Origin of the sequence: Herbiconiux sp. 11R-BC, assembly GCF_049472555.1 — a bacterium.
Lineage (GTDB): Bacteria > Actinomycetota > Actinomycetes > Actinomycetales > Microbacteriaceae > Herbiconiux.
In genome coordinates this window covers 55826-112931 of sequence record NZ_JBCEBO010000008.1, presented here as the reverse complement: position 1 = coordinate 112931, position 57106 = coordinate 55826, and the positions used below count along the sequence as shown (strand labels likewise).

At 69.7% G+C, this 57106-nt stretch carries 55 protein-coding genes (2 of these 55 cut by a window edge); 43 read left to right on the top strand and 12 right to left on the bottom strand.

Annotated features, from left to right (window positions below; translation table 11 throughout):
- Positions 1-148 carry the start of a glutamine synthetase family protein gene (locus VD659_RS17045; RefSeq protein WP_423262234.1) on the bottom strand. Its footprint begins 1241 nt before the window's first position, so the window shows 148 of its 1389 coding nt (coding positions 1-148); its start codon is at positions 146-148; the stop codon falls past the left edge of the window.
- A gap of 124 nt (positions 149-272) precedes the next feature.
- On the opposite strand from VD659_RS17045, the gene VD659_RS17040 reads away from it, so the two are divergent.
- The 6 genes from VD659_RS17040 to ppk2 all read left to right on the top strand — a co-directional run bounded on the left by VD659_RS17040 (position 273) and on the right by ppk2 (position 7475).
- Positions 273-1820 carry an amino acid permease gene (locus VD659_RS17040; RefSeq protein ID WP_423262233.1) on the top strand — a complete coding sequence of 516 codons (1548 nt, stop codon included), beginning with the start codon at positions 273-275 and terminating at the stop codon, positions 1818-1820.
- 105 nt (positions 1821-1925) lie between these two features.
- Positions 1926-2543, top strand: coding sequence for a PadR family transcriptional regulator (locus tag VD659_RS17035; RefSeq protein ID WP_423262232.1), 618 nt, complete (start codon positions 1926-1928; stop codon positions 2541-2543).
- 186 nt (positions 2544-2729) lie between these two features.
- Positions 2730-2936, top strand: coding sequence for a hypothetical protein (locus VD659_RS17030; protein WP_423262231.1), 207 nt, complete (start codon positions 2730-2732; stop codon positions 2934-2936).
- Positions 2937-3042: 106 nt separating this feature from the next.
- Positions 3043-6168 carry a helix-turn-helix transcriptional regulator gene (locus tag VD659_RS17025; protein WP_423262230.1) on the top strand — a complete coding sequence of 1042 codons (3126 nt, stop codon included), beginning with the start codon at positions 3043-3045 and terminating at the stop codon, positions 6166-6168.
- Positions 6169-6264: 96 nt separating this feature from the next.
- A complete protein-coding gene (locus VD659_RS17020; RefSeq protein WP_423262229.1) occupies positions 6265-6435 on the top strand; it encodes a hypothetical protein in 171 nt (56 codons plus the stop codon).
- Positions 6436-6521: 86 nt separating this feature from the next.
- Positions 6522-7475 carry a polyphosphate kinase 2 gene (gene ppk2 / locus VD659_RS17015; RefSeq protein WP_423262228.1) on the top strand — a complete coding sequence of 318 codons (954 nt, stop codon included), beginning with the start codon at positions 6522-6524 and terminating at the stop codon, positions 7473-7475.
- Here ppk2 and VD659_RS17010 read toward each other — a convergent pair.
- Positions 7412-8419 carry an alpha/beta fold hydrolase gene (locus VD659_RS17010; protein ID WP_423262227.1) on the bottom strand — a complete coding sequence of 336 codons (1008 nt, stop codon included), beginning with the start codon at positions 8417-8419 and terminating at the stop codon, positions 7412-7414. The genes ppk2 and VD659_RS17010 overlap by 64 nt on opposite strands.
- 70 nt (positions 8420-8489) lie before the next feature.
- Here VD659_RS17010 and VD659_RS17005 point away from each other — a divergent pair, with 70 nt between their 5' ends.
- Positions 8490-8957, top strand: a complete 468-nt coding sequence (locus tag VD659_RS17005; RefSeq protein WP_423262226.1) for a pilus assembly protein CpaE — start codon at positions 8490-8492, stop codon at positions 8955-8957.
- 21 nt (positions 8958-8978) lie between these two features.
- Positions 8979-9809, top strand: coding sequence for an aldo/keto reductase (locus tag VD659_RS17000; RefSeq protein WP_423262225.1), 831 nt, complete (start codon positions 8979-8981; stop codon positions 9807-9809).
- A gap of 54 nt (positions 9810-9863) precedes the next feature.
- Here the strand turns inward: VD659_RS17000 and VD659_RS16995 are convergent, their stop codons facing one another.
- Complete coding sequence (locus VD659_RS16995; protein WP_423262224.1) at positions 9864-10787, bottom strand: zinc-binding alcohol dehydrogenase family protein; 924 nt, start codon at positions 10785-10787, stop codon at positions 9864-9866.
- Positions 10788-10860: 73 nt separating this feature from the next.
- Between VD659_RS16995 and VD659_RS16990 the strand changes: the two genes are divergently transcribed.
- Complete coding sequence (locus tag VD659_RS16990; RefSeq protein WP_423262223.1) at positions 10861-11295, top strand: MarR family winged helix-turn-helix transcriptional regulator; 435 nt, start codon at positions 10861-10863, stop codon at positions 11293-11295.
- Here the strand turns inward: VD659_RS16990 and VD659_RS16985 are convergent.
- Positions 11292-12122, bottom strand: coding sequence for a DUF1295 domain-containing protein (locus tag VD659_RS16985; protein ID WP_423262222.1), 831 nt, complete (start codon positions 12120-12122; stop codon positions 11292-11294). The genes VD659_RS16990 and VD659_RS16985 overlap by 4 nt on opposite strands.
- 99 nt (positions 12123-12221) lie before the next feature.
- Between VD659_RS16985 and VD659_RS16980 the strand changes: the two genes are divergently transcribed.
- The 3 genes from VD659_RS16980 (at position 12222) to VD659_RS16970 (ending at position 14166) form a co-directional block, all read left to right on the top strand.
- Positions 12222-12704 carry an FHA domain-containing protein gene (locus VD659_RS16980; RefSeq protein WP_137835582.1) on the top strand — a complete coding sequence of 161 codons (483 nt, stop codon included), beginning with the start codon at positions 12222-12224 and terminating at the stop codon, positions 12702-12704.
- A 116-nt stretch (positions 12705-12820) separates the two neighbouring features.
- The gene (locus tag VD659_RS16975; protein WP_423262332.1) at positions 12821-13468 is read left to right on the top strand and encodes a MerR family transcriptional regulator; all 648 of its coding nucleotides are present in this window, start codon (positions 12821-12823) and stop codon (positions 13466-13468) included.
- 149 nt (positions 13469-13617) lie between these two features.
- On the top strand, positions 13618-14166 hold the full coding sequence (locus VD659_RS16970; RefSeq protein ID WP_423262221.1) for a MerR family transcriptional regulator: 549 nt from the start codon (positions 13618-13620) through the stop codon (positions 14164-14166).
- An 83-nt stretch (positions 14167-14249) separates the two neighbouring features.
- Here VD659_RS16970 and VD659_RS16965 read toward each other — a convergent pair whose 3' ends face one another.
- On the bottom strand, positions 14250-15056 hold the full coding sequence (locus VD659_RS16965; RefSeq protein ID WP_137835580.1) for a ParA family protein: 807 nt from the start codon (positions 15054-15056) through the stop codon (positions 14250-14252).
- A gap of 75 nt (positions 15057-15131) precedes the next feature.
- Between VD659_RS16965 and VD659_RS16960 the strand changes: the two genes are divergently transcribed.
- The 3 genes from VD659_RS16960 to VD659_RS16950 all read left to right on the top strand — a co-directional run bounded on the left by VD659_RS16960 (position 15132) and on the right by VD659_RS16950 (position 20429).
- On the top strand, positions 15132-18539 hold the full coding sequence (locus VD659_RS16960; RefSeq protein WP_423262220.1) for a pyruvate carboxylase: 3408 nt from the start codon (positions 15132-15134) through the stop codon (positions 18537-18539).
- A gap of 19 nt (positions 18540-18558) precedes the next feature.
- Positions 18559-19050, top strand: coding sequence for a peptide deformylase (gene def, locus VD659_RS16955; protein WP_423262219.1), 492 nt, complete (start codon positions 18559-18561; stop codon positions 19048-19050).
- 98 nt (positions 19051-19148) lie between these two features.
- Entirely contained in the window at positions 19149-20429 is a 1281-nt protein-coding gene (locus VD659_RS16950; RefSeq protein WP_423262218.1) for a cell wall-binding repeat-containing protein, read from the top strand.
- A gap of 125 nt (positions 20430-20554) precedes the next feature.
- Here the strand turns inward: VD659_RS16950 and VD659_RS16945 are convergent, their stop codons facing one another.
- Positions 20555-22378: an AMP-dependent synthetase/ligase gene (locus tag VD659_RS16945; protein ID WP_423262217.1), complete on the bottom strand. Its 1824-nt coding sequence runs from the start codon at positions 22376-22378 to the stop codon at positions 20555-20557.
- A gap of 105 nt (positions 22379-22483) precedes the next feature.
- On the opposite strand from VD659_RS16945, the gene VD659_RS16940 reads away from it, so the two are divergent.
- The 3 genes from VD659_RS16940 to VD659_RS16930 are packed head-to-tail and all read left to right on the top strand — an operon-like array spanning position 22484 to position 25554.
- Positions 22484-23431, top strand: coding sequence for an ROK family glucokinase (locus VD659_RS16940; RefSeq protein WP_423262216.1), 948 nt, complete (start codon positions 22484-22486; stop codon positions 23429-23431).
- A 4-nt stretch (positions 23432-23435) separates the two neighbouring features.
- Positions 23436-24140, top strand: a complete 705-nt coding sequence (locus VD659_RS16935; RefSeq protein ID WP_423262215.1) for a lysophospholipid acyltransferase family protein — start codon at positions 23436-23438, stop codon at positions 24138-24140.
- A 49-nt stretch (positions 24141-24189) separates the two neighbouring features.
- On the top strand, positions 24190-25554 hold the full coding sequence (locus tag VD659_RS16930) for a class II 3-deoxy-7-phosphoheptulonate synthase (protein WP_137835573.1): 1365 nt from the start codon (positions 24190-24192) through the stop codon (positions 25552-25554).
- Between the two features lie 122 nt (positions 25555-25676).
- On the opposite strand, the gene pknB is transcribed toward VD659_RS16930, so the two are convergent.
- On the bottom strand, positions 25677-27692 hold the full coding sequence (gene pknB / locus VD659_RS16925) for a Stk1 family PASTA domain-containing Ser/Thr kinase (protein WP_423262214.1): 2016 nt from the start codon (positions 27690-27692) through the stop codon (positions 25677-25679).
- A gap of 143 nt (positions 27693-27835) precedes the next feature.
- Between pknB and VD659_RS16920 the strand changes: the two genes are divergently transcribed.
- A complete protein-coding gene (locus tag VD659_RS16920) occupies positions 27836-28177 on the top strand; it encodes an Rv2175c family DNA-binding protein (RefSeq protein WP_423262213.1) in 342 nt (113 codons plus the stop codon).
- A 7-nt stretch (positions 28178-28184) separates the two neighbouring features.
- Here the strand turns inward: VD659_RS16920 and VD659_RS16915 are convergent, their stop codons facing one another.
- Positions 28185-29294 (bottom strand): polyprenyl synthetase family protein, encoded by a 1110-nt coding sequence (locus VD659_RS16915; RefSeq protein ID WP_423262212.1) that lies wholly within the window; start codon positions 29292-29294, stop codon positions 28185-28187.
- 77 nt (positions 29295-29371) lie between these two features.
- On the opposite strand from VD659_RS16915, the gene VD659_RS16910 reads away from it, so the two are divergent.
- From VD659_RS16910 to VD659_RS16815, 20 genes are all read left to right on the top strand, one after another.
- A complete protein-coding gene (locus VD659_RS16910) occupies positions 29372-29779 on the top strand; it encodes a DUF3040 domain-containing protein (RefSeq protein ID WP_423262211.1) in 408 nt (135 codons plus the stop codon).
- Between the two features lie 252 nt (positions 29780-30031).
- Positions 30032-30463 carry a division/cell wall cluster transcriptional repressor MraZ gene (gene mraZ / locus VD659_RS16905; RefSeq protein ID WP_137835568.1) on the top strand — a complete coding sequence of 144 codons (432 nt, stop codon included), beginning with the start codon at positions 30032-30034 and terminating at the stop codon, positions 30461-30463.
- 136 nt (positions 30464-30599) lie between these two features.
- A complete protein-coding gene (gene rsmH / locus VD659_RS16900; protein WP_423262210.1) occupies positions 30600-31595 on the top strand; it encodes a 16S rRNA (cytosine(1402)-N(4))-methyltransferase RsmH in 996 nt (331 codons plus the stop codon).
- Positions 31592-32209, top strand: a complete 618-nt coding sequence (locus VD659_RS16895; RefSeq protein ID WP_423262209.1) for a hypothetical protein — start codon at positions 31592-31594, stop codon at positions 32207-32209. The genes rsmH and VD659_RS16895 overlap by 4 nt, the downstream gene beginning before the upstream one ends.
- Before the next feature lie 36 nt (positions 32210-32245).
- Positions 32246-34021, top strand: coding sequence for a peptidoglycan D,D-transpeptidase FtsI family protein (locus VD659_RS16890; RefSeq protein ID WP_423262208.1), 1776 nt, complete (start codon positions 32246-32248; stop codon positions 34019-34021).
- Positions 34022-34051: 30 nt separating this feature from the next.
- The gene (locus VD659_RS16885) at positions 34052-35629 is read left to right on the top strand and encodes a Mur ligase family protein (protein WP_423262207.1); all 1578 of its coding nucleotides are present in this window, start codon (positions 34052-34054) and stop codon (positions 35627-35629) included.
- A 5-nt stretch (positions 35630-35634) separates the two neighbouring features.
- A complete protein-coding gene (locus tag VD659_RS16880; RefSeq protein WP_423262331.1) occupies positions 35635-37152 on the top strand; it encodes a UDP-N-acetylmuramoyl-tripeptide--D-alanyl-D-alanine ligase in 1518 nt (505 codons plus the stop codon).
- A complete protein-coding gene (mraY, locus tag VD659_RS16875; RefSeq protein WP_137835565.1) occupies positions 37149-38243 on the top strand; it encodes a phospho-N-acetylmuramoyl-pentapeptide-transferase in 1095 nt (364 codons plus the stop codon). The genes VD659_RS16880 and mraY overlap by 4 nt, the downstream gene beginning before the upstream one ends.
- Positions 38243-39781: a UDP-N-acetylmuramoyl-L-alanine--D-glutamate ligase gene (gene murD / locus VD659_RS16870; RefSeq protein ID WP_423262206.1), complete on the top strand. Its 1539-nt coding sequence runs from the start codon at positions 38243-38245 to the stop codon at positions 39779-39781. Before mraY ends, murD begins: the two co-directional genes overlap by 1 nt.
- Positions 39738-41057, top strand: a complete 1320-nt coding sequence (gene ftsW / locus VD659_RS16865; RefSeq protein WP_423262205.1) for a putative lipid II flippase FtsW — start codon at positions 39738-39740, stop codon at positions 41055-41057. Before murD ends, ftsW begins: the two co-directional genes overlap by 44 nt.
- Positions 41054-42151: a UDP-N-acetylglucosamine--N-acetylmuramyl-(pentapeptide) pyrophosphoryl-undecaprenol N-acetylglucosamine transferase gene (locus tag VD659_RS16860; protein WP_423262204.1), complete on the top strand. Its 1098-nt coding sequence runs from the start codon at positions 41054-41056 to the stop codon at positions 42149-42151. Before ftsW ends, VD659_RS16860 begins: the two co-directional genes overlap by 4 nt.
- A 79-nt stretch (positions 42152-42230) precedes the next feature.
- Entirely contained in the window at positions 42231-43670 is a 1440-nt protein-coding gene (murC, locus tag VD659_RS16855; RefSeq protein WP_423262203.1) for a UDP-N-acetylmuramate--L-alanine ligase, read from the top strand.
- On the top strand, positions 43667-44992 hold the full coding sequence (locus VD659_RS16850; RefSeq protein WP_423262202.1) for an FtsQ-type POTRA domain-containing protein: 1326 nt from the start codon (positions 43667-43669) through the stop codon (positions 44990-44992). The genes murC and VD659_RS16850 overlap by 4 nt, the downstream gene beginning before the upstream one ends.
- A 134-nt stretch (positions 44993-45126) precedes the next feature.
- Entirely contained in the window at positions 45127-46329 is a 1203-nt protein-coding gene (gene ftsZ / locus VD659_RS16845) for a cell division protein FtsZ (protein WP_423262201.1), read from the top strand.
- Positions 46330-46353: 24 nt separating this feature from the next.
- On the top strand, positions 46354-47037 hold the full coding sequence (locus tag VD659_RS16840) for a YggS family pyridoxal phosphate-dependent enzyme (protein WP_423262200.1): 684 nt from the start codon (positions 46354-46356) through the stop codon (positions 47035-47037).
- 38 nt (positions 47038-47075) lie between these two features.
- The gene (locus VD659_RS16835) at positions 47076-47558 is read left to right on the top strand and encodes a cell division protein SepF (protein ID WP_423262199.1); all 483 of its coding nucleotides are present in this window, start codon (positions 47076-47078) and stop codon (positions 47556-47558) included.
- Between the two features lie 7 nt (positions 47559-47565).
- Positions 47566-47871, top strand: a complete 306-nt coding sequence (locus VD659_RS16830) for a YggT family protein (protein WP_423262198.1) — start codon at positions 47566-47568, stop codon at positions 47869-47871.
- 126 nt (positions 47872-47997) lie between these two features.
- Positions 47998-48624 (top strand): DivIVA domain-containing protein, encoded by a 627-nt coding sequence (locus VD659_RS16825; protein WP_423262197.1) that lies wholly within the window; start codon positions 47998-48000, stop codon positions 48622-48624.
- A 40-nt stretch (positions 48625-48664) separates the two neighbouring features.
- A complete protein-coding gene (gene lspA / locus VD659_RS16820; protein ID WP_423262330.1) occupies positions 48665-49222 on the top strand; it encodes a signal peptidase II in 558 nt (185 codons plus the stop codon).
- A gap of 4 nt (positions 49223-49226) precedes the next feature.
- Complete coding sequence (locus tag VD659_RS16815; protein ID WP_423262196.1) at positions 49227-50147, top strand: RluA family pseudouridine synthase; 921 nt, start codon at positions 49227-49229, stop codon at positions 50145-50147.
- Positions 50148-50185: 38 nt separating this feature from the next.
- Here VD659_RS16815 and VD659_RS16810 read toward each other — a convergent pair whose 3' ends face one another.
- On the bottom strand, positions 50186-51046 hold the full coding sequence (locus VD659_RS16810; protein ID WP_423262195.1) for a glycosyltransferase: 861 nt from the start codon (positions 51044-51046) through the stop codon (positions 50186-50188).
- A 139-nt stretch (positions 51047-51185) separates the two neighbouring features.
- On the opposite strand from VD659_RS16810, the gene VD659_RS16805 reads away from it, so the two are divergent.
- The gene (locus VD659_RS16805; protein WP_423262194.1) at positions 51186-53663 is read left to right on the top strand and encodes a glycoside hydrolase family 3 C-terminal domain-containing protein; all 2478 of its coding nucleotides are present in this window, start codon (positions 51186-51188) and stop codon (positions 53661-53663) included.
- A 19-nt stretch (positions 53664-53682) separates the two neighbouring features.
- Here the strand turns inward: VD659_RS16805 and VD659_RS16800 are convergent, their stop codons facing one another.
- Complete coding sequence (locus tag VD659_RS16800; RefSeq protein WP_423262193.1) at positions 53683-54108, bottom strand: PIN domain-containing protein; 426 nt, start codon at positions 54106-54108, stop codon at positions 53683-53685.
- Between the two features lie 26 nt (positions 54109-54134).
- Positions 54135-54341, bottom strand: coding sequence for a hypothetical protein (locus VD659_RS16795; protein ID WP_423262192.1), 207 nt, complete (start codon positions 54339-54341; stop codon positions 54135-54137).
- 165 nt (positions 54342-54506) lie between these two features.
- On the opposite strand from VD659_RS16795, the gene VD659_RS16790 reads away from it, so the two are divergent.
- Positions 54507-55061: a toxin-antitoxin system HicB family antitoxin gene (locus VD659_RS16790; RefSeq protein ID WP_423262191.1), complete on the top strand. Its 555-nt coding sequence runs from the start codon at positions 54507-54509 to the stop codon at positions 55059-55061.
- A gap of 72 nt (positions 55062-55133) precedes the next feature.
- Complete coding sequence (locus tag VD659_RS16785; RefSeq protein ID WP_423262190.1) at positions 55134-55988, top strand: DUF4097 family beta strand repeat-containing protein; 855 nt, start codon at positions 55134-55136, stop codon at positions 55986-55988.
- Between the two features lie 166 nt (positions 55989-56154).
- Here VD659_RS16785 and VD659_RS16780 read toward each other — a convergent pair whose 3' ends face one another.
- Positions 56155-56835: an SDR family NAD(P)-dependent oxidoreductase gene (locus VD659_RS16780; RefSeq protein ID WP_423262189.1), complete on the bottom strand. Its 681-nt coding sequence runs from the start codon at positions 56833-56835 to the stop codon at positions 56155-56157.
- A gap of 115 nt (positions 56836-56950) precedes the next feature.
- Between VD659_RS16780 and VD659_RS16775 the strand changes: the two genes are divergently transcribed.
- A protein-coding gene (locus VD659_RS16775; RefSeq protein ID WP_423262188.1) for a helix-turn-helix domain-containing protein crosses the window boundary here: on the top strand, positions 56951-57106 show its start. The gene runs 684 nt beyond the window's last position; only the first 156 of its 840 coding nucleotides appear in the window; it begins with the start codon at positions 56951-56953; its stop codon lies off the right edge, out of view.

Genomic DNA, 57106 nt, shown 5'->3' with positions numbered 1-57106 from the left:
CGTCCTCGAGGAACAGCCGCGCCGAGACGCGTTTTCCGACGAGACGGCCCTGCATGTCGGTGAAGGCCACGATCACGGTGTCGACGTCGCCGGCCCCCACGAGCTCGGTCAGGCGGTCGAGGGTGAGCGGTGCAGACGGTGAAGCCACGATGTCTCCTCGGTTCAATTCCAACCATTAGAACACAGCCGGATGCCGCAACAGCGCCTCAATTTACGTGCTCGTAATATCCAAAGGTAGACAAATTCGTCCAATGACCGCCAATATGCCGGGTATGACCAAAGAGACCAGAACCGTGTCGGGCGTCTCCTACGAGACCGCCGGGGCCGAGTACTTCGACAAGCGCAAGCTCCGCCGCTCGGCCGGCATCTGGGGGTTGTGGGGAATCGGCATCGCCGCCGTGATCTCCGGGGACTTCTCCGGCTGGAACCCGGGACTCGGAGTGGGCGGCTGGGGCGGCCTGCTCATCGCGACGGCCGTCGTCATCGTCATGTACTTCACGATGATCTTCTCCATCGGCGAGATGTCGGCGGCGATGCCGCACACCGGTGGAGCCTACTCCTTCTCGCGGGCGGCGCTCGGGCCATGGGGCGGGTTCGTGACGGGTCTCGCCGAGACCATCGAGTACGTGGTCACCACGGCGGTGGTGGTGCTCTTCTCGGCGAGCTACGCGAACTCGATCGTGACCGAGCTCTTCGGGCTGTCACTGCCCCCGTGGCTGTGGTGGATCATCCTCTACGTCGTCTTCGTCGGGCTCAACTCGCTCGGCGCCTCCGTGGGCTTCCGGTTCGCGCTCGTGGTGGCGATCATCTCGATGGCGGTGCTGCTGCTGTTCGCCGTGCTCGCGCTCGCCAACGGCGCCGTCGACTTCTCGAAGCTGCTCGACATCGCGCCGACCGAGGGCAACTCCTCGTTCCTGCCTTTCGGCGGCATCGGCATCCTGTTCGCGCTGCCGTTCGCCATCTGGTTCTTCCTCGGCATCGAGGAGCTGCCGCTGGCGGCCGAGGAGGCGCACAATCCGGCCAAGGACATCCCGAAGGCGAGCGTGTGGGGAGTCGTCACGCTGGCGTTCTTCGCGGTGCTCGTGCTGTTCCTGAACCCCGCCGTCACCGGATCGGCCGACCTCACCGTCTCGCCGGGGGACGGTGACGAGCCGCTGCTCGCGGGCTTCCGGGTGTTCCTGCCCGGCAGCGTGGCCGCCATCCTGTCGCTCTTCGCGCTCATCGGCCTGCTCGCCTCTCTGCAGGGCATCATGTACGCCTACGGCCGCAACATGTATTCGCTCTCGCGGGCCGGGTACTACCCGAAGTTCCTGTCGCTCACCGGGGCGAAGAACCAGACGCCGTGGGTGGCGCTGATCGTGGGAGCGGTGATCGGCTTCATCATCCTGGTCGCCGTGACGCTGCTCGGAACCGCGATCCCCGACATCGCCGGAGCGGTGACGGGCATCATCCTCTTCATCGCCGTGTTCGGCGCGGTGATCTCCTACATGATGCAGATGGTCTCCTTCATCGTGCTGCGCCGCAAGTTCCCGAACGCGAAGCGGCCGTGGAAGAGCCCCACGGGCATCGCGGGCGCCGTGGTCGCGGGCATCATCGCCTTCGCCGCGTTCCTCGGCATCATCCTGGCGCCGCCGTTCCAGCTCGCCGTGGTCACCTTCCTGGTGATCTTCGTGGTCGGTCTCGCGATCTTCGCTCTGGTGGGCCGCAAGCGGCTCGTGCTCTCTCCGGAGGAGGAGTACGCCCTGAGTGGCGGCCTGCACGGTGACCCGCAGACCGAGGGCTATGACGCCATGGAGGCCGAGGTATTCGCGGAAGAGTAGTCAGCGATATATCTCTGACTTGACTTTCTGAATATACCGATATATCTTTGACACATCGCGAAACAGTCGCGGTCTTAGATTTTTCTTCAGAAAGGCGGATGCCTCATGCGACGCATTCACAACGACACCAGTCAGAACCACGAACACGACCACCACGACCGCCGCTCCCGCGGAGGTTGGGAGCGCGGCCCCCACGGTCACGGCCGCGGGGCCGGCTTCGGCCCGGGAATGGGCGGACCGGGCTTCGGCGGCTTCGGCCCCGGGTTCGGTCCGCGCGGGCCGCAGCGGGCGAGCCGCGGCGACGTGCGCTCGGCCATCCTCTCCCTGCTCGAGACCGCCCCGTCGAACGGCTACGGCCTGATCAAGGCGATCGCCGAGAAGACCGGGGGAGTGTGGCGTCCGAGCCCCGGCTCGGTCTACCCCACGCTGCAGCAGCTCGTCGACGAGGAGCTGATCGTCGCCACCGGCGACGGCAAGCGCACCGAGTTCGAGCTGACCGAGACGGGCAAGGCCTACGTGGCCGAGCACGCCGAGGAGCTCACCAAGGCCTGGCAGGCCACCGCCGGCCAGTCCGCCGTCGACGCGGAGTTCCACGCCGGCGTCGCCAAGCTCATGGGCGTGGTGCAGCAGTTCCGCTTCGGTGCCACCGAGGCGCAGCGCGCGGCGGCCACCGAGAAGATCGACGAGGCCCGTCGGGCGCTCTACCTGATCCTCGCGGACTAGGCGATCCCACCACGGCCTGAGATCAGGGGGTCATGTCCGCCCAGTGCGGACATGACCCCCTTTTTCTCATTCCGGGCGGTTCGCCCAGCGCCGAATAGGGCAGATGCCCGATGCCGGGGCAGCGCCTTAGAGACGAGCATCGACGTGTCGGGAGAGGCCCGGCACCGGAGGTGTATCGCAATGCTGATGAGTGAATATTCGTTCTCCTGGCTCGCCGAGGCGCGCGAACAGGAACTCATCCGCGAACTCGAGCGGCGACGGATGCGCGCCGAGCGGGCCGCCCAGGCCGCTGCGGCCACTGTCGGAGCCCGCGAGACGGGCGCTCCGGATGCGGTGCCCGTCACCCGCCGCCGCCCGCGCGGGTTGTTCGGCCGCCGCCCACGCCACGCCTAGCCTGAGCGCGGGCGTAACCGGCGAGTCGTCCGGACCCGACGGCTCAGGCAGCGGAGGCGCCCCCGAGGTCCGCGCCGGTGTCGCCGGCGGGTGGGAGCATGGAGACATGCAGTTCACGAGCACGGCGCTCATCGGCCGCGAGGACGACCTCGAGGCGCTGCGCGACGCCCTCCGCGAGAGTGTCGCGGGTTCCACCCGCACTGTGGTGGTGAGCGGCGAGGCCGGTATCGGCAAGACGCGACTCGTCGCCGAGTTCCTCGCCGCGGCGGGTGCGGGTGCCGGTGTCGCGATCGGCTCGGACGAGGCTCCGGCCACGACCGGCGCGCCTGAGGGCACAGGCACGAGCCGCGGCGCCGTCGCGGGCGAGGGCCCGCTCGTGCTGCGCGGCCAGTGCATCGACCTCGATCGCGACGCCCCGCCCTATGCGCCGATCCTCGCCCCTCTTCGTGCTCTCTCGGCGGCCCTCGGCCGTGGCGCCCTGCTCGAGGCCGCCGGCCCCGCCCGCGACTCCCTCGCCGTACTGCTGCCCGAACTCGCCGAACCCCTCGACCGAGGTGCGGAGCCGTCCCATCTCCGCGCCTCGGAACCCGCCCGCCGTGGCGGCGCCGAACAGCTGCTCGACGCGGTGGCCTCGACCCTCGAGAACGCGGCGCGCGTGCGCCCGCTCGTGATCGTGATCGAAGACCTGCACTGGGCCGACCAGGCCACGCTCGGTCTCCTCCGCTTCCTCGTGCGCGTGGTGGAGTCGGCGCGCATCCTGCTGGTGGTCACCTACCGCAGCGACGAGCTCGGCCGCGGCCATCCCCTCCGCAGCTGGCTGCCCGAGCTCGACCGCAGCCGTCGTGTCTCCCGTCTCGACCTCGCGCGCCTGAACCGCCGGCAGGTGCGCCAGCTCTCGACGGCCCTGCTCGGCACCCCGCTCGACGCCCACGATCTCGGCATCGTCGTGCAGCGCACCGACGGGGTGCCCTTCTTCATCGAGGAGATCGTGGGCTGCGACTTCGCCGGCGTCGACGCCTTTCCCGAGACCCTCCGCGACATCGTGCTCGCACGCTACGAGACCCTCGGCGACCGCAGTCAGCGCCTGCTGCGCCTGCTCGCGGCCGGCGGCGTGCGCGTGGAGCACGAGCTGCTCGTGCGGGTGAGCGAGGGGCCGGCCGTCGAGCTCGACGACGCCGCCCGCGAGGCCGTGCTCGCGAACGTGCTCGTGGTCGACGGCACGGCCTACGCGTTCCGGCACGCCCTCGTGCGCGAGGCCATCCACGACGAACTGCTGCCGGGGGAGCGGATGCGCTTCCACACCGCCTACGCCGAGGCCCTCGAGGAGCGCCGGTCCGGCCCCGGCGCCGACTCCACCGCCATCTCCTACCACTGGATGGCGGCGCACAACCTGCGCGCCGCCTTCGCCTCCTCTCTCGCCGCGATGGAGGAGGCGCGGGCGAGCTACGCCAACGCCACCGCGGCCCGGATGGGCGAGCGCGCGCTCGAGCTCTGGGAGCAGGTTCCGGATGCCGAGACCCTCGCCGGGCGCAGCCGCGTCGAGCTGCTCGGCGAGACCGCGTACATCCTGCGCAACGCGGGAGAGAGCGAGCGCGCCATCGCCCTGATCGACGAGGCGATCGCGGGGTCGGGCCCCGAGCATCCGGAGCAGCTCGCGCGCCTGCTCCGCAACAAGGCCTCGTTCCTGGCGAACATCGGGCACACGGGTTCCATCGAACTGCTCCGGCGAGCCCTCGAGGTGATCGAGGGGCTCCCACGCAGCGTCCTGCGCGCCAACGTGCTGGGCGAGCTCGCCGCCCGGCTCATGCTCGCCGCGCGCTTCGCCGACGCCGTGGCCACCGCTGAGCTGGCCTTCGCCGAGGCCGAGTCCGTCGGGTCGCGGGCGCGCATGTCGGTGGCCTCCAGCATCCGCGGCGTCTCGCGACTCTCGCTGGGCGGGATCGAGAGCGGTCTCGCCGACCTGGCGGCCGCCGGGGTGCTCGCGGAGGGCAACGACTCGGCGCGGCTGCGCTACTGGGTGAACGAGTCGGACGCCTTCTTCCTGCTCGGCCGCTACGACGACGCCATCCGGGTGGCGGAGTCCGGCTTCGAGCGCGCTCGCGCGCGCGGTGTCGAGCGCACCTCGGGGGTCATCCTGATGTCCAACGTCATCGCGCCCCTCTTCGCGCTCGGCCAGACGAGGCGCGCGACCGAGCTGCTCGACCGCGCACTGGAGCTCGAGCCCCCGATCGGCTTCAGCGCCCATCTGCAGCTGCAGAAGCTCCAGGCGGTGCTGCGCGGCGGCGATGCGGTCGGCGCCGATCGGCTGCTGCGCGGCTGGCGGGCGGGCCTGAGTCTGCAGTGCCGGATCGACGCGCAATCGCGGCTGGGCTTTGCGGCCATCGCCGCCGAGATCGCTCTGGCGAACGGCGACATCGCCGGGGCCTGGCTCGAGGCGGCCGCGATCGTGGCCCCAGAGCACCGCACCTTCCCCGCCTACGACCTCCCGCTGCTCGTGGTGGCCGCGGGCGTTCTGGCCGCGGCGCGCGCATCCGGAACCGAGCTCGCCGTGCGCACGGTCGGCTCCGGCACGCCCGAGGCTCCGCTCGCGCTCCGTGCTCACCCCGCACCTCCCCACGACGGTGTCATCGACCTCGCCGAGCTCGAGTCGCGGCTCCGCAGCGGCCTCGAGATGGTGCGCCACTGGCCGACGGCCCCGGTGTTCGTCGCGCTCTTCGAGGCCGAGCTCGGCGGCGCGGGCGCAGGCACGGACGCGGATCTCTGGGCGGCCGCCGTCGACGCGGCCACCGCATCCGGAGCCCCGGCGGCGTTCGCCCCATACGCGCTCGTGCGGCACGCCGAGGCCCTCGCGGGCAGCGGCGATCGCGCGGCGGCACGTCTCCGGGCGGAGGAGGCCCGCTCCGCCGCCGAGGCGATCGGGATGGGCCTGGTGACGGCGCGCGTCGCCGAGCTCGAACGGCGCATCGGCCTGGTGCGGTTGCCCGGTCGCCGTGACGCCGACGGCGCGCAGCGGGTTCAGACGGTCGAAGACGAGCTGACCGAGCGCGAACGTCAGGTGCTCGCGCTGATCGCCCAGGGGCAGAGCAACAAGCAGATCGCCCAGGCGCTCTACATCAGCGTCAAGACGGCGAGCGTGCACGTGTCCAACATCCTCCGCAAGACCAACACGGCCAGCCGCACCGAGGCGGCCTACCTGGCCCGCAGTTTCGCCGAGGAGACGGCGCAGAAGTAGGGAATTCACCCGAGGTGGGCCGCCCGTCTTAGAGAGCACCGTGTTCTTGCACGAACACGAACACGAACACGCGAACCTCTCGAAAGCAGGCGAATCATGGTGCTCCTCCTCATTCTCGGAATCCTCGCCGTCGCGGCGGCCGCTGCCGGCCTCGTCGCCCTCACCCGAGACGGCTACGGCGGCGTGCCCACCCGGCCGGGCACGCCGCCCGCCGAGCGCACGCGCACCGAGCGCGAACCGGTGCCGCTGCTCACGCGCATCCGTTAATCCCCTGTTCATCTCGGGGCTCCCTCGCTGCCCGACGGCTGCGCGATACTCCACTCGTCCGCAGCCGAATGCGAGAAGGAGCCCCGATGACCGCCGAAGCCCCCACCGAGCCCCTCGTCCCGGTCGACCTCAACGACATGCTGGGATACGTGGTGGTCGACAACGACGACGACGACCCGGTTCTGCTCGACCGCGACGGCGCCGTGGTCGACACCTGGCGCGAGGGCTACCCGTACCACCAGCGGATGGACCGCGACGAGTACGAGGCCGCGAAGCGTCTGCTGCAGATCGAGTTGCTGAAGCTGCAGAACTGGATCAAGGCCGAGGGCCGGCGTCTCGTCGTCGTCTTCGAGGGGCGCGACGCGGCCGGCAAGGGCGGCACCATCAAGCGCTTCACCGAACACCTCAACCCGCGTGGCGCCCGCGTCGTGGCGCTCGAGAAGCCCACCGAGCGCGAGAGCACGCAGTGGTACTTCCAGCGCTACGTGCAGCACCTGCCGGCGGCGGGCGAGATGGTTCTCTTCGACCGCTCCTGGTACAACCGGGCCGGCGTCGAGCGCGTGATGGGCTTCTGCACCGACGCGCAATACGCGGAGTTCCTCGAGCAGGCGCCGGCGTTCGAACGGATGCTCGTTCAGGACGGCGTCGATGTGGTCAAGTTCTGGTTCTCGGTCTCCAAGAGCGAGCAACTCACGCGCTTCGCCATCCGCCAGGTCGACCCGGTGCGCCAATGGAAGCTCTCGCCGATGGACATCGCCTCGCTCGACAAGTGGGACGACTACACCGTGGCCAAGGAGACGATGTTCGCGGCCACCGACACCGAGTCCGCGCCCTGGACGGTGGTGAAGAGCAACGACAAGAAGCGCGCCCGCCTCGAGGCGATGCGCCACGTGCTCACCCGCTTCGACTACGCGAACCGCGACACCGAGGTGGTCGGCGAGGTCGACACCCTCGTGGTCGGCCCGGCCGAGCAGGTCTACGAGCGCGGCGAGAAGGAGTCGCTGAGCGCGTCGAGCACGGCGGCGGGCGACTCGATCTGAGCGAAGTGCCCGGCGGAGGGCACCTCCACGACGGAGAAGTCGCGGATGACGCCGGCGAGCGCCGGGTCGTCGCCGGCGCCCACGAAGACGTCGTGTGTGCCGTGCACCGAACGAACGGGGCACACGATCCGGCCCCATGACCCGGCCAGGTCGTAGGCGGCGGCCTCCCCGACTGCGCGGGTGAAGGCCGCGGGCCGGATCTCCCGCACGAAGGCGTCGAGGACGGAGTCGGGCACGAGTTCCGGATGCGCGAACAGCGGCGAGACGGCCGCGCGCAGCAATCGCAGGCGGCGCAGCATCCGCAGCACGGCGGTGGCCGCGGACGGGGCGCCCGAGAACACCCGCATCACGCCGGCCAGTCCGGCGAACCCCGGGAGACGGCGCCACCGCCGCACCGGATGTCGTGCCACCTCGGCCACGGCGAAGGCCGTGGGGGAGACGAGCCCCACCGTGTGAGTGCACTGCGGCTCGATCGCGGCCAGGTGCAGGGCGATGAAGCCGCCGAGGGAGTGCCCGACCAGACGCCACGAGCGGTAGCCGAGGCGCCGGGCGACGTCGGCCACCGTGAGGGCGTAGGCCTCGACCGAATGCGCGTCACGCCCGTTCGACAGCGGCCGGTCTGGCCAGGGCGAGTCGCCCCAGCCCGGGAGATCGACGAGCACGAGATCGTCGAGGCGTTGGCCGCGGGCGGCGGCCGCGGCCAGCAGGGGCGTCCAGGTGGTCCAGGATCCGGCGGCGCCGTGCAGCAGGATGGTCGCGGCGGATCCCGTTGCCCGCGCGGCCGTGCGCACGGTGACGAGTCCCTGCCGGGTGCGGAGGCGGCGGGTCACGAGCCCGAACGCCCGCGGGTCGGTGCCCAGGCCGAACGGGGCGTATTCCTCCGCGCTGCGGACCGCGTCCGGGGGCTCGCCGCCGGAATCGACGGGAAGAGCGGGGCGGGTCACCGGTGTCGTTCGGAGCCGAGGCGGCCCGCGGATTGGCCCGCTCGCGCCCCGACGCTGTAATGATGGGCAGATGATCTCCGTCGAGCTCGCCCGCGCCCTCCGCACCGCGGGGCTCCGCTGGCGCCCGCGCTCCGGCGATTCCTTCGTGATCGAGACCGCCGAACCCGGCGGCGAGGTGTTCACGGTGAGCGAGATGACGGTGGAGGTGCACGACTTCCCGAGCGGTCAGCTCATCGGCTTCAACGGCACCACGGAGTGGGCGCTGGACTCGGTCGACGTCGGGGACACGCTCTGGCTCCCGCGCGAGGACCAGCTGCGGGAGATCCTGCGTGACGGCTTCCGCCGGCTCGAGACCGACGGGGCCGGCGAGCATCGCCTCTTCCTCGTGACGGCCGTGATCCGCGGTGAGGAGCGCACCTTCGAGGCGGTCACGGCGGCGGACGCCTACGGCGAGGCGGTGCTCGACCTGGTCGTGCAGAGCCTCGTCTCGGAAGCCGGCGAGCCGGCCGCCGACGAAACCGACGAACCCGCCGTCTGAGGCGCGGCCTAGGCTGGAGGCATGACGGAAAACTCGGTTCCCCTTCTCACCCTCAACAACGGTGTCGACATCCCGCAGCTCGGTTTCGGCGTCTTCAAGGTCGACCCCGACAAGACCACCCGCATCGTGCGCGACGCCCTCGACGTGGGCTATCGCCATCTCGACACCGCCCGCATCTATCACAACGAAGAGGGCGTCGGCCACGCCGTGAAGGAGTCGGGCATCGCGCGCGACGAGCTCTTCATCACCACCAAGCTCTGGAACAGCGATCAGACGGATGCGGAGGCCGCGTTCGAGAAGAGCCTCGCGCGGCTGGGCGTCGACTACGTCGACCTCTACCTCATCCACTGGCCGACGCCCGAACGCGACACCTACCTGCAGGCCTGGCGCTCGCTCGAGAAGATCCTGGCCTCGGGCCGCGCGAAGGCCATCGGCGTCTCGAACTTCACGATCGACCACCTCGAGCGCCTGGTCGCCGAGACCGAGATCGTGCCCGCAGTGAACCAGGTCGAGCTCCACGTCGACCTGCAGCAGGCCGAGTTGCGCGCCTACGCGGCCGAGCACGGCATCGCCATCGAGGCCTGGGGGCCGCTCGGTCAGGGCCGCATCAACGACTCGCCCGAGCTCGCCGAGATCGCCCGGGCGCACGGCAAATCGGTGCCGCAGACGATCCTGCGCTGGCACCTGCAGATCGGCAACATCGTCATCCCGAAGAGCAACGACAAGGGGCGCATGGCCGAGAACTTCGACGTCTTCGACTTCGAGCTCTCCGCCGCCGAGATCGCCTCCATCGCCACGCTCGACCGCGGCGAAGACGGCCGCAACGGCAGCCACCCGCTCGAGGTCAACTGAGGCGGCGGCGGGCCCCGGCTGCGCCGGAGCCCGCCGGAGTGCTCGTTCCGCTGGTCACGGAACGAGCACGAGCCGCTCTGCGCTGCTCGCCGGAGTCGCCCAGGCTTCGGCCACCTCGGCGAGCGGCAGTGCGCGCGCGTCCACTCGCGCGGCGCCCGTGCCGACGTAGGCCGCCAGCGGCCGGAGCTCTTCGAGGATGTCGCGGGTGGGCACCGACCCCTGCCCGCTCCCGACGATCCGCAGGCCCGAGGAGCGGAGGGCCGCGGAGAGCACGGGCGCTTCCGGCCCGGCGACGGAGCCGATCTGCACCCAGGTGAACGCCTCGCTGCGATGGGGGCGTGCGCGCACCAGCTCGGTCATCGCCGTCGCTCCCGGTGCGCCCCAGACGTAGTCGAGCACGACGTCGGCCCCGGCCACCTCTCCGATGCGGTCGAAGCTCAGCGCTTCGTCGGCCCCGAGGGCTTCGAGAGCGGCGAATCGCGTCGTGTCCCGTGCCACGGCACTCACCCGCCCTGCGCCGAGATGGCGCGCCACCTCGATCGCCATCCGGCCCGCGCTCCCCGTCGCACCGAGGATGACGACGTGCTGGCCGGGTCGCAGATCAGCGCGCCGGCGCAGGGCGATCCACGACGACATCGCCGGGTTCATCGCCGCGGCGATGGTGACCGGATCCAGTCCGTCTGGCAGCACCAGGCTCGCGCGCCGGTCGATCACCGCGCGCTGCGCCATCGCGCCCTCCTCCACGACGAAGTAGCGGAGCGCTCCGTCGGCATCCCGACCGACCCCGTCGACGCCCGGCACGAGTGGCAGGTGATCGGTCGCGGTGTAGTGGGAGCCGTCGGCCTGCGATCGCACGCGAGGATGCAGTGCCGAGGCGAGCACCTCCACGACGATCTCGTCGTCACCGCTCGCGACCGGGTCGTCGATCCGGTCGAAACGCGGCGGAAGGGAGAAGTCGGTGACCACGGCGGCGTACATGGGAGCCTTTCGCTATAGTTGGTGATACGAACCAATATAGTTCGTAGAACCAACTAAGTCAACGGAGGACTCCATGCCGCATCGCGACGACGAGACCGAGCAGCTGCTCCTGGTGGACGCCCTGGCCCAATCGGCGTTCACCATCACGAGCATCCTGAATCGCATCGCGGCCGACAACGAGCTCTCGCTGACGCAGCTGCGGATGCTGGCGATCCTGCGCGACCGCCGCCCGACGATGACCGGCCTCGCCTCGTTGCTGGGGCTCGAGAAGTCGACCCTGTCGGGCCTCGTGGAGCGCGCCGAGGCGCGCGGACTCGTCGCTCGGGGGCGCAGCAGCTCCGACGGCCGGGCCTTCGACGTCTTCCTCACCGAGGAGGGGCGACGCCAGGCCAGGCTCATCGAGCGCGACGTGCGGCAGGCGGTTCTGCCGGGCACCGCGGGGCTGAGCGCCGAGGAGCGCGAGACGTTGCGGGAGCTCCTGGAGCGGATGCAGCGGCCCGCCGATTAGGCGGCGGCCTGCCGGGTCTCCGCCGCCTTGCCCGGGAACCACGGAATGAGCGCCGACGTCCTCTTCTTGTAGTCGGCGTACTCCGGATACTTCGAGAGCGTGATGCTCTCCGTGAACACCGTGGAGCCGATGAAGAGCGTCGTCAGGAGCACCGCACCGAGCACGGTCCACTGCAGCACCGAACCGGCCGCGGCCGCCCCGAGCAAGAAGATCACCCACCACTGAGCCTGCTCGCAGAAGAAGTTCGGGTGCCGTGAGAAACGGAAGAGTCCCGTCTGCAGGAAGCGCGGACGAGGGTCCCGCCCGGCCGCCCGCTCGGCATTCTTCCACTGGTGGAAGTCCCACTGCTGCTGGTCGGCGACGGTCTCGCCCACGAGCAGGAGCAGGAACAGCGCGAACAGCGCGATGTCGAGCGGTCCCACCGGGGTTCCGGTGTTCTGCAGGGCGGTGTACGCCGGCAGCGTGATCAGCAGCAGGATGGCGTTCTGGTAGATCGTGATGAAGAACAGGTTGAACAGCTGGAACTGCCACGGCGCCATCCGTCCCCGCAGCACCGCCCACCGGTAGTCCTCGCCGCCCGGGGCGTAACCGCCCTTGCGAGCGAAGTTCAAGGTGAGTCGGGCACCCCAGAGCGTCACGAGCACGGCCATCGTGTTCAGTCGCAGGTCGCTGAAGCCTGCCGCCCCGGCGAAGATCCACAGGTAGACGAGGGGGATGACCGACCAGATGCGGTCGACCCAGGAGTACTCCCGCGTCACGAGCGACAGGATCCAGACGATCGCGCAGATCGCCCCGAACACCCACAGACACGTCACCAAGGCAGCCATGGGAAAAGTGTAGGCGACCGTGCAGTGTTCACTGGGTAAATCCCGGGGTGGCCCGGCGCTCACATCGGCTACGCTTGACGGAGCAAGGAGGGCAGCCGGATGACGAACGACGCGAACGCGGAGCACACCACGCGCATCCCCGTGCCCACCACCACGGGAGACACCACGCTGTCGCTCACGGGCGAGTTCGCGGCCCAGCTGGCCGCACTCGAGGGTGGCGTCACGGGCGAGGAGCTCGAATCGATCGCGGCTCTGCCGTCGGGATCGGCGCTGCTCATCGTGCGCCGCGGCCCCAACGCGGGAGCGCGCTTCCTGCTCGACACCTCGGTGTCGACCGTGGGGCGGCACCCGAACGCCGACATCTTCCTCGACGACGTCACCGTCTCGCGGCGGCACGCCGAGTTCCTGCGCCACGGTCATTCCTTCGTGGTGCGCGATCTCGGGTCGCTGAACGGCACCTACGTCGGAGGGGTGCGCGTCGAAGAGGCGCTGCTCGACGACGGCGCCGAGGTGCAGATCGGCAAGTTCCGCCTCACGTTCTACCCGTCGCGCATCGACGTCGTCACCGCCGCGGGACAGTAGTGGCGGCCGCAACACAGCCCAGCGATTCGGGGGCGCAGTCGAGCGCACCTTCCGCCGTACCGGTCTCCGGTGGTTCAACGGCAGCGGCATCCGCCGCCTCGGCCCAGCTCCTCGGCATCGGCCAGGTGCTCTCCAAGCTCACCGGCGACTTCCCCGAGCTCACGCCGTCGAAACTGCGCTTCCTCGAGGAGCGCGGGCTCGTGCATCCGTCGCGCACGCCCTCCGGCTACCGCAAGTTCTCGCAGAACGACCTCAGCCGGCTGCGCCTCATCCTCACCATGCAGCGCGACTGCTACCTGCCGCTGGCCGTCATCAAGGACTATTTGAACGACGTCGACGCGGGCCTGAACCCGCCGATGCCGGGCACGGGCCTGGCCGGGGGCGCCTCCATCCTGCAGACCGGGCGCCGGCTCAGCCGTGACGACCTGACGCGGGAGGCCGGGGCCACGCCGATGCTGGTTCAGGATGCGTTCTCCGCGTCGGTGCTCGTGCCGGCCGAGACCTACGGCGAAGACTCCCTGGTGGTGCTGAAGGCGCTGGTCGAACTGCAGCGCAGCGGCATCGAGCCCCGGCACCTCCGCGGTTTCCGCCAGGCGACCGAACGCGAACTCGGCCTGATCGAGAGTGCGCTGATGCCGGTGGCACGGCGGCGAGACCCGTCGAGCCGGGCGAAGGTGGCCGAGATGGCGATGGAGATCGCCGGGCAGCTCGAGGTGGTGCGGTCGAGTCTCATCCGATCGGCGCTCGGCAGGATCGCCCCCTGAACTCCGCCCGCTCCGGCGTGTTCCCCACGACACGCCGGGCGGGAAGTCGGGATGTCGTTGCTCCTGCCGTTCGGCATCGCTAGCGTGGGGTAAGCACAAGACGGGTGCCGGATGCTCCGGTGCGCGTGTCCTGACGATGGAAGGCCCTGATGAGCGAGCTGACTCAGAACGACGATTCTCGCTACGATCTCGGGCTGCTGTTCACCGACGGACTTCCCGACCTCGACGACGCGAACGGCTACCGCGGCGCGGTCGCCGCGCGGGCAGCGGGAATCACGTACCGTCAGCTCGACTACTGGGCGCGCACCGCGCTCGTCGAGCCCACCGTGCGGGGTGCTGCCGGCTCCGGCTCGCAGCGCCTCTACGGGTTCCGCGACATCCTCGTGCTCAAGCTCGTGAAGCGCCTGCTCGACACCGGCATCTCGCTGCAGCAGATCCGCACGGCCATCAACCAGCTCCGCGAAGCGGGCATCAACGACCTCGCGCAGACCACGCTCATGAGCGATGGGGCCAGCGTCTACCTGTGCACCTCGAACGACGAGGTCATCGACCTGGTCAGCCGCGGCCAGGGCGTGTTCGGTATCGCCGTCGGCAAGGTGCTCCGCGAGGTCGAGAACTCCCTCGTCGAGCTCGACTCGAGCGTCCCCGACCCCGCCGACGAGCTCGCCGCCCGCCGCGCCACGCGCAAGGCTGTCTAGCCTCACCGAGACGTCGAAAAAGGCCCCTCAACCTTCGGGTGAGGGGCCTTTCGCGACTTCTGGATGAAACAGGGGAGGTGCGGTTATTTCGTGTCGGCGTATTCGCCGACACGACCGGTGCGCATGACGCGCTCGAGGAGCAGGTCGAAGTTGCGGGCCATCTCCTGGGCGCCTTCGCCGGGCCAGACGTGCAGCGGCTTCGCCGCTCCCTGGGCCTGCTGCAGCGAGGTGCGCTCGGGCAGCTGCGGGCTCAGCACGAGCGGGCCGAACATGTCGCGCAGCTCCTTGATGCGGAACTGGTGCTCGAGCGACTGCGAGCGCACGCGGTTCACGATGATGCCGAGCGGCTGAAGGCGGGGGGAGAGGCCGCGGCGGATCTCCTCGATCGCGCGCAGGGCACGGTCCGCGGCGGCCACCGAGAAGAGGCCGGGCTCCGTGACCACGGAGACGCGGTCGGATGCCGCCCAGGCGGTTCGGGTGAGGGCGTTGAGCGACGGGGCGCAGTCGATGAGCACCAGGTCGTACTCGTTCTCGACGGTGGCCAGGGCCTCTTCGAGCTTCCAGATGTCACGGATCGACGGGTGCGGCCCGTCGAAGTTGAGCGCCGAAGGCGATCCGATCAGCACGTCGATCTTGCCGCCGCGGTCTTTCGTCCACCCCGAAGGGGCGATCGCCGCGCGCACGACCTTCTCCTTGGGAGAGGCGAGCACATCGGCCACGTTGAGATGACCGGCCACCCGGATGTCCATGCCGGTCGACACGTCGGACTGCGGGTCGAGGTCGACGACGAGGGTACGCAAGCCCTTGGCGAACGCGGCGGAGGCGAGCCCGAGCGTCACTGTGGTCTTGCCCACACCCCCCTTGAGGGAAGAGACGCTGAGTACATGCACAGTCGACAACGTTACCTTCACTAGGCTGAGAGAACCTAACTGTTCGCTGTACGCGCATGTGCTTGAAAGGTCTCCATGTTCAAGAAGATACTTGTGGCCAACCGCGGCGAAATCGCGATCCGGGCGTTCCGGGCCGCCTACGAGCTGGGCGCGAAGACGGTCGCGGTGTTCCCCTACGAAGACCGCAACTCGATGCACCGCCTGAAGGCCGACGAGGCCTACCAGATCGGCGACGAGGGCCATCCGGTGCGGGCCTACCTCGATGTCGAGGAGATCATCCGGGTCGCGAAGGAGAGCGGCGCCGACGCCATCTACCCGGGCTACGGCTTCCTCTCGGAGAACCCCGAGCTCGCCAAGGCCGCCGCCGAGAACGGCATCACCTTCATCGGCCCAGGCGAGCACGTGCTCGAGATGGCGGGCAACAAGGTCACCGCGAAGGAGCACGCCATCGCGGCCGGTGTGCCGGTGCTGAAGTCGACCCCCGCCACCCGCGACATCGAAGAGCTCATCGCCGGCGCCGACGAGATCGGCTTCCCGATCTTCGCGAAGGCCGTCGCGGGAGGCGGCGGGCGCGGGATGCGCCGGGTCGAGACGAAAGACGAGCTGCGCGGCGCCCTCGAGGCCGCCATGCGCGAGGCCGACAGCGCATTCGGCGACCCCACGATGTTCCTCGAGCAGGCGGTGCTGCGCCCGCGTCACATCGAGGTGCAGATCCTGGCCGACGCGACGGGGGAGACCCTGCACCTGTTCGAGCGCGACTGCTCGGTGCAGCGCCGCAACCAGAAGGTGATCGAGATCGCTCCGGCGCCGAACATCTCCGACGAGCTGCGTGAGGCGCTGCACAGCGACGCCATCAAGTTCGCGAAGTCGATCGGGTACGTCAACGCCGGCACGGTGGAGTTCCTCGTCGACACGGTGGGCCCGCGCGCGGGGACGCACGTGTTCATCGAGATGAACCCGCGCATCCAGGTGGAGCACACCGTGACCGAGGAGGTCACCGACGTCGACCTGGTGCAGTCGCAGATGCTGATCGCCTCGGGCGCCACCTTCGCCGAGCTCGGCCTGCACCAGGCCGACATCGTGTTGCACGGCGCCGCCCTGCAGTGCCGCATCACCACCGAGGACCCCTCGGCCGGCTTCCGCCCCGACACCGGCAAGATCGCCGCCTACCGCTCACCCGGCGGCGCGGGGGTGCGTCTCGACGGCGGCACGGTCGACGTGGGGGCGCAGATCTCGCCGCACTTCGACTCGATGCTCGCCAAGATGACCTGCCGCGGCCGCGACTTCCCGACCGCCGTCCGCCGTGCCCGGCGCGCCCTGGCCGAGTTCCGCATCCGCGGTGTGTCCACGAACATCCCGTTCCTGCAGGGCGTGCTCGACGACCCGTCGTTCGCCGCCGGAGACCTGTCGACGAGCTTCATCGACGAGCGCCCGCAGCTTCTGCGCGGCCATGTCTCGAAGGACCGCGGAACGAAGATCCTGAACTGGCTCTCCGACGTCACGGTGAACCAGCCGAACGGACCGCGCGTGGGCTCGGTCGAGCCGGGCGACAAGCTGCCGGCGATCGACCTCTCGGCCCCGGCGCCCGACGGCTCGCGGCAGAAGCTGCTCGAGCTCGGTCCGGTGGGCTTCGCCGAGGCGCTCCGGGCGCAGACCGCCCTGGCCGTGACGGAGACGACGTTCCGCGACGCGCACCAGTCGCTGCTCGCGACCCGTGTTCGCACGCGCGACCTGGTGGCCGTGGCGCCGTACGTGGCCCGCATGACGCCGGAGCTGCTGAGCGTCGAGGCGTGGGGTGGCGCCACCTATGACGTGGCCCTGCGCTTCCTCGGCGAGGACCCCTGGGAGCGCCTCGCCACGCTCCGCGAGGCCCTGCCGAACATCGCCATCCAGATGCTGCTGCGCGGCCGCAACACCGTGGGCTACACCCCATACCCCACCGAGGTGACCGACGCCTTCATCCGCGAGGCCGCCTCGACCGGCGTCGACATTTTCCGCATCTTCGACGCGCTCAACGACGTCGAACAGATGCGCCCGGCCATCGAGTCGGTGCTCGCCACCGGAACGACGATCGCCGAGGTCGCCGTCTGCTACACCGGCGACCTGCTCGACCCGGCGGAGGACCTCTACACCCTCGACTACTACCTGAAGCTCGCGGAGCAGATCGTGGGGGCGGGCGCCCACGTGCTCGCGATCAAGGACATGGCGGGTCTTCTGCGCCCGGCCGCGGCGGCGAAGCTCGTGGCGGCGTTCCGCGAGAACTTCGACCTGCCCGTCCACGTGCACACGCACGACACCGCGGGCGGGCAGCTCGCGACGCTCCTCGCCGCCAGCGCGGCCGGTGCGGATGCGGTCGACGTGGCTTCGGCGCCGATGGCCGGCACGACCTCGCAGCCGAGCGCATCCGCTCTCGTCGCCGCGCTCGCGCACACCGAGCGCGACACCGGGCTCTCGCTGTCGGCGGTCTCCGACCTCGAGCCCTACTGGGAGGCCGTGCGTCAGGTCTACCGTCCCTTCGAGTCGGGCCTGGCCGGGCCGACCGGCCGGGTCTACAAGCACGAGATCCCCGGGGGTCAGCTCTCGAACCTGCGGCAGCAGGCCATCGCACTCGGGCTCGCCGACGACTTCGAGCGCATCGAGGACCTCTACGCTGCGGCGAACCAGATCCTCGGGCGCATCCCCAAGGTCACCCCGTCGTCGAAGGTCGTGGGCGACCTCGCCTTGCACCTCGCCGCGGTGAAGGCCGACCCGGCCGACTTCGCCGAGAACCCGCAGAACTACGACATCCCCGACTCGGTGATCGGCTTCATGGCCGGTGAGCTCGGCGAACTGCCAGGTGGCTGGCCCGAGCCCTTCCGCACGAAGGTACTCGCGGGCAAGGACATCAAGATCGGCGTGACCCCGATCTCGGACGACGACCGGGCGGCCCTCGAGGGCGACGCCCTGGAGCGCCGGGCCACGCTCAACCGCCTGCTGTTCCCGGCGCCCACGCGCCAGTTCGAGCAGATGCGCGAGCTGTTCGGCGACCTCTCTGTGGTCGACACGGTCGACTACCTCTACGGCCTCACGCAGGGTGCAGAGCACGTGGTCGAGATCGACAAGGGCGTGCGCCTGTTCGTCGGGCTCGAAGCCATCGGCGAGGTCGACGACAAGGGGATGCGCACGGTCATGACCACCCTGAACGGCCAGTTGCGGCCGGTCAACGTGCGCGACCGCTCCGTCACCGTCGAGACCAAGGCGGCGGAGAAGGCGGATGCCGGCCGGCCCGGTCAGGTGCCCGCGCCGTTCTCCGGTGTCGTGACCCTCAAGGTCGAGGTGGGGGCCCGCGTCGCCGCCGGCGAGAGCGTGGCCACCATCGAGGCGATGAAGATGGAGGCGGCGATCACGACCCCGATCGCCGGAACCGTGACGCGCCTGGCCATCCCGAAGACCCAGCAGGTGGAAGCCGGCGACCTCATCGTGGTCGTCGCTCCCGAGGCGTGACCAGGAGAGCACTCGTACCGTGACAGTCCGTGAGATCAGGATCTTCGGCGATCCCGTGTTGAAGACCGTGTCCGACCCGATCGTGGAGATCGACGAGCGGGTGCGCTCGCTCGTCGACGACCTCGTCGACAGCGTGAAGGTGCCGGGGCGCGCGGGGGTGGCCGCGTCGCAGATCGGCGTGAACCTGCGCGCCTTCAGCTACAACGTCGACGGGGAGGTGGGCTACATCCTGAACCCGGTCATCGTGGAGCTGTCGGGGGAGCCGGAGCTCGTCGACGAAGGATGCCTGTCCGTGCCCGACCTGTGGTTCAAGACCAGCCGCTACCCCTTCGCCCGGGCCACCGGCATCGATCTCGACGGCAACCCCGTCGAGATCTCGGGAACCGGCGTTCTCGCACAGGCGCTCCAGCACGAGACCGATCACCTCGACGGCCTGCTCTACCTCGACCGGCTCGACAAGCCCACGCGGCGTGAGGCGATGAAGCAGGTGCGGGAGTCGAGCTGGTTCTGAGCCGCCGGCGCGTGAGTAGCAAGTACTCATAACGACGGGCGGATGCGCGCCGTGAGTCTGTAGGTATCCATCCCTGCAACTGACGAAAGCGGTCTTTCATGAACTCCCGTTTCCTCTCCCTCGGCGGCGGTGCTGCCACCGCGGCCCTGGCGCTCACGGTCTCGCTGCTGGCAGCGGCGCCGGCGCACGCGGTCGCCCCGGTGAACCCGGTGTGCCCACCGACCACCGCGACGAAGGGGATCCCGATCCCGCCGACCTTCGCGCTCGACAACTACAAGCCCGACGTGCATGTCGCGATCACCGAGGGTGCACTCCCGCCCGGTCTCGTGCTGACGGGCGACGAGACGACGCTCGTGCCCTTCTCCTACTCGGGAACCCCCACGGCGAGCGGCATCACGAACTTCACCGTCACGGCCACCATCGAAGGCCGGCCGACCCAGCTCGCCTGTACGATGGCCGTATTCGGCTCTCCGGCGGTGTCGCGCATCGGCGGAGCCGACCGCTATGCCCAGGCCGACGCCGTGTCGCGCTCGGCGAACCGCAGATCCTCCGACGTCGTCTATGTCGCCAGCGGTGAGAAGTTCTCCGACGCCCTGAGCGCAGGTTCCGTGGCGGGCCTGCGCAATGCACCCCTGCTCCTCACGCCCTTTGCAGCGATGACCGAGGGAACCAAGGCCGAGATCACGCGGCTCGCTCCACGGCACATCATCGTGGTCGGCGGCCCCGCTTCCGTCTCTGACGACGTCTACAACGGGCTCATCGCCGATTTCCCCGATGCGACGGTGAAGCGCATCGGCGGAGCCGACCGCTACGAGGTCTCGCGCAGCCTCCTGACCGACGGTGATTTCGGGGTCGCCCAGAGCGAATGGCTGTACATTGCGAACGGTGGCAACTTCCCCGACGCGCTTTCGGCGTCTCCGACGGCTGTCGTGTCCGGAGGAGCCGTGCTGCTGGTCGACGGCCAGAAGCCCGCGCTCAACATCAACGAGCAGCGGATCCTGAGTGGCCTGGGTGTGAAGCACGTTCGCATCGCGGGTGGTCCCAACTCGGTCAGCGCGGCACTCGAAGCCGACATCGGCCGCTTCGCAGCTGTCACCCGCAACGGCGGGGCGGATCGCTTCGACGTCGCGGTGTCGATCAACAACGAGGTGTTCGGCACTGCCGGCACGCTCTACATCGCCAGCGGGGTCACGTTCCCCGATGCGTTGAGCGCGGCTCCCATCGCGGGATCGCAGATGGCACCCATCTACCTCGCCCGCACGGATTGCGTGCCCGACGCTGTGCTGCAGGAGATCAATCGCACACAGCCGTTCAAGGTCGTGATCCTCGGCGGCACCAACACCCTGACCGCCGACGTGGAGCACCTCAAGTCCTGCTGAGCTCGAGACTGTTCCGGTGATCATCCCGCCGGAACCACAGAAAGGGCCCGTCCGAAGACGGGCCCTTTCGTGTGCTCAGCGGTTGAGCGCTCAGCGGTCGTATATTCAGCGGCAGCCGCTCACGCTCAGTGCACTAGCGATTGGCCCTCGGTGGCCGGGGCCGCCGCGTAGATGCCTTCGATCACAGGCGCGAAGTCCTTCACGATGACGTTGCGCTTGATGGTGAGCTTGGGGGTCAGGTGGCCGCCGGCCTCGGTGAAGTCCTCGGTGAGCACCACGAACTTGCGGATCGACTCGGCACGGGAGACGAGCGCGTTGGCCGTATCCACCGCCTGCTGGATCTCGGCGAGCACTGCCGGGTTCTCGGCGGCCTCGGCCACGCTCAGCGTCGTCGGCTGGCCGTTGTTGCCGAGCCACACCGGCAGCATCTCCTGGTCGAGGGTGATCAGCGCCGAGATGAACGGCTTCTGGTCGCCCACGACCACCACCTGGCCGACGAGCGGGTTGGCGCGGATCGGGTCTTCGAGCACAGCGGGGGCGACGTTCTTGCCACCCGCCGTGACGATGATCTCCTTCTTGCGACCGGTGATGGTGAGGAAGCCCTCGTCGTCGAGCGAACCGAGGTCGCCCGTCTTGAACCACTCACCGTCCATCACCTCGGCGGTCGCCGCCGGGTTCTGCCAATAGCCGCCGAACACGTTGATGCCCGAGACCCAGATCTCGCCGTCGTCGGCGATCTTGATTCCGACGCCCGGCAGTGCCGGACCGACGGTGCCGATCTTGAACTTGTCGCCGAGGTTCACCGTGGCCGGAGCCGTGGTCTCGGTCAGGCCGTAGCCCTCGAGGATCTTGACGCCGAGGCTCCGGTAGAAGTGGCCCAGCCGGTGCCCGAGCGGAGCCGAACCCGACACGGCGAACTCCACGTTGCCACCAAGGGCCGCCCGCAGCTTCGAGAGCACGAGACGGTCGAGCACCGCGAACTTGACCTTGAGCCCGAGCGGAACGCGACCGGCATCCAGCGCTTCGGAGTGCTGGATGGCCACGGCGGCCGCCGAGCGGAAGATCTTGCCCTTGCCGCCGGTCTCGGCCTTCTGCTCCGAGGAGTTGTAGACCTTCTCGAACACCCGCGGCACCGCGAGCAGGAAGGTGGGCTTGAACGAGCCGAGCGCCGGCAGTAGCTGCTTGGTGTCGGCCTGGTGTCCCACCTTAACGCCGCCGTGCACACTCAGGATGCTGATGAAGCGGGCGAACACGTGCGCGGTGGTGATGAACAGCACGGTGGAGGCACCCGGTCGCACCACGTCGCTCATGGCCACCGCGGCGTTGCGGGAGAGCTCCACGAAGTTCGAGTGGGTGAGGATGCAGCCCTTCGGCCGCCCGGTGGTGCCCGAGGTGTAGATGAGGGTCGCGAGATCGGAGCCCTTCGCAAGGGTGCGGCGGCGCTCCACCTCGTCGTCGGGGACATCCCGCCCCGCGGTGGCGAGCTTGTCGAGGTCGCCGAGGTCGACCTGCCACACCTGCGTGATTCCGGGCAGATCGGCGTGCACCTCGTCGAAGCGCGCGAAGTGGTCGGGCGTCTCCACGATGATCGCGACGGCGCCCGAGTCGCTGAGGTTCCACTGCACCTGCGCCGGCGAGGAGGTCTCGTACACCGGCACCAGAACGGCTCCGGCGAACCAGGTGGCGAAGTCGATGAGCGTCCACTCGTAGCGCGTGCGGCACATCAGGCCGATCTTGTCGCCCGGCTGGATTCCGGAGGCGATGAGCCCCTTGGCCACGGCCCGCACCTGGGTGAGGAAGTCGGCGGCGGTGATGTCACGCCACCCCTCGCCGTCGGGCACCGCGAAGAGCGGTTCGTCGGGAGTCTGCCGCACCCGCTCGATCAGCAGATCGGTGGTGTTCGCCTCCGGGTCGGCTTCGACGACGGGTGGGACGTAATAGTGGTTCACGGCAGCTCCTTCGGTACCGGTCGAGTGCAACTCATCTACACTCTACTTGGTGCATCCGAGCCTTGACTGGGTGCTCCCCACACCCCGGCGAAAGGAACCACCGTCATGCGCGCCATCGGAATCGACATCGGTGGCACGAAGATCGCGGGAGCCGTGGTCGACGAGCTCGGCCACATCATCACCCAGGACCGCCGCCCGACCTCCGCGGCGGAACCGCAGGTGATCGAGGACACGGTGGTCGAGATGGTGAAGCACCTCGCCCAGGGGGAGGAGATCATCGCCGTCGGCGTGGCCGCCGCCGGCTTCATCGACGCCTCGCAGTCCACGGTCTACTACGCGCCCAACATCAACTGGCGCAACGAGCCCTTCCGTGAGAAGCTCGAGCGGCGCCTCGACCTGCCGATCATCGTCGAGAACGACGCGAACGCCGCCGGCTGGGCCGAGTTCCGCTTCGGCGCAGGCCGCCTGGTGAGTGACATGGTCATCCTCACCATCGGCACCGGCGTCGGCGGCGCCATCGTGAGCGGCGACCGCCTGTTCCGCGGCGGCTTCGGCGCGGGCGCCGAGCTCGGTCATCTGCGGGTGGTTCCGAACGGCCTGCCCTGCGGATGCGGTGCGCACGGCTGCATCGAGCAGTACGGCAGCGGGCGCGCGCTCCTGCGCATGGCCAACGAGCTCGCGGATGCGGGCGGCATCGGCCAGGTGCTCGCCTCCGTGCGCAGTCGCAACGGCGTGCTCACCGGGCAGGACGTCGCCGAACTCGTCGGGATCGGTGACCCGGGTGCCCTCTCGGCCGTGCGCACGCTCGGCTCCTGGATCGGGCAGGCCTGCGCGAGTCTCTCGGCCGTGCTCGACCCGCAGCTCTTCGTGATCGGCGGGGGAGTCGCCCAGTCGGGCGACGTGCTGCTCGACCCGATCAAGGCGGCCTTCCTCGAGACGCTCCCGGCTCGCGGTTACCACCCGGAGCCCGAGTTCGCGATCGCCCAGCTGGTGAACGACGCGGGAGTCGTCGGCGCCGCGGACCTCGCCCGCATCTACGCCGAGTCGATCTGACGCCATGTTCTACTTCCTCGCGAAATGGCTGGTGGTGTCGCCGGTGCTGCGCACCCTGTTCCGGCCCTGGGTGATCGGGCTCGAGAACATCCCCACCTCGGGCGCCGCCATCCTGGCGTCGAACCACCTCTCCTTCAGCGACTCGGTGTTCCTGCCGGTCATCGTCGATCGGCACGTCTCCTTCCTGGCCAAGAGCGACTACTTCACCGGCAAGGGCGTCAAGGGCGCCCTCACGAGGCTGTTCTTCAACGCCTCCGGGCAGCTGCCGATCGACCGCTCGGGCGGCAAGGCCTCCGAGGCCTCGCTCAACACCGGCCTGGGGGTGCTCTCCAAGGGGGAGCTGCTCGGCATCTACCCGGAGGGCACCCGCAGCCCCGACGGCAAGCTCTACCGTGGCCGCACGGGCGTGGCCCGGATGGTGCTCGAAGCTCACGTCCCGATCATCCCCGTCGCCATGATCGACACCGAGAAGGTGATGCCGATCGGGTCGAAGATCCCGAAGATCATGAGGATTGGCATCATCATCGGCAAGCCACTAGATTTCTCTAGGTTCGAGGGGCTGGAATCCGACCGGTTCATCCTCCGCTCCGTGACCGATGAGATCATGTACGAGCTCCACCGCCTCGGCGGCCAGGAATACGCCGACGTGTATGCGACTTCAGTCAAGGAGAAGCGCGCGAGAGTCGCGCGTCCCGTCTCGAGCAGCTAGAGACAACCGATAGATACAGGACACAACACCAGTGGTAGATCCAACAGAGATGATCGTCGAAGCGGATGAATCTGTGATTGCCGGACTGGACTATTGGCGAACCCTCCCGGTGAAGCAGCAGCCGGAGTGGCCCGACCAGGGCGCCGTCGAGGCCGTCTCGCGCGAGATCGCCTCCTTCCCCCCGCTGGTGTTCGCCGGCGAGGTCGACAACCTGCGTTCCCGCCTCGCGGCGGCGGCCAACGGCCAGGCGTTCCTGCTGCAGGGCGGCGACTGCGCCGAGACCTTCGCGGGAGCCACGGCCGACCAGATCAAGGACCGCGTGAAGACGGTTCTGCAGATGGCGGTCGTGCTGACCTACGGCGCCTCGATGCCGGTGATCAAGATGGGCCGCATGGCGGGCCAGTTCGCGAAGCCGCGCTCGAGCGACACCGAGACGCGCAACGGCGTCACGCTGCCGGCCTACCGCGGCGACATCGTGAACGGCTACGACTTCACCCCGGAGTCGCGCACGGCGAACCCGAAGCGCCTCCTCGACGGCTACCACGTGGCCGCGTCGACGCTCAACCTCATCCGGGCCTTCACCCAGGGCGGCTTCGCCGACCTCCGCCAGGTGCACACCTGGAACAAGGGCTTCACCTCGAACCCGGCGAACGTGCGCTACGAGCAGCTGGCCGGCGAGATCGACCGCGCCGTGAAGTTCATGGTGGCCTGTGGCGCCGACTTCGAGGCGCTGAAGCGCACGGAGTTCTTCGTGAGCCACGAGGCGCTGCTGTTCGACTACGAGCGGCCGATGACCCGCATCGACTCGCGCACCGGAACGCCGTACAACACCTCGAGCCACTTCGTCTGGGTGGGCGAGCGCACGCGCGACCTCGACGGCGCCCACATCGACTTCCTCTCGCGGGTGCGCAATCCGCTGGGTGTGAAGCTCGGCCCGACCACCACCGGCGACGACGTGCTGCGGCTGATCGACAAGCTCGACCCGAACCGCGAGCCGGGACGCCTGACCTTCATCACGCGAATGGGCGCCGGCAAGATCCGGGATGCGCTGCCGCCGCTGCTCGAGACCGTCAAGAACAGCGACGCCACGCCGCTCTGGGTCACCGACCCGATGCACGGCAACGGCCTCACCACGCCGAACGGCTACAAGACCCGTCGTTTCGACGACGTGGTCGACGAGGTCAAGGGCTTCTTCGAGGCCCACCGCGCGATCGGCACGCACCCCGGCGGCATCCACGTGGAGCTCACGGGCGACGACGTGACCGAGTGCCTCGGCGGCTCGGAGCACATCGACGAGGCCACCCTGGCGACGCGCTACGAGTCGCTCTGCGACCCGCGCCTCAACCACATGCAGTCGCTCGAACTCGCTTTTCTAGTTGCCGAGGAGTTGGTGGCCTCCGCTGGAGGCCGCTAACTCCTCGCGGTGCGCCGGTCCCCGCCCGGCGCACCGCGACATATGACGGTGCGGTCGCTGACGCGGCCGCGCCGTCACCGTGGGTCGTCGAGTACGGCCCGCGGCTTCGGATTCCGTGAGGGCTAGAAGACGCTGAACGAGACCGTGAGCTTCGAGCCGCGGGGCACGGAGGTGCCGCCGGCCGGGTCGGTGGTGCTCACCTTGAAGGTGTCGGGGAAGGCGTCGGCCACCGCGTTGTACTGCAGGTCGAAGCCGAGGGCGACGAGCTGCGGCTTCACCACGGTCCAGGACATGCCGTTGAGGCCGCTCGGCACCGTGACGGGCGCCGGGCCGCGCGAGATGTCGAGCGTGATGTTGTCGCCCGGGCGCACGGGATCCGTGGTCGTGGTCGCCTGGTAGACCTGGCCTTCGGGGACCGTCTCGTTGAAGTCGTGCGAGCCCTCGACCCCCACGAGACCCACGCCCTGCAGCGTGGCCTTGGCCGCATCGAGGGTCTGGCCCCCGACATCGGGGATCGGGCCGGCGGAGACCACGAGGGAGATCGCCTCCTGCTCGAAGTACTGAGTGCCGTTCACGGTGCCGTCGGGCCCGGCATAGGAGATGACCGTGCCGGCCTTCGCCTTGTCGAACTGCTTGGTCGACGCGCCGACCGTGAAGCCGGCCGCGGTGATGGCCTTCTGGGCGTCGGCCTCGTTGAGCCCGTTGAGCGTGGGCACCGGGATGCTGCGAGGGCCGCTCGAGACGAGGACCGTGACCGCTGAGCCGTTGGGCGCCGCGGTGCCGGAACCCGGGTCGGTGCCGATGACGGTGCCCGACGGGACTGTGGTGCTCGACTGGGCCTGCTGCGTGGGCTGGAAGCCGAGCGCGCTCAGGCTGCTGAGGGCCGCATCCGGTTGTTGTCCGGCGACGTCGGGCACGGTGGTGACCGAACCGGGACCGGCCGCGAAGTACCAGGCGCCGCCGCCGAGTGCCACAGCCACCACGAGGACGAGCGCGAAGATCCAGAAGCCGCGACGACGGCGCTTCGAGGCCTTGCGCGCGAGCTTCGCGGTGGTGGCCGGGGCGCCGGCGGGTGCCGCGGTGGGTGCGATGGCGCTGCCGTAGACCGTGGTGGCGGCCGCGGCGTCGGCGGAGCCGCCGACCGCTGCGCCGGCTGCGGCGGCGATGCCCGCGTTCGGTCCGGTGCGGCGCCGGGTCTCGAGCACCTGGGTCTGCGCCTGGTCGAGGTCGGCGTCGAAGGTCTCGGCCGAGTAGACCATGGTGCGCTGGGTGGTGTTCTGCGACGGCCGGGCGCTCACGATCTCGCCCTCGGCGGTGCGCAGGCGCTCGAGCATCTCGCGCGCATCCGTGGGCCGCTCGTCGGGGTTCTTCGCCGTTGCCCAGAGCACGAGGTCGTCGAGCGGCTCGGGGATGTCGGGGTTCTTGTGGCTCGGCGTGGGCATCTGGTCGTTCGCGTGCTGGAACGCGATCGCCATCGGCTGGTCGCCCACGTAGGGCTGCTCGCCCACGAGCATCTCGTACATCATGATGCCGGCGGCGTAGATGTCGCTGCGCGCATCCGCCGTTCCCCGCGTCAGGAGCTCGGGGGAGAGGTAGGCGATGGTGCCGAGCAGCGCCTGCCCGGTGGCCGTGTTCGCCGACACGGCCCGGGCGAGCCCGAAGTCGCTGATCTTGATGCGCCCGTCGTCGGCCAGCAGCACGTTCTCGGGCTTGAGGTCGCGGTGCACGATGCCGGCCTTGTGGGCGGCGGAGAGGCCGCCGAGCACGGCATCCATCACGTCGACCGTCTGCTCGGTGGTGAGCTTTCCGTAGTCCTTCAGCAGGTCGCGCAGCGTGACGCCCGGCAGGTACTCCATGACCAGGTAGGCCATGTCGCTGTCCTGCCCCTGGTCGAAGACGTTGACGACGTTCGGATGCGCGAGGCGGGCCGCCGAGCGGGCCTCCTGAACGAAGCGCTCCTTGAACACGGCGTCGTCGGCGAGGTGGCCGTGCATGATCTTGATGGCCACCTGGCGCTCGAGCCGGAGGTCGGTCGCGAGGTAGACCGTCGCCATCCCGCCCCGGGCGATGCGCGAACGCACCTGGTACCGGCCGTCGATGAGACGTCCGATCATGGGGTCGGGTGGGGCGCTGGTCACGCTTCCGAGTTTAGAGAGGCCGGTATCCACTTGGCCGTATAGACACCGAGTGGTTGTGCTCCGCCGGGCATCTTTTGTGGTTTCTTTATCAATTCGTGACGCCGGATTGCTCCGTACCGGTGGTGCCGTGGCAATCTGTACTCGTGACTGATCTGCCTGCCACCTCGTGGCTGACCGTTCCCGACCTCGTCGAACTGCTCGACTCGACGCCGAGCAGGGTTCGCAGGCTCATCGAGGACCGCGCTCTGATCGCGGTGCGCCGCGAGGGCGTGCTCTCCGTTCCTGCGAGCTTCATCAAAGACGGCGAGCCGCTCACCGAGCTCCGGGGGACCATCATCGTGCTGGCCGACAACGGCTTCAGCGACGACGAGGTCATGGAGTGGCTGCTCGAGCAGAACGACCTGCTCGACGTGGCTCCGATCGAGGCGCTCCGGGCCGGCCGCAAGGCCGAGGTGCGCCGGGTGGCGCAGGCGCTCGCCTTCTAGGAGCGGCTCAGCTCTCGCGTTGCGTGATGGCGCGGGCCAGGCTGGCGAGCTCTGCACGCGCCGAATCGCCGATGGGGGCGCGTTCGAGTTCGCTCAGCGCCGTGCGCAGGCGGTCGGCGATCATCGTCTCCACCTCGAGCACCGCGCCGGTCTCGCGCATGGTCTGCTGCAGCATCCGGATCTGGCTCTCGTCGAGATCGGGGTCGCCGAGCAGCTCGTCGAAGAGACGACGGGACGAGGCGTCGAGCCGCGACCGGGTGATCGAGACGAGCACCGTGCGCTTGCCCTCGCGCAGGTCGTCGCCGCTCGGCTTGCCGGTGCGTGCGGCGTCGCCGAACACCCCGAGCAGGTCGTCGCGCAGCTGGAAGGCGATGCCGAGGGGAAGGCCGAAGCGGCGCAGGCTGTCGAGCTGGGCCACGGATGCGCCCCGCAGCGAGGCCCCGATCACCAGCGGCGCCTCCACGCTGTACTTCGCCGACTTGTAGACGATGACGCGCTCGGCGCGCTCGAGCGAGCGCTCCGCCTCGGTGGTCGCCCAGGCGCGCTCCTCGAGCAGGTCGAGGTACTGGCCGAGGGTGACCTCGGTGCGCATCAGGTCGACGGCCTCGCGAGTCGCCACGAAGGTCTCCGGCGTGGGGGCGCCGAGCACGGCCCGGGAGACCACCTCGTCGCTCCACGCGAGCAGCAGGTCGCCGAGCAGGATGGCGCTGCCCTCGCCGAAGCTCCGGCCGTCGCCGCGCCAGCCCTGCTCGGCGTGCAGCGACTCGAAGCGGCGGTGCACGGCCGGCATCCCGCGGCGGGTGTCGGAGTTGTCGATGATGTCGTCGTGCACGAGCGCGGCGGCGTGGAAGAGCTCGAGGCCGGCGCAGAGATCGACGAGGGAATCGAGCTCGCGCTCGGAGGGGACCGCCGTCGCGGTGTTCGCCGGCGAGACCGCCCGCCAGCCCCAGTAGCAGAACTGGGCACGGAACCTCTTGCCGCCGCTGAGAAGATCCCTTGAGTAGCGGGCGAACGGAGCGAGTTCGGGGGCGACGCGGCTCAGAATGATGTCACGCGATTGGAGAAATTCGCTGATTCGTGCGTCGACAAGCTTGACGAGGCGTGGGCTTTCCATCACCCGCCTAGCCTAGTCAGACCCCGCGCACTACAATCAGCACTATCACGCGTCGGTCCCGAGCCTGAGGTGAAAATAGGATGCCGCTTTCGGAGCAAGAACAAAGACTCCTCGATGAGATGGAGCGCAGTCTCTACCACAACGATGCCGATTTCGTCTCGGCGGTCGGCGGTGGCCGAGGCCGATTGAACTACGGCGCGCTCGTGCTGGGAATCCTGGTCGGAATCCTGGGCCTGGGCGTCGTCATCGCCGGTGTCGTCTTCCACCAGCCGGTGGTGGGCCTCCTCGGCTTCGTCGCGATGTTCGGCGGAGTGCTGCTGGCGCTGCGCCGCTCGAAGCGTTCCCGCCTGGGGGCGATGCCCCCGTCCGCCTCCACTTCCGCCCACTCGGGCACTGCTCCCCACTCCGCCAAAGGTGCCTCGAAGTCGGGCTTCATGGATCGGTTGAACGACCGGTGGGAGCGCCGCGACGACGATCGCGACGAGTGAGCTCAGGGGAGTGAGTCCCCTGTAAGAAGAGACCGGCCCTCGGGCCGGTCTTTTTTTGTGCCTCCGGCATCCCTTTTTCCTCCCCGGTGAGGCATTTTCCCTCCATTTCCCTCCACCCCTGAAATCCTTGTGATTTCAGGGGCTTTTTGCATTCAGAAGCGCATTTGATGCCGAATGTCGTTGATTGGTGGTGGGAAGTGGAGTAAAGTGGAGGTAGCCCACAATTCTGGCCGGAAGAGTAAGGGGAGGTAAGTGTTCCTTGGCACGTACGCTCCCAAGCTCGACGAAAAAGGGCGCATCATCCTCCCCGCGAAGTTCCGCGACGAACTGGCCGGGGGAGTCGTCATGACCCGCGGCCAGGAGAACTGCATCTACGTGTTCTCGAACCGCGAGTTCGAGGAGCTGCACGAGAAGATCCGTCAGGCCCCGGTCACGAGCAAGCAGGCCCGCGACTACCTGCGCGTCTTCCTCTCCGGCGCCAGCGCCGAGACCCCCGACAAGCAGCACCGCGTCACGGTGCCCGCTCCGCTTCGCGCCTACGCCAAGCTCGACCGCGACCTCGTCGTGATCGGCGCCGGCAGCCGCGCCGAGATCTGGGACGCCGAGGCCTGGAACACCTACCTCGAAGCCCAGGAAGCCGCCTTCTCCTCCACCGACGAGGAGGTGATCCCGGGCCTGTTCTGACTCGTCGTCGCTGACTCCCAGCCGTTCTCGCCCTGGCGCACTTCCCCGGCGCCAGGTCGACGCCCTGACACTCTTCCCCGATGTCAGGTCGGAATGGATGGGGATCAGCGATTGCGAATCAGGAATCCGGATGCCGATGACCGACAGCACCGATCCTCACGACGACGCCGCCACCGGCATCGACTACTCCGAGATCCACACCTCGGTGCTCCTCGAGCGCACCATCGAGCTGCTCGGCCCCGCGGTCGGCAAGCCCGGCGCCGTGCTCGTGGACTGCACCCTCGGGCTCGGCGGCCACTCCGAGGCCTTCCTCCTGGCCTTTCCCGAACTCCACCTCGTGGGGCTCGATCGCGACCCCAACGCCCTCCGGCTCGCCGGTGAGCGGCTGGAGCGCTTCTCCGACCGCATCGACCTCGTGCACTGCGTCTACGACGAGATCGGCGACGCGCTCGAGGGCCTCGGCATCGACGGCGCCGACGGCATCCTGTTCGATCTCGGCGTCTCGTCGATGCAGCTCGACCAGGTCGAGCGGGGCTTCTCGTACTCGAAGGATGCGCCGCTGGACATGCGGATGGACGACACGGCCGACTTCACCGCCGCCGAGATCATCGCGAACTACTCCGAGTCCGAGCTCCGCCGCATCTTCCGCGACTACGGCGAGGAGAAGCTCGCCGACCGCTACGCCCGCAAGATCGTGGCGGCTCGCGAAGCGGGCCCGATCCTGCGTTCGGGTCAGCTCGTCGACGTCATCCAGGCGGCGACCCCCGCGAAGTTCTCGCACCAGGGGCATCCGGCCAAGCGGGTGTTCCAGGCGCTCCGCATCGAGGTGAACGCCGAGCTCGCCGTGCTCGAACGGGCCATCCCGCGGGCCATCGAGACCCTCGTGGTGGGTGGGCGCATCGTGGTGCTCTCCTTCCAGTCGCTGGAGGACCGCATCGTCAAGCGCGAGCTGCAGAAGCGGGCCGTCTCCACGGCTCCGGCCGGCCTGCCCGTCGAACTGCCCGAGCACCGCCCCGAGCTCAAGCTGCTCGTGCGCGGAGCCGAGCTGGCCGACGAGGCGGAGCGCAGCCGCAACCCCCGTTCCATCCCCGTGAAGATGCGGGCCGCCGAAAAGATCAGGAGCATCGCGTGACGAACGCCGCCGGCGCCTTCATGGCCCGCCCCCGCACGAGCATCGCGACCCCCGAGCACGAGCTGCCTCCGGTCGCGCCGCGCATCGAGATCGTGCCGAGCCGAACCCAGCGTCGCGCGCGGCCGAAGATCGCCTACGCCGCCGTGGTGGTGGCCGGTGTGCTCGCGATCGTCGTGACCCAGCTGATGATCAGCATCGGGCTCTCCGACGGCGCCTACGAGATCTCCTCGCTGCAGACCCAGCAGAAGGAGCTCGACCGCACCAACCAGACGCTCACCGAGCAGGCCGACAAGCTGTCGTCGCCGCAGAACCTCGCCGCCGCCGCCGAGTCGCTGGGGATGGTCGCGAACAGCGCTCCGGTGTACCTCCGGCTCTCCGACGGCGCCGTGCTCGGCACCCCGGTCGCGGCTGCGGCCGGCACTCCGTCGGTGACCGGCGGCCAGGCCCTCATCCCGAACTCGCTGCTCAGCCCGCCCGCATCCGCATCCGCGTCCGCCGCCGGCGCCGGCACCGCTGCGCAGCCCGCGGCCGCCGCTCCGAGCGCGCCTCCCGCAGCAGCGGCCCAGCCCGACGTACCGTGGCAGGGTGCGCTTCCCTCTCCGACCACGCGGTGACACCTTCCGCATGATCCCCCTCCCGGAGGCGCCGCAGTGACGACCGCAGCAGTGAACCGCAGCACCAAGCGCCGATCCGTCTTCGCGGTCGTGGCCGTCGTGGCCGTCGTGGCGGTGTTCATCGTGCGGCTCGTGAGCATCCAGGTGGTGCAGGCCGGCGAACTGAACGCCGCCTCGTACAGCCAGCTCTCGGCCTCCACCACCACCTACGGTCTGCGCGGCGACATCGTCGACGACAAGGGCACGGTTCTCGCGAGCACCGTGCTGCGCTACGACGTGACGGCCTCGCCGAAGTCGGTCACCGACTTCACGCGCACCGACGCCTCGGGCGCCGAGGTCACGATCACGCCCACCCAGGCGGCCGCCGAGATCGCCGCGATCACCGGCCAGACCGCCGACCAGGTCTATGGCCTTCTGACGGCAGACCCCTCCTCGAACTTCGCCTACGTGGTGCAAGGGGTCGACGTCGACGTCTTCCGCGGCATCCGCGACCTGCAGATCCCGTGGCTCTACTTCGAGTCGAACCCGCAGCGCACCTACCCGAACGGCGCGGTGGCCGGGAACCTGGTGGGCTTCGTCGGGAGCGACGGCACCGGTCAGTACGGCGTGGAGTCGATGGACAACCAGTGCCTCACCGGCAGCAACGGCCTCGAGACCTACGAGCGCGGCGCCGACGGCGTCGCCATCCCGGGCAGCACGGTCACCACGACCCCCGCGAAGCCGGGCGGGACCGCGGTGCTCACGATCGACAGCGACCTCAACTGGTTCGCCCAGCAGACCCTCGCCGCCCGGGTGAAGGAGGTGGGCGCCGCCTGGGGCACCGTGGTGGTGCAGGAGGTCAAGACCGGCAAGCTCCTCGCCGTGGCGGACTACCCGAGCGTCGACCCGAACAACATCAACGCCTCGCCGTCGAGCGACTGGGGCTCCATCGCCTTCCAGGCCCCCTTCGAGCCGGGCTCGACCTTCAAGGCGCTGACCGCCGCCTCCGTTCTCGACGCGGGCCTCGCGAACGTGGGTACGCACGTGGAGGCACCGTACGTCTACACCGACGCGAACGGCGCCTCGACGAAGGACAGCGAGTTCCACGTCGACCCGCTGAACCTCACCTTCGCGGGCGTCATCCAGCAGTCCTCCAACACGGGGACCGCGATGCTCGGCGAGCTGCTCACCCCCCAGCAGCGCTACGACTACATGCAGAAGTTCCATGTGACGAGCCCGACCGAGGTGGGTTTCCCGGCCGAGTCGGGGGGCATCCTGAAGCCCTGGGACCAGTGGGACGACCAGACCAACCTCACCACCACCTTCGGTCAGGGCATCTCGACCACCGCCGTGCAGATGGCGAGCGTCTACCAGGCCCTCGGCAACGGCGGCGTGCGCCTTCCGGTGCAGCTGGTGGCCGGATGCAAGCAGGCCGACGGCACCATGACGAACGTTCCCGACACCACCGGTTCGCAGGTCGTCTCGGCGCAGGCCGCGAGCGACACCGTGCACATGATGGAGACGGTGGCGACCGGCGGCTACGCCTCGGCCGACCTGCAGATCCCGGGCTACCGGGTGGCCGCGAAGACCGGAACGGCGCAGATGAGCGACGGCAACGGCCAGTACGGTTCGAGCTACATCACCTCGCTGGCCGGACTGGCTCCGGCGGACAACCCGCAGTACGTCGTTTCGGTGACCATCGCCAAGCCCGTTACCATTGAGAACGGACTGGCCGCGGCTCCGGTCTTCCAGAAGATCATGTCGCAGGTTCTGAAGGAGAACCGGGTGCTGCCCTCCACCGAGCCGGCGCCCGACCTCCCCACAACGTATTGAGCAACGACGTACCGAGCACGAAGGAGACCAGTGGCTGATCGGGTTTCTTCGGCACTACGACCGGAGCATCCCATCGCGCGATCGCTCCCTCACCTGGTCGAGGACTTCGGTTTCGAACAGCCCTTCGGCGCGGTCTCCGACGTGGTGAGCGGCATCACCATCTCCTCGCGCGACGTGATGCCGGGCGACCTCTACGTGGGTCTCAAGGGCAAGCACTTCCACGGTGCCGCCTTCGCCGCCGACGCCAAGCAGTCCGGGGCCGTCGCCGTGCTGACCGACGCCGAGGGCGCCGAGATCGCCCGGGAGTCCGGCCTGCCCGTGATCGTCACACCCGAGCCGCGGCTCGCGCTGGGCGAGCTCGCCGCCTGGATCTACCGCACCCGCGAGGAGCCGCCGACGATGTTCGGCGTCACCGGCACCAACGGCAAGACGAGCGTGGCCTACCTCCTCGAGGCGATCCTGCGCCAGCTCGGCATCGAGGCCGGGCTCAGCACCACCGCCGAGCGCCGCATCGGCGACGAGGTGATCGTGTCGAAGCTCACCACCCCCGAGGCCACCGAGATCCACGCCATGCTCGCCCGGATGCGCGAGGCGCACGTGCGCTCGGTCATCCTCGAGGTCTCGGCGCAGGCCATCACCCAGCACCGGGTCGACGGCATCGTCTTCGACGTCGTGGGCTTCACGAACCTCAGCCACGACCATCTCGACGACTACGAGACGATGGACGCCTACTTCGCGGCCAAGCGCGAGCTCTTCCAGCCCGACCGCGCCCGCCGCGGCGTCGTGATCGTCGACGACGAGTGGGGGGCCAGGCTGGTGGCCGAGTCGCGCATCCCGCTCACCACCATCAGCACCGACACCGGCTCCGACGCCGAGTGGATGCTCACGGTCGACGAGGAGACCCCCGACCGCACCACCTTCTCGCTGCGCGGCCCCGACCACCGGGAGATCACCACCTCGGTCCCGTTGCTCGGCGACTTCATGGCCGCCAACGCGGCCCTCGCCATCGTGATGCTGGTCGAGTCGGGCTTCGACCTGGGCGCCATCGCCCACGCCCTCAGCGGCGCGGCCGACGAGGAGCGCGGCGAACCCGACCACGAGCCGGGCATCGACGTCTACATCCCGGGCCGGGCCGAGAAGATCTCCGGCGACCGCGGCCCAGTGGTCTACATCGACTACGGCCACACGCCCGACGCGTTCACCCTCACGCTCGAATCGATCCGGCGCGTCACCGGCGGCCGCATCATCATGGTCTTCGGCGCCGACGGCGACCGCGACCCCTCCAAGCGCGCCGACATGGGCTCGATCGCGGCGCGGCTCGCGGATGCCGTGGTGATCACCGACTTCCACCCGCGTTACGAAGACCCCGCCGCCATCCGGCGCACGCTGCTGGAGGCGGCGCGAGCCGCGGTTCCCGAGCGCGAGATCTACGAAGTGCCCGACCCGGCCACGGCGTTCCGCACGGCGTTGTCGATCGCGCAGGACGACGACGTGATCCTCTACGCCGGACCGGGCCACGAGGACTACCACGAAGTCGCGGGCACGCAGATCCCGTACTCTGCTCGGGACGACGCGCGCAACGCGCTGCACGAACACGGATGGCTCTGACACACATGCTCGACCTCACACTGACCGAGATCGCCGAAGCGCTCCAGGGCGAACTCGTGCTGACCGACGCGGCCTCCGCGGCCGGCTTCACGCCGGAGACCGTGGTGAACGGCGTGGTCGACACCGACTCGCGCCTGATCGGCCCGGGGGACATCTTCGTGGCCAAGCGCGGGGAGTTCGACGACGGGCACCGCTTCGTGGAGCCGGCGGTCGCCGCCGGCGCCTCGCTCGTGGTGGTGGAGCACGCCTTCGCCGCGGAGCAGGGACCGGCGCTGACCGTTCCCCAGATCGTGGTGGCCGACTCGGTGCTCGCGCTCGGGCATTTCGCGACCGAGGTCGTGAAGCGCGTGCGCGCATCCGGCGACCCCCGCGACGGCGGGCTGAAGATCGTCGGCATCACGGGCTCGAACGGCAAGACCACGACCAAGAACCTGCTGCGGGCGATCCTCGAGCGCGTGGGCGAGACCGTGGCTCCGCGCGATTCCTTCAACAACGAGGTGGGCGCGCCGCTCACGATGCTCAAGCTCACCTCCTCCTCCCGCTTCCTCGTGGCCGAGATGGGCGCGAGCGGCAAGGGCGAGATCACCCGCCTCATCCGCATGGCGAAGCCCGACGTGGGCGTCGTGCTCACCGTGGGGCTCGCTCACGCCGGTGAGTTCGGCGGCATCGAGACCACGCTGGCCACCAAGACCGAGATGGTGCAGGACCTCGAGCCCACGGATGTCGCGGTGCTCAACCGCGACGACCAGCGCGTCGCCGGCATGGCCGAGAAGACCGCCGCGCGCGTGCGCTGGTTCGGCCTCTCGGAGGAGGCCTCCGTCCGCGCGACCGACATCGAGGCCACGGCGGCCGGAACCACCTTCACGCTGCACCTGCCGGGCGGCCCCGAGGGCGAGGACGTGTCCCGTACGGTGCACTTCGCCGTGCTCGGCGAGCACCACGTCACGAACGCCCTCGCCGCCTCCGCGGCCGCGCTCGAGCTCGGGGTGGGCATCGACGACATCGTCGCCGCCCTGGAGACCGTGACCCGCGCCGAGCGCTGGCGCATGGAGGTGCTGGGCGGGAACGACGGTGTGCGCGTGATCAACGACGCCTACAACGCCAGCCCCGACTCGATGGCCGCCGCCCTGAAGACCCTCGCGCAGATCGCCACGCCCGAACAGCGCACGGTGGCCGTCCTCGGCGAGATGAGCGAGCTCGGCCCCTACGCCGTCGAGGAGCACGACCGCATCGGCCGCATGGTGGTGCGCCTGAACATCAAGAAGCTCTACGTGGTGGGGGAGGGCGCCCGCGCCCTGCACCTCGCCGCCGAGCACGAGGGCTCCTGGGGCAGCGAAGCGTTCTTCGTCGAGACCGCCGACGAGGCCTACGAGCTCGTCATGGCCGACCTGCGGCCGAACGACCTGATCCTGGTGAAGTCGTCGAACTCGGCCGGGCTGCGTTTTCTCGGCGACCGCATCGCCCAGTCCGAGCGCGTCGCCCTGCCCGTCCAGCCGGGCCCGGTCGTGGAGGCGAACTCATGATCACCCTGCTGACCTCGGCCTCGCTGTCGCTGGCGTTCTCGCTCTTCCTGACGCCCGTCTTCATCCGCATGTTCAAGCGCTTCGCCTGGGGCCAGTTCATCAACATGGACACCCCGGATGCGCACCACGTGAAGCGCGGAACGCCCACCATGGGCGGCATCGTCATCATCCTCGCGGTGCTCTTCGGCTACTTCGTCTCGGCGCTGCTCACGCAGGAGCCGCCCACGGTCTCGGGTCTCCTGGTGCTGTTCCTGATGACGGGGCTCGGCATCGTGGGCTTCATCGACGACTTCCTGAAGGTGCACAAGGAGCGGAGCCTCGGCCTCACGCCGTGGGCGAAGATCTCGGGCCAGGTGATCGTCGGTATCGTGTTCGCGCTGCTGGCCATCCAGTTCCCGAACAAGGCCGGGGAGACGCCGGCCTCGACGCAGATCTCGTTCATCCGCGACCTGCCGTTCGACTTCCTCTCCTGGGGCCTGATCGCCGGCGTGATCGCCTTCGTCATCTGGATCTGCGTGATCGTGATGGCGACCTCGAACGGCGTGAATCTCACCGACGGGCTCGACGGCCTGGCGCCCGGCTCGAGCATCCTCGCCATCGGCTCCTTCGTGATCATCGGTTTCTGGCAGTTCAACCAGTCCTGCCAGAGCGCGAAGCTCGCGGCCGACGCGGTGGCCAAGTGCTACGACATCCGGGACCCTCTCGATCTCGCCACCGTCGCCGCCACCGTGGTGGGCGCCCTGATCGGTTTCCTCTGGTGGAACACCAACCCGGCCAAGATCTTCCTGGGCGACACGGGCTCGCTCGCCCTCGGAGGTGCGCTCGCGGCTCTCGCCATCCTCGCCCGCACGGAACTGCTGCTCATCCTGATCGGCGGCATCTTCGTGATCGTGGCCGGCCAGGTGGCCGTGCAGCTGACCTACTTCAAGCTCACCAAGGGCAAACGCATCTGGCGTGCCAGCCCGCTGCACCATCACTTCGAGATGAAGGGCTGGGCCGAGGTCACGATCGTGGTGCGGTTCTGGATCATCGCCGGGCTCTTCGTGGCCGGAGCGGTGGGGTCGTTCTACCTCGAGTGGCTCTCCCGCTGATGAGTCGTTCCCTCGACGAGCTCACCAGCTGGCACGCCGACTGGGCGGGCCTCCGGGTGGCGGTGCTCGGTCTGGGCATCACCGGGTTCTCGGTGGCCGACACGCTCACCGAGCTCGGCGCATCCGTTCTCGTGGTGGCCGAGAAGGCCCAACCGAAGTACGCCGACCTCGTTCCCGTGATCGGCGCGCGGCTCGTGCTGGCGCCGGCGGGCGAGATCCCGGCCGAGCTGGCCGACCTCGACCCGGAGCTCGTGGTGGCCTCACCGGGCTACCACCCCGACGACGCGCTGCTGGTCTGGGCGGGCGAGCAGGGCATCCCGGTGTGGGGCGACGTGGAGCTCGCCTGGCGGCTCCGCGACAAGGTGGTCGACGCGACCACAGGACGACCCGCCGACTGGATCGCCGTCACCGGCACCAACGGCAAGACCACCACGGTGCAGCTCGCCGCATCGATGCTGCTCGCCGCCGGCCACCGGGTGGCGCCGTGCGGCAACATCGGCATCCCGGTGCTCGACGCCATCCGCGACCCGCAGGGCTTCGACGTGCTCGTGGTGGAGCTCTCGAGCTATCAGCTGCACTCCACCTCGAGCATGTCGCCCTACGCCTCGGTGGTGCTGAACGTGGCCGACGACCACCTCGACTGGCACGGTTCGTTCGAGGCCTACGCCGCGGCGAAGGCGCGCGTATACACGAACACGCAGGTGGCCTGCGTGTACAACAAGACCGACGAGCTGACTCGGCGCATGGTGGAGGACGCCGAGGTGGTCGAGGGCGCCCGCGCGGTGGGCTTCGGTCTCGGCGTGCCCGGGCCGAGCGATTTCGGCGTGGTCGACGGCATCCTCTGCGACCGTGCGTTCCTGGAGGAGCGGCGCGACTCGGCCCTCGAGATCGCCACCGTCGACGAACTCCGGATGCGCGGACTCGGCGCTCCGCACACGGTCGCCGACGTGCTCGCCGCGGCCGCCCTCGCGCGGAGCTACGGCGTCTCGGTCGAGGCGGTGCGCGCCGCGCTGGCGGTCTTCACGCTCGACCGGCACCGCATCGAGCACGTCGTGACCGCGGGGGGAGTGACCTGGGTCGACGACTCCAAGGCCACGAATCCGCACGCGGCGGCCGCCTCGCTGCGGGCCTACCCCTCGATCGTGTGGGTGGTGGGGGGCTTGCTGAAGGGCGTCGACATCGACCCGCTGGTGCAGGCATCCCTCGGCCCGGGGCAGGAGCGGGTGCGGGCCGTCGTGGTGATCGGCGTCGACCGCGACGAGGTGATCTCGTCCATCCGGCGACACGCCCCCGAGCTGCCGCTGTTCGAGGTCGACCACGAAGAGACTGGTGACGTAATGTCCGTGGCGGTCGCTCTCGCGGCCGCGGCGGCTCGGCCCGGAGACGTGGTGCTGCTCGCACCAGCCGCGGCGTCGATGGACCAGTTCGCAGACTACGCCGACCGAGGAACCCGATTCGCGGAGGCGGTGCGCAGGCACGTGGGAGGTACTGACGGTGACGACTCCCTCCCGAACCCTCCCGCGCTTCGGCCCGAGTAGAGGTTCCGGCGCGAGCGCCCGCGGTGGTGGGAGCGACGGCACCGGCCACTCGGCGCGCATCTCGCTCGGGCAGGTGTTCACCGCCGAGTCGAGCAACTACTTCCTGCTGCTCGGAACCACCCTGTTCCTGGTGCTGCTCGGCCTCGTGATGGTGCTCTCGTCGAGCTCGATCGACGCCTACACCTCGGGTCAGAACTTCTTCAGCGTGTTCTTCAAGCAGGGCATGTTCGCGCTGCTCGGCGTGCCGCTGATGCTCGTGATCTCGCGCCTGCCGATCAGCTTCATGAAACGCTGGGCCTGGGTCGGCATCTTCGTGGCCGTGGGCATCCAGTTCCTCGTGTTCACACCGCTCGGCGTGTCGGTGGGCGGCAACCTCAACTGGATCACGGTGGCCGGGTTCTCCTTCCAGCCCTCGGAGCTCGTGAAGCTCGCCCTCGTGGTGTGGACGGGGGCCATCCTCGCCAAGAAGGAGCCGCTGCTCGGCAAGTTCGGGCACGTCGTCATCCCGATCCTGCCGGTCGCCGGCGGGGCGATCTCGATCGTGCTGCTCGGCGGCGACCTCGGCACGGTGATGATCATGGCGGGCCTGGTCTTCGGCGCCCTGTTCTTCGCGGGCATCAAACTGCGGATGTTCATCGTCCCGCTCCTCGGATTCGCGGTGCTCGCGCTCATCAAGGCCTTCTCGAGCACGAGCCGCTCGACCCGTGTGATGTCGTTCCTCAACGGCGGCAGCGGCGACTACCAGGGTCTCGACTGGCAGGCCCAGCACGGACAGTGGGCCCTCGCCGGCGGCGGGGTGTTCGGTGTCGGGCTGGGCAACTCGCGGGCCAAGTGGTCGTGGCTGCCCGCCGCCGACAACGACTACATCTTCGCCATCATCGGCGAGGAGCTCGGGCTCGTCGGCGCCATCGTCGTGCTGCTGCTGTTCATCGCCCTCGCGGTCTCGTTCGTGCGCATCATCCGTTCCTCCCACGACATCTTTTCCAAGGTCGTCACCGGTTCCGTGATGGTGTGGCTGATCGGTCAGGCGTTCGTGAACATCGCCGTGGTGCTCGGGCTGCTGCCCGTGCTCGGAGTGCCGTTACCGCTGATCTCCTCGGGCGGGTCTGCGCTCGTCACGACCCTCGCGGCCATCGGGGTCGTGCTCGCCGTCGCGCGCCACAACGCCCTCGAGTCGGCGCAGCGCGAGCCCGAGGCCGTGGTGGGTGCCGATGCTCCGGATGTGCGGGCCGGGTCGGCCCTCCGCGCCCGCCTCAGCCGGATCGGGCGCCGATGACGCGCTACCTCCTGGCCGGCGGCGGCACAGCGGGTCACGTGAACCCCCTGCTCGCCACGGCCGACGAACTGCGCCGGCGCGACCCCGAGGCCGAGGTCGTGGTGCTCGGCACCGCCGAGGGCCTGGAGGCCCGGCTCGTGCCCGCACGCGGCTACGAACTGCTCACCATTCCGAAGCTGCCGTTCCCGCGCCGGCCGAACGGGGCGGCCCTGCGCTTTCCGGGAGGGCTGCGCCGCACGGTCGAGCAGGTGGCCGGCATCGTGCGCGAGCGCGGCATCGACGTGGTGGTGGGCTTCGGCGGCTACGCCTCCGCGCCGGGTTACCTCGGGGCGCGGCGTGCGCGCATCCCGTTCGTCATCCACGAGGGCAACGCGAAACCCGGGCTCGCCAACCGGCTGGGCGCCCGCTTCTCGCCCTGGGTGGGGGTGACCTTCGCCTCGACGAAGCTCCGGCACGCCGAGCTCGTGGGCATGCCCCTGCGCACCGAGATCACGGCGCTGGCGGATTCCGGGGCGCGAGCCGCCGCGGCCGCCTCGGCCCACACCTTGTTCGGTCTCGACCCGGCGCGCCCGACCCTGCTCGTGACCGGCGGATCGCTCGGAGCGCGGCGCATCAACGCGACGGTGCACGCCTCGGCCCGTGCCCTCGTGGACGCCGGCTGGAACGTGCTGCACATCGCGGGCGATCGTGCCGAGGTGGGCGACCCGGGCGTGCCCGGTTACGTCTTCCTCGAATACTGCGACCGGATGGATCTCGCCCTCGCCGTGGCCGACTTCGCACTCTCGCGCGCCGGAGCCTCCACGCTCTCCGAGTTCGGGGCCCTCGGCGTGCCCGCCGTGCTCGTGCCCTACCCCGTCGGCAACGGCGAGCAGCGCTTCAACGCGGCCGATCTGGTCGGCGCCGGTGGGGCGGTCCTGGTGGCCGACGCCGAGTTCCTGCCGGCCTGGGTCGACCGCGAGGTGCTGCCGCTCCTGGCCGATCGCGCGCGCATCGACGCCATGGCCGTCGCGGCGCGGCGGGTGGGCATCGCCGACGGGGCCGCCCGCCTCGCCGCGCTCGTCGACCGGGCGCTGCGCCCCGGGGGGTCGGCGTGAGCGTAACGTTGAGGGGGGATGTGCGGCCGCCCCGCGCATCCGGAACCCTCGTCAGACTGCCCCGAAAGAGCGTGAACCCGTGATCAAGCCCGACCTCGACATCGAGATCCCCGCCGAGCTGGGAGCCGTGCACTTCGTGGGCATCGGTGGAGCGGGCATGAGCGGAATCGCGCGCCTGTTCAAGGCTTCCGGCCTCACGGTGACCGGTTCCGACCGCAGCGACTCGAAGACCGCCGGCAAACTGCGTGCCCTGGGCATCCCGGTGGCGGTCGGTCACGACGCCGCCAACGTCGGCGAGGCCGACACCCTCGTGGTGACCAGCGCGCTCTGGCCCGACAACCCGGAGTACCTGTTGGCCAAGGAGCGCGGGCTCACCATCCTGCATCGCTCGCAGGCCCTCGCCTGGCTCGTGAACCGGCAGCGGCTGGTGGCCGTGGCCGGCGCCCACGGCAAGACCACCTCGACCGGCATGATCGTGACCGGGCTGCTCGAACTCGATCAGGAGCCCAGCTTCGTGAACGGCGGCGTGATCTCCGAGCTCGGCACGAGCTCCGCGCTCGGCGACGGCGGGATCTTCGTGGTGGAGGCCGACGAGTCCGACGGCTCGTTCCTGCTCTACGACACGGCGGTGGCGCTCATCACGAACGTCGACCCCGACCACCTCGACCACTACGGCTCGGTGGAGGCCGTCGAAGACGCCTTCGTGCGCTTCGCCGACGCCGCCTCGGAGCTCGTCGTGATCTCCTCCGACGACGCCGGGGCCCTGCGCGTGTCGTCGCGGGTGCAGCATCCGCGTGTGCTCAGCTTCGGGGAGGCGGCGGAGGCCGACTTCCGCGTGCACTCCATCGTCACCGACGGGCCGGTGAGCTACGTCATCGACCACGAGGGCGTCAGCTACCCGGGAACCCTGCGCGTGCCCGGCCACCACAACGCCATCAACGCGGCCGGAGCCGTGGCGGTGCTCGTCGGTCTCGGTTTCGCTCCGGATGCGGCGATCGCCGCCGTGGGCTCCTTCGGCGGCACCGGGCGCCGCTTCGAACTGCACGGCACCATCGGCGGCGTGAGCGTCTACGACGACTACGCGCACCACCCCACCGAGGTGGCCGCGGCGCTCACCGCCGCGCGCACCGTCGTGGGCGAGGGGCGCATCATCGCGGTGCACCAGCCTCACCTCTACAGCCGCACCCAGCTCATGGCCGGCGAGTTCGCGGAGACGCTCGAGCGCACGGCCGACTTCACCATCGTGCTCGACGTCTGCGGCGCTCGCGAGGACCCGGTTCCCGGCGTCACGGGTGCCCTCGTGTCGGAGCGCTTCGCCGACCCTTCGCACGTGGCCTACATCGACGACTGGCAGCGCGCGGCCGACTTCATGGCCGAGACCGTGCGCCCCGGCGACTTCGTGGTCACCCTCGGCTGCGGCGACGTGAACCTGCTCGTGCCCCAACTGCTCGCCGCGCTCGAGCGCGCGAGCGAAGCGGGCTCGCTCCCCGCGGGCGACGAGGAGCCGGCCGGCGCGTGAAACGACCACCGGGCATCACGCCGCCTCCGCCGCCGGCCGATCCGCCCGCGTCGCCTCCGCCGGCGTCCTCGAAAGGGCGCAAGCGGCCCACTGCGCCCTCGGCGTCGCTGCAGGATGCGGTGAAGGACTCCGCGCGCCGGCGTTCGGGTGGCGGCGGAGCGGCGGCCGACGGCTCGGCGGCTGGGGGAGCCGGTGCCGGATCTGCGGCGAGCGGGGCCGGCGACGGAGCGCAGACCGTTCCGATCACGGCGGCGCCGAGCCGCGCATCCGGCCATGGGTCTCGGGCAGGCGCCGCTGCCGGAGCGCGGGCGTCCGATTCCGCCGGTGCCGGCTCGGGTTCGCGGGGCGCGGGATCGACGAGCACCGGTTCGCGGGGCGCGGGATCGACGAGCACCGGTTCACGGGGCGCGGGATCGTCGGGTGCCGGATCGGCACCCTCCCGCGCGAGAGCCGACCTCGACCAGACGGCGCCCATCGGCGCCTCCGGCACCCCGCTCACCGACGGGGGCAAGCGCCCTCCGAGGCCGCCGCGCTCCTCCGGCACGCGCGTCACGGGTGACGCACGCCGTGAGCTCCGCAAGGCCAGCCGCGTGCGCCGCCGCTACGAGCGCGCCGAGGCCCGCCGCTTCACGCAGCGCTCGCGCCGCCGCCGCACGGCTTGGCTCGTGGCGGGCGCCTCGGTCGTGGGGCTCGTGCTCGTGGTGCTGCTCGCGGCCTACTCGCCGCTGCTCGCCGTGCGCACGATCGCGGTGGAGGGCACCTCGCGGCTCGACCCCGCCGCGGTCACGACCGCCCTCGGCGACCAGCTCGGCCGCCCGCTCGCCCTCGTCGACTACGGCGCCATCCAGAGCGACCTCGCGCAGTTCCCGCTCGTCGAGTCGTACTCGGTCGAGGCGAGGCCGCCCGACACGCTCGCGATCAAGGTGGTGGAGCGCCGGCCGGTGGCCGTGGTGCAGACCGCCACCGGCTTCGACCTCATCGATGCCGCCGGTGTCACGGTGCAGCAGGATGCGGCGCGCATCCCGGGGTTCCCCCTTCTCGACCTCACCGGAACGCAGATCGGCAGCCCGGGCTTCCAGGCAGCCGCGTCGGTGCTGATGTCGCTGCCGGATGCGCTGCTCGGCCAGGTCGACCGCATCAGCGGCACCACGCCCGACAGCGTGACCTTCGTGATGACCGGCGTCGGTCAGCGCGTGGTGTGGGGGAGTGCGGAGCAGTCCGAGCTCAAGGCGGTCATCCTGTCGAAGCTCATCCCCACCCAGGACCCGGCGCGCGCCGTGGAGTACGACGTGTCGAGCCCGCAGAGTCCGGTCGTGCGCTGAGCCTCGGATCGCGACACGCGGCACCTGGTTCGACGCGAAAGGCGCCCGACGACCTAGGTTCGTTCTAGGAAATACATACTCGGAATAACTTTAACTTTCAACCTGAACTTTAAAGTTCCCAGCGGAGGCCGGACGTGACTTCAAACCAGAACTACCTCGCCGTGATCAAGGTCGTCGGCATCGGCGGCGGCGGCGTCAACGCCGTCAACCGCATGATCGAGCTCGGGCTCCGCGGGGTCGAGTTCATCGCCATCAACACGGATGCGCAGGCGCTCCTGATGAGCGACGCCGACGTGAAGCTCGACGTGGGCCGCGAGATCACCCGCGGACTCGGCGCCGGCGCCGACCCCGAGGTGGGCCGTCGTGCCGCCGAGGACCACGCCGAGGAGATCGAGGAGGCCCTCGCGGGCGCCGACATGGTCTTCGTCACCGCCGGTGAGGGCGGCGGAACCGGCACCGGTGGCGCTCCCGTCGTGGCCCGTATCGCGAAGTCGATCGGTGCTCTCACCATCGGTGTCGTCACCAAGCCCTTCGGCTTCGAGGGCAAGCGCCGCGCGGCCCAGGCCGAAGACGGCGTGGCCACCCTGAAGAACGAGGTCGACACCCTCATCGTGGTGCCCAACGACCGCCTGCTGGAGATCAGCGACCGCGGCATCAGCATGCTCGAGGCCTTCTCCACGGCCGACCAGGTGCTGCTCGCCGGTGTGCAGGGCATCACCGACCTCATCACCACCCCCGGCCTGATCAACCTCGACTTCGCCGACGTCAAGTCGGTCATGCAGGGTGCGGGGTCGGCCCTGATGGGAATCGGCTCCTCGCGCGGCGCCGACCGCGCCATCAAGGCTGCCGAGCTCGCTGTCGCGAGCCCGCTGCTCGAGGCCTCGATCGACGGTGCCCACGGCGTTCTCCTCTCCATCCAGGGCGGCTCGAACCTCGGCATCTTCGAGATCAACGACGCCGCGAAGCTGGTTCAGGATGCGGTGCACCCCGAGGCCAACATCATCTTCGGCGCCGTCATCGACGACACCCTCGGCGACGAGGTGCGCGTCACGGTCATCGCCGCCGGCTTCGACGGCGGGGAGCCCAACGCGAACACCCCGGTCGAGTCGCGTCGCGGTGGCTACGTCGCCCCGAGCGAGGAGGCCGACCCGTTCGGCCGTGCCGGCAACGCCACGACGGGTCTGCGCCGCGACCAGCGCGCCGAACCGGCCGAGGAGCCGCAGCAGCAGTCCTGGTCGACCCCGGCGGCCGACCTCGGTCTCACCGGCACTGTGGCGCTCGACCCGGCGTCGGAGGACGACGACGCCGACCTCGACGTGCCCGACTTCCTGAAGTAGCGGTTCGACGAGACGGGCACAGTCGTGACGGATGCGCTTGCGCCGCTCGCCGAGCGTGTCGAGCGGGTGCGCGGCGAGGTCGCCGACGCCGCCCGCTCGGCCGGCCGCGACCCGGCCGAGCTGACGCTCATCGCGGTCACCAAGTTCCACCCCGCGTCGCTGGTGCGCGAACTGCACGAGCTGGGCATCCGGGACTTCGGTGAGAACCGGCACCAGGAGGCGCGCGAGAAGGCGGTCGAGCTGGCCGGGCTCGGGCTCGCCTGGCACTTCGTGGGCCAGCTGCAGTCGAAGAAGGCGCGGCAGGTGCGCGAGTACGCCTCCGTCGTGCACTCGATCGACCGCGAGGCCCTGGTGTCCGCGCTGGCCGAGGCGGAGCATCCGCTCGACTGCTTCCTGCAGATCAACCTCACCGACGACCCCGCGCGCGGGGGAGCTCAGCCCGCCGAGGCCGAGGCCCTCGCCGAGAGCATCGCCGCCGCGCCCGGGCTGCACCTGCTCGGCGTGATGGCGGTGGCGCCCCTCGACGAGGAGCCGCGCGCTGCTTTCGCCCGCTTGCGCGCCATCTCCGACCGGGTCACCGGAGTGGTTCCGGAGGCACGATTCATCTCGGCGGGCATGTCGCACGACTTCGCCGAGGCGATCGCGGAAGGCGCGACACACCTCCGCATCGGCACGGCAATCACGGGAAACCGGCCGCCGCGCGATTAATCTCGGGGTAGGAAAAGTACCAGCTACCGGAGGTTCGCATGGCCAACCCACTTCGCAAGACCATGGTCTACCTGGGTCTCGCAGACGAAGAACTCGAATACGAGGCGCCCGCGGCACCCGTCGCGCCCGTGCCGCACCCGCACGCCGCCCCGGCCGCCCCGCAGCAGCCCGCTGCCACCCGCGCGCCGGTCACCCCGCTCCGCAAGTCCGCGCCCGTCAAGAATGTGGCTCCTGCTGAAATGAATGAGATCCTCACCGTCCACCCGAAGCAGTACAAAGACGCGCAGGTCATCGCTGAGAACTTCCGCGAGGGCATCCCGGTCATCATCAACCTGTCGCAGATGACGGATGCGGATGCACGCCGTCTGATCGACTTCGCCGGCGGCCTCTCGCAGGGCCTCTACGGCAAGATCGAGCGCGTCACCAGCAAGGTCTTCCTGCTCTCCCCGTCGCACGTGGCGGTCTCCGGCGAGGCCGGCGGCGAGGCGCGTGCAGAATCCTCCTTCTTCGTTCAGTCATAATCACTGAGTGGGTTCACTCGTCGTCATCATCGCGACCGTCGTCTATTTCGCTCTGCTGCTGTACTTCTTCCTGATGTGGGGTCGATTCATCCTCGACCTCGTCCGGACGGTGCGTCGCGACTGGCGCCCGTCCGGCGCGCTGCTGGTGCTGGCGGAGGTGACTTACACGGTCACCGACCCGCCGATCAGGTTCTTCCGGCGCGTCATCCCGCCGCTCCGAGTGGGCTCGATCGCCCTCGATTTCGGTTGGAGCATCGTGATGCTCATCGTGATCGTGCTGCTCTCGGTGGTGGGCTTCGTGCGCACCCAGTAGGGGGCACATGTAGTCTGAAGAGGCGCACGTCGCGAATTTGCCCCGTTCACGGGCCGTTCGTCGGGAATGTTGCTACGGTTAGCAACGCGTTATCACTGTTTGTCGAAGCAATAAAGGTGGAAAACCATGGCGTTAACTCCGGATGATGTTGTTAACAAGAGATTTTCTCAGACCAAGTTCCGTGAAGGTTACGACCAGGACGAGGTCGACGACTTCCTCGACGAGGTCGTCGTAGAGCTTCGCCGTCTGACCCAGGAGAACGAGGAGCTGAAGGCTCAGCTCGCCTCCGGCGGATCGTCCTCCGCACCGGCCGAGGCCGCTGCTCCGGCCCCCGAGGTCGTCGAGGCACCCGCCCCGGTCGTCGAGGTCGCCGCCCCCGTGGCCGCAGCCGCCACCGCTTCGGCGGTCGACGACGAGTCGGTCTCGACCACCAACCTCCTTCAGCTGGCCCGTCGTCTGCACGACGAGCACGTCAAGGAAGGTGCGGACAAGCGCGACGCGCTCATCGCCGAGGGTCACGCGACCGCGGCACGGATCGTGGCCGAGGCCGAGACGAAGCAGCGCAACGAGCTCGCCCGTCTCAACCAGGAGAAGGCGGGCATCGAGCACCGCATCGACGAGCTGCGCACCTTCGAGAAGGACTACCGCGCCGGTCTCAAGACCTACATCGAAGACCAGCTCCAGGAGCTGACCTCCTCGAGCGTCGACGGCGAGAAGAGCACGTCGTCGAGCTTCAGCGGCTTTGGCGGATAACGAGCGCTCGAGCACTCGCCCCCGGGTCCTGATCGTTCTGGTGGTCGTCGCTGCGGCGTCGATCATCATCGATCAGATCACGAAGCTTCTGGTCGTACAGAATCTGACATTGGGTGAGGTCGTCCCCGTCGTGGGCGACCTCATCCAATTTCACTTTGTGAAGAACTCCGGTGCCGCGTTCTCGATCGGAAACGCCTACACCTGGATCTTCTCGATCCTCGCCGCCGCCGTCACGGTGTTCATCATCTGGTTCGCGCGGCGCATCCGTTCCTATGCCTGGGCGACCGTGTTCGGTCTGCTTCTCGGCGGAACCATCGGCAACCTGATCGACCGGCTCTTCAAGGAGCCCGGTTTCGGGATCGGGCACGTGGTGGACTTCATCACGATCCCGCTGCTTCCGGCGATCTTCAACCTCGCCGACGTGTCGATCACGGCGGCCATGGTGCTGTTCCTGATCCTGACCATCCGCGGCGTCGGACTCGACGGCACCCGTGCCGTCGCGCAGCCGAAGCCGAGCGCCGAGTCGGCATCCGCCGAGTCGGCCCCTGCTGAGCCGGCGGCGGAGAAGTCGCCCGAAGACCACAGCGAACAGGCCTGAGCGCATGGAGTCCCGTACCCTTCCGGTACCCGACGGCCTCGACGGGGTGCGGGTCGACGCCGGCATCGCCAAGCTGCTCGGCTTCTCGCGCACCTTCGCGGCCGAGGTCGTCGACGCCGGGGGAGTGAGTGTCGACGGGCAGACGGTGGGCAAGTCCGACCGTCTGCGCCGTGACACCTGGCTCTCGGTGGAATGGGCTCCGCGCGAGGAACCGCAGATCGTGCCGGTCGTCGTGCCCGAGCTCCACGTGGTCTACGACGACGACAGCATCATCGTCGTGGACAAGCCGGTGGGCGTGGCCGCGCATCCCTCCGTCGGCTGGGACGGCCCGACCGTGCTCGGCGCACTGGCCGGGGCCGGTTACCGCATCGCCACGAGCGGCGCGGCCGAGCGGGCGGGCATCGTGCACCGACTGGATGCCGGCACGAGCGGCCTGATGGTCGTCGCGAAGACGGAGCAGGCGTACACCTGGCTCAAACGCCTCTTCCACGACCGCGAGGTGGACAAGATCTACCACGCCCTCGTTCAGGGCCACCCCGATCCCTTCGCGGGCACCATCGACGCGCCGATCGGCCGCCATCCGCGGTCGGACTGGAAGTTCGCCGTGACGGCGGGAGGCAAGCCCTCCGTGACGCACTACGAGACGCTCGAGGCCTTCCGGGCCGCGACACTGCTCGAAGTGCATCTCGAGACCGGCCGCACACATCAGATCCGCGTGCACATGGCGGCCCAGCGGCACCCCTGCTGCGGCGACACCATGTACGGCGCCGACCCCGCGCTCTCGGCGCGGCTCGGGCTCACCCGGCAGTGGCTGCACGCCATGCGGCTCGGCTTCGTGCATCCGGAGACCCGGGAGTACATCTCCTTCGAGAGCCACTACCCGGCCGACCTGCAGCACGCCCTCGACATCGTGCGGAGCGACTGAGGCCGAGCGTCGCGCGCGACCCCAGCACTCGGGGAGGGCTACTCGGCGCCGGTCACCGGCTTCGGCCGGCCGCCCCACTGCTGGGCGGTTCGCTTCTCCTGGAGGCGCCGGCCCGCGTGCAGAGCGGGGTAGATGCCGAGGAACACGGCCATCGGGGCCAGCAGACGGATGTCGCGGATGCCGTGCTTGGCGTAGGTGCGCTCGAAGCGCTCTACGTAGTAGAGGTAGTCCTTCGGTGAGGAGTCGAGGCGGCGCGCGGACATGCCGACCACCATCGCGGACACGTACCCGACCTTGAGGCCCTCGAGGGCGAGGTGAACGGCGAGGTCGAGGTCTTCGTGCATGAGGTCTTCGCGATCGGCGCAGACCTTGTCGCGCACGGCGAGCCAGGCCTCCTTCGTGATGGCCATGTTCGTGCCGAAGAGGAAGACGTACTTGCCGGCGAGCTTCACCTGGATCTTGCGGAAGGTGTCGTCGGCGTGGTGGCCGAAGGCGCGCATCGGCATGTCGTAATATTCCACGGGGCCGCTGGCCGCCACGAACTCGCCGGTGGAGAACGCGATCTGCACCTGCTCCACCCAGTCGGGCGAGAGGGCGGAGTCGGCGTCGATGCGCCCGATCACCGTGCCGGTCGCCGCGTTGAAACCGGCGTTGCGGGTGGGCGTGATGCCCTGCTCGGCGTCTTGCGTGACCAGGCGGATGTTCGCGTCGGGGAACGCGGACTGCATCGCCTCGACCGCCGCGCGCGTGCCGTCGGTGGAGCGGTTGTCGACCACGATGATCTCGTGCGCAGGCACCGTCTGCTCGATGGCGGCCACGAGGCAGTGCCGGATGCCGGCCTCCTCGTTGTAGGCGGGGATGACGATCGAGACGGTGGGGAGGGAATCGGATTCGGTCACGGCTGCGCCTTCGGTCGAGATGTGCGTCGAGATGTGCTGTCAGTCTGCCAGAGCCACGGGCCCGGATGCGCGGGACGGGCCGCGCATCCGGGCGCGCTGCGGGCCGGGAGCGCGCATCCGGGTCTTAGCATGGGAGCAGATGACAGCCATGACGTCCGCCGAGATCGCCGCACTGCTCGGGCAGCTGACCGACGCCGAGAAGGTGGCGCTCACCGCCGGGGCGGATGCCTGGAGCACGCCCGCGATCCCGCGCGTCGGCATTCCGGCCCTCCGGCTCGGCGACGGGCCGCACGGGGTGCGGAAGCCGCACGACGGGGCGGGGATGTCGATGTTCGACTCGCATCCGGCGACCTGCTTCCCCACCGCCGTGACGCTCGGGTCGAGCTGGGATGCGGCACTCGTGCAGGAGGTGGGGGAGGCGCTCGGCCGCGAGGCGGCGTCGCACGGCATCGCCGTGCTGCTCGGGCCGGGGGTGAACCTCAAGCGCACGCCGGTGGGCGGGCGGAACTTCGAGTACTTCTCGGAGGATCCGCTCATCGCCGGGCGGCTCGGCGCCGCCTGGGTGCGCGGGGTGCAGGGCACGGGTGTGGGCGCCTCGCTCAAGCACCTCGCGGCGAACAACACGGAGCAGCGGCGCTACGGGGTGAACGCCGTGGTCGACGAACGAGCACTGCGCGAGCTGTACCTCACGAGCTTCGAGCACACCGTGATGCAGGAGCGGCCGGCCACGGTGATGGCGGCCTACAACCAGCTGAACGGGGAGCACTGCACCGAGAACAGCTGGCTGCTGCGCGATGTGCTCCGCGGGGAGTGGGGTTTCGACGGGGTCGTCGTCTCCGACTGGGGCGCGGTGTGGGACCGCGCGGTCTCGCTGCCCGCCGGCAACGACCTTGCCATGCCGGGGCTCGGGAGGGACGACGACGAATACCTGCTCCGCGCGCTCGCCTCAGGAGCGCTCGCGCGGGCCGATCTGGACGCGGCCGTGACGCGCATCCTGGATCTCGTGGGGCGGTACGGCGGGCCGGCGACCCGGGACCGCAAGCCCGTCGACCTGGCGGCCCACCACCGGCTCGCGCGGCGGGCGGCCGCGGCCGGCACGGTGCTGCTGAAGAACGAGCCGGTGGCGAACGGATCGGCCGCTGGACGGGCGCTGCTGCCGCTGGCCGCCGGGGCGAGCGTCGCCGTGATCGGGGCGTTCGCGCAGGAACCGCGCTTCCAAGGCGCGGGGAGCTCTCACGTGGTGCCGACGCGCGTCGAGACGCTGCTGGAGGCGCTCACCGAGGCGCGGGGTGCGGCACAGGTGCGGTATGCATCCGGTTACGACCGCACGGACAACACCACGTCCGCTGCGCTGTTGGCCCAGGCGGCGGAGGCGGCACGCTCGTCGGCGGTCGCGATCGTGGTGGTGGGCCTGCCGGAGACCTTCGAGACCGAAGGCGTCGACCGGCCGCACCTGCGACTGCCCGAGTCGCACGAGCGGCTCGTGGCGACCGTGGTCGCGGCGAACCCCGCCACGGTGGTGGTGCTGCAGAACGGGTCGCCGGTGGAGCTGCCCTGGCTCGACTCGGTGCCGGCCGTCGTGGAGGCCTACCTCGGTGGGCAGGCGGGCGGCGGTGCGCTCTCCGCGGTACTGGTGGGCGAGGCGGAGCCGGGTGGACGGCTGGCCGAGACATTCCCGGTGAGCTATGCCACGCATCCGGTGTCAGCGATGCCGAACGGACCGGCCACGGTGGAGTACCGGGAGAGCCTGTATGTGGGCTACCGCTACTTCGACGCCGTGGGGGAGCCGGTGGCATTCCCGTTCGGGCATGGGCTCTCGTACACGAGCTTCGCGTGGACGGATGCGTCGCTCGTGGTGGGTGCGGACGGCGCGTCGGCCGTGATCGAGCTGCTCGTCGCGAACACGGGGGAGCGCGCGGGCAGCGACGTAGTGCAGGTCTATGTGCACGACGTCGAGTCGGCGCTGTTCCGGCCGGAGCAGGAGCTGCGCGGTTTCGCCAAGGTGTCGCTTATGCCGGGGGAGTCGGAGCGCGTGTCGATCACGCTCGACTCACGGGCGTTCTCCTACTGGGACCCGGCGAAGCATTCGTGGGTGCTCGAGCCGGGGAGGTTCGACGTGCGGGTGGCGCGCTCGTCGCGGGACATGGTGTGGAGCGGGAGCATCGGGCTCGCGGGAGCGGGCGCGGGCGGGCCGGACGGCGCGGGCGGCGTCGAGGGTGCCTCGGTGCCCACGGGCATCCCGGCGTATCGGTCGCCGTCGCGCGAGCGGGGATTCACCGCCGGGGACTTCGAGCGCCTGCTGGGGCACCCCCTGCCCCCGAACACCGGAGCATGGCCGGGCCAGTACACGCTCGACACGGCGGTCCGCGACATGCGGCACACCCCGGTGGGGCGCATCCTGGCGCGCTACCTCAAGCGGGAGGCGATCAAGACGATCGGCGCTCCCGAGGGTGCACCCGTCGACGCCGTGGCGGCCGACGTCGTGGCGCAGCTGAACTTCCGCATGTTCCCCACGGTGAGCGACGCCACGGTGAGCCGCCGGCGCACGGAACAGCTCCTGCGGCTCGTCAACCTGCTGTCGGGCATCCGTCTGCCGGGCACCCGCCGTCGCAGCTGATCGGGCCTGAACGCCCCGGTCACTCCGGGACGTACTCTTGCTTGAGCCTGCCGTCGCCGAGGGCCTTCGCGATGTGGCCGAAGTCTCGATCGGCCGTCAGGATCGTCAGCTCGTTGGCAATCGCGTAGGCCGCCATCGTGACGTCGGCGTTTCCGGCGCCACGCACCAGGCCCGCGTTCCAGAGCGCTTGTTGGATATCGAGAACGGCGCTCTGAGGCGGGGTCAGAGTTGCCGCCGTGTAGAGCTCCATGTCTGCGCGGAGCTCCGCGTACTCCTCGGGGTTGCGGGCTGACCAGCAGTATTCGAGCACCTGCGGCGGGCAGGTGTAGATCGGGCTGCTGTTCGTGATCTCGTGGAAGCGACGGCGGATCGTGGGGCTCCGCGCCAACTTCTGCAGGATGCTGTTGTCGATCAAGTAGCCGCGGCTCTCGACCGGCACGCTCACCGGTGCAGGCTGCGGCGAGAGTTCCACTAGTCGGAGTAGTCGTGCTTCGGCGCGTCGATCTGGTCGGCGGTGAACTCGCGCCGGGAGATGCGTTCGAAGGCGAGCCTCTGCCGCTGCATGGTGATGGTGAACTGCAGAGCGCGTTGCACGGCCTCCTTGTTCGACGTCGCGCCGAGCAGTTCTTTGGCGTCGTGCAGCAGCGTGCGATCGATATCTATCGAGGTGATGGCCATCGGGACGCCTCCTTCTATATAGGGACATTATATAAGAATCTCCGTGTGGCCGTGAAGTGATCTTTCATGAGGAGGAGTCAATACGTAGCCGCCGACATTCTCGGGCGACGCGCGTGACACCACTGTTTGCTGGACGTGATGTCGAAGTGGTGTCACAGTGGTGTCATGGAACTGGAACGATACGTCATCGAGCTCCGCCGGCAGCTCGCCTCCGCCGCGTCGGGCGCCGGCGCCGAGGCCCGGGCGATCGCCGAGCAGCTGAGCCTGTCGCTGGATGCGGCGACGCGTCTCGTGCTGCTCGAGGCGCTCAGCGACGCCGCCGGGGAGATCACCCGCGAGATCGCGCCCGGCTCGGTCGAGGTGCGGCTGCGCGGGCGCGACCCTGAGTTCGCGATCTCCGTGCCCGCCCAGCCGGCGTTCGTGGAGCGGTCGGCCACCGCGGAGGCCGAGACGCAGCGGGCCGGCGCAGAGGGCGAGACCGCGCCGCTCGCCTCCGTGGAGGCCCAGGGGGAATCCCGCGACGACACGTCGACCTCCCGCACGACGCTGCGCCTGCCCGACCAGCTCAAGGCCCGGGTCGAGAAGGCGGCGGCGAACGACGGGCTCTCGCTCAACACCTGGCTGGTGCGGGCGATCGCAGGCTCTCTTGAGCCGAAGTCGCGCCGGGCCGCCCAGCGCGAATCCCGGACGAACAACACCTTCACCGGATGGGCGCGGTAGGCGGGGCGATCGAGCACGCCGGAGATCCGGCGACCACACGGACCAGAGCACGCGCACGAAGGAGAAACGATCATGCCGATCTACGACACCCCCCGCCCCATCGACCTCTCCATCGCGCTCGGAATGGGCGATGTTGACGTCATCGCCACCGAACGCAGCGACACCCTCGTCGAGGTCACCCCGAGCCGCCCCGGCCGCGCCGGCGACATCTCGCTCGCCCGGGAGTCGGAGGTGCGCTTCGACGGCGGCCGCGTCACGATCCTCGTGCCGAAACGCCTCAACCTCTTCGGTCCGGGCGACTCGGTCGACGTCCGGGTCGACCTGCCCAGCGGGTCGACGGCCACGATCGTCTCGGCCTACGGCGGAATGCGCCTCCGCGGCACCCTCGGCGACTGCGACCTGACGGCCACCTACGGCCCCATCACCGCCGGACGCACCGGGGCGCTGCGGCTCAAGGCGCCCTATGGCGACGTGGGGATCGACGAGGTGGCCGGCGACCTCGAGGTGACCGCGGGCCACCAGTCGCTACGGATCGGGCACGTGGCCGGGCGGGCGAGCATCCGCGGCTCCCATGGCGCCATCGATCTCGGCGTGGTCGACGGCGACATCGACGCGCGCACCTCCGGCGCGCTCAGCGTCGACCGTGCAGGCGGCGACGTCGAGGTGCGCACGGCGTACGGGGCGATCCGGTTGCGCGAAGTGACGGGCGGCACGGTGCGGCTCGAGAACGGATACGCCGGCATCGAGGTCGGCGTGCCCGCGGGCACTGCCGCCTGGATCGATGCCGCCTCGCGTCAGGGGATCGTGCGCAACGAGCTCACCGCCGAATCGGGGCCCGAGGGCTCCGAGCGCACGGTGGAACTCCGGCTGCGGGCGAACTACGGTGACATCCTCGTGCGCCGGGCGCTGCCCGCGCGTGCGAGCTGACCCGGACTGCCCGCCCGGCCGATCGCCGCACTTCGGCTGCCCGGCCGATCGCCGCACTTCGGCTGCCCAGCCGATCGCCGCACTTCGGCTGCCCAGCCCCGTGCCTTGCGCCCAGTGCCTGTTCGCCCGGCCCGGTGGCCCGACCCCGCGGCTCGGCGCTGCACGCTCAGTACTCGATGCGCCCCAGCCGGTCGTGGAACTCGCCGGTGGGGCCGTCGGGGCCGACGAGTGCGAGCGCGACCGTCGCATCCGTTCCCTCGGTCACGGTCTGGTGGCCGCTGTGCCGGTTGAAGTCGGTCGCGGTGTAGCCGGGGTCGCTCGCATTGATGCGGAACGCCGGCAAGTTCTTCGCGTACTGCACGGTCAACGCGATGACGGCGGCCTTCGATGCCGCGTACGGCACGGAGGGCACCGGGAACTCGTCACGGCCCTCCGTGCTCAGGAATCGAGGCCAGCCCACACCCGAGGCCACGTTGACGACCACCGGATGCGCCGAGCGCCGGAGCAGCGGAAGCGCGGCCTGGGTGACCCGCACCACCCCGAGCACGTTCGTGTCGAACACGGACTGCATCGCCTCGGCGGAGAGGTCGTCGACCCCGAAGGAGGTGCCGAGGACGCCCGCGTTGTTCACGAGCACGTCGAGCTCGGGCAGGGTGGCGAACGCGGCCTCGACGCTCGCCTGGTCGGTGACGTCGAGCTGCACGAGGCGCGCGCCCAGCTCGCGGGCCGCGTCGCCGTTCGCGAGGTCGCGCATCCCGGCGTAGACGGTGTGGCCGGCATCGATCAGGCGGCGGGCGGTTTCGAGTCCGAGGCTCTTGTTGGCCCCGGTGATGAGTGTGATTGTCATGCCTCAAGACTGCGGGCCTGCCGGCGCAGCGCCCAGGCCCCGTGCGACGGGAGGACCACGGGTACCACCACCGTTCCGCCCCGCCGGGGGAGGATGGGGGCGAGAGGAGGCGCGCATGAGCGAATTCGCCACCGTGCTGCGGTCGTGGCGCGATCGCGTGACCCCGGCCGAGGTCGGATTGCCGGCCGGTTCGGGCCGGCGCGCGGCCGGACTCCGCCGGGAGGAGCTCGCGGCCCTCGCCGGCGTGAGCGTCGACTACATCGTGCGCCTC

Excerpts from the sequence above, each read along its gene's own strand:
- VD659_RS16910 (WP_423262211.1), top strand. The coding sequence starts at position 29,372 with ATGCCGCTTTCGGAGCAAGAACAAAGACTCCTCGATGAGATGGAGCGC.
- mraY (WP_137835565.1), top strand. The coding sequence starts at position 37,149 with ATGATCACCCTGCTGACCTCGGCCTCGCTGTCGCTGGCGTTCTCGCTC.
- VD659_RS16785 (WP_423262190.1), top strand. The coding sequence starts at position 55,134 with ATGCCGATCTACGACACCCCCCGCCCCATCGACCTCTCCATCGCGCTC.
- VD659_RS16990 (WP_423262223.1), top strand. The coding sequence starts at position 10,861 with ATGCCGCATCGCGACGACGAGACCGAGCAGCTGCTCCTGGTGGACGCC.
- murD (WP_423262206.1), top strand. The coding sequence starts at position 38,243 with ATGAGTCGTTCCCTCGACGAGCTCACCAGCTGGCACGCCGACTGGGCG.
- VD659_RS16880 (WP_423262331.1), top strand. The coding sequence starts at position 35,635 with ATGCTCGACCTCACACTGACCGAGATCGCCGAAGCGCTCCAGGGCGAA.
- rsmH (WP_423262210.1), top strand. The coding sequence starts at position 30,600 with ATGACCGACAGCACCGATCCTCACGACGACGCCGCCACCGGCATCGAC.
- VD659_RS16960 (WP_423262220.1), top strand. The coding sequence starts at position 15,132 with ATGTTCAAGAAGATACTTGTGGCCAACCGCGGCGAAATCGCGATCCGG.
- VD659_RS16790 (WP_423262191.1), top strand. The coding sequence starts at position 54,507 with ATGGAACTGGAACGATACGTCATCGAGCTCCGCCGGCAGCTCGCCTCC.
- VD659_RS16835 (WP_423262199.1), top strand. The coding sequence starts at position 47,076 with ATGGCCAACCCACTTCGCAAGACCATGGTCTACCTGGGTCTCGCAGAC.
- VD659_RS16780 (WP_423262189.1), bottom strand. The coding sequence starts at position 56,835 with ATGACAATCACACTCATCACCGGGGCCAACAAGAGCCTCGGACTCGAA.
- VD659_RS17020 (WP_423262229.1), top strand. The coding sequence starts at position 6,265 with ATGGTGCTCCTCCTCATTCTCGGAATCCTCGCCGTCGCGGCGGCCGCT.
- VD659_RS16970 (WP_423262221.1), top strand. The coding sequence starts at position 13,618 with ATGAGCGAGCTGACTCAGAACGACGATTCTCGCTACGATCTCGGGCTG.
- VD659_RS17030 (WP_423262231.1), top strand. The coding sequence starts at position 2,730 with ATGAGTGAATATTCGTTCTCCTGGCTCGCCGAGGCGCGCGAACAGGAA.
- ppk2 (WP_423262228.1), top strand. The coding sequence starts at position 6,522 with ATGACCGCCGAAGCCCCCACCGAGCCCCTCGTCCCGGTCGACCTCAAC.
- VD659_RS17005 (WP_423262226.1), top strand. The coding sequence starts at position 8,490 with ATGATCTCCGTCGAGCTCGCCCGCGCCCTCCGCACCGCGGGGCTCCGC.
- VD659_RS16860 (WP_423262204.1), top strand. The coding sequence starts at position 41,054 with ATGACGCGCTACCTCCTGGCCGGCGGCGGCACAGCGGGTCACGTGAAC.
- VD659_RS16935 (WP_423262215.1), top strand. The coding sequence starts at position 23,436 with ATGTTCTACTTCCTCGCGAAATGGCTGGTGGTGTCGCCGGTGCTGCGC.
- VD659_RS16985 (WP_423262222.1), bottom strand. The coding sequence starts at position 12,122 with ATGGCTGCCTTGGTGACGTGTCTGTGGGTGTTCGGGGCGATCTGCGCG.
- VD659_RS17040 (WP_423262233.1), top strand. The coding sequence starts at position 273 with ATGACCAAAGAGACCAGAACCGTGTCGGGCGTCTCCTACGAGACCGCC.
- VD659_RS16805 (WP_423262194.1), top strand. The coding sequence starts at position 51,186 with ATGACAGCCATGACGTCCGCCGAGATCGCCGCACTGCTCGGGCAGCTG.
- VD659_RS16930 (WP_137835573.1), top strand. The coding sequence starts at position 24,190 with ATGATCGTCGAAGCGGATGAATCTGTGATTGCCGGACTGGACTATTGG.
- VD659_RS16815 (WP_423262196.1), top strand. The coding sequence starts at position 49,227 with ATGGAGTCCCGTACCCTTCCGGTACCCGACGGCCTCGACGGGGTGCGG.
- VD659_RS16980 (WP_137835582.1), top strand. The coding sequence starts at position 12,222 with ATGACGAACGACGCGAACGCGGAGCACACCACGCGCATCCCCGTGCCC.
- VD659_RS17035 (WP_423262232.1), top strand. The coding sequence starts at position 1,926 with ATGCGACGCATTCACAACGACACCAGTCAGAACCACGAACACGACCAC.
- VD659_RS17025 (WP_423262230.1), top strand. The coding sequence starts at position 3,043 with ATGCAGTTCACGAGCACGGCGCTCATCGGCCGCGAGGACGACCTCGAG.
- VD659_RS17000 (WP_423262225.1), top strand. The coding sequence starts at position 8,979 with ATGACGGAAAACTCGGTTCCCCTTCTCACCCTCAACAACGGTGTCGAC.
- VD659_RS16825 (WP_423262197.1), top strand. The coding sequence starts at position 47,998 with ATGGCGTTAACTCCGGATGATGTTGTTAACAAGAGATTTTCTCAGACC.
- VD659_RS16950 (WP_423262218.1), top strand. The coding sequence starts at position 19,149 with ATGAACTCCCGTTTCCTCTCCCTCGGCGGCGGTGCTGCCACCGCGGCC.
- VD659_RS16995 (WP_423262224.1), bottom strand. The coding sequence starts at position 10,787 with ATGTACGCCGCCGTGGTCACCGACTTCTCCCTTCCGCCGCGTTTCGAC.
- VD659_RS16940 (WP_423262216.1), top strand. The coding sequence starts at position 22,484 with ATGCGCGCCATCGGAATCGACATCGGTGGCACGAAGATCGCGGGAGCC.
- VD659_RS16795 (WP_423262192.1), bottom strand. The coding sequence starts at position 54,341 with ATGGCCATCACCTCGATAGATATCGATCGCACGCTGCTGCACGACGCC.